Annotated in this window: 60 protein-coding genes, 2 other RNA genes, 2 pseudogenes and 2 other annotated features (2 of these 66 only partly in view); of the genes and pseudogenes, 9 read left to right on the plus strand and 55 right to left on the minus strand. The window is 43.3% G+C overall.

What is annotated here, in order from left to right; translation table 11 throughout:
• The 3 genes in view from AC623_RS13690 to AC623_RS13700 are tightly spaced (at most 15 nt apart) and all read right to left on the minus strand, a layout consistent with a single transcriptional unit that may run on beyond the window.
• Nucleotides 1-836, minus strand: the 5' portion of a protein-coding gene (locus tag AC623_RS13690) for a cysteine desulfurase family protein (protein WP_049663357.1). It extends 310 nt beyond the left edge of the window; only the first 836 of its 1,146 coding nucleotides appear in the window; the start codon lies at nucleotides 834-836; the stop codon falls past the left edge of the window.
• A gap of 15 nt (nucleotides 837-851) precedes the next feature.
• A complete protein-coding gene (gene cymR, locus AC623_RS13695) occupies nucleotides 852-1,274 on the minus strand; it encodes a cysteine metabolism transcriptional regulator CymR (protein ID WP_049663358.1) in 423 nt (140 codons plus the stop codon).
• A complete protein-coding gene (locus tag AC623_RS13700; protein ID WP_049663359.1) occupies nucleotides 1,271-1,948 on the minus strand; it encodes a YczE/YyaS/YitT family protein in 678 nt (225 codons plus the stop codon). Before AC623_RS13700 ends, cymR begins: the two co-directional genes overlap by 4 nt.
• Before the next feature lie 154 nt (nucleotides 1,949-2,102).
• On the opposite strand from AC623_RS13700, the gene AC623_RS13705 reads away from it, so the two are divergent.
• Complete coding sequence (locus AC623_RS13705; protein WP_049663361.1) at nucleotides 2,103-3,368, plus strand: replication-associated recombination protein A; 1,266 nt, start codon at nucleotides 2,103-2,105, stop codon at nucleotides 3,366-3,368.
• A gap of 108 nt (nucleotides 3,369-3,476) precedes the next feature.
• Nucleotides 3,477-4,280, plus strand: coding sequence for a DUF2935 domain-containing protein (locus tag AC623_RS13710; RefSeq protein ID WP_442853538.1), 804 nt, complete (start codon nucleotides 3,477-3,479; stop codon nucleotides 4,278-4,280).
• A 59-nt stretch (nucleotides 4,281-4,339) separates the two neighbouring features.
• On the opposite strand, the gene AC623_RS13715 is transcribed toward AC623_RS13710, so the two are convergent.
• From AC623_RS13715 to hisS, 10 genes are all read right to left on the minus strand, one after another.
• On the minus strand, nucleotides 4,340-5,287 hold the full coding sequence (locus AC623_RS13715) for an ABC transporter permease (protein WP_049663363.1): 948 nt from the start codon (nucleotides 5,285-5,287) through the stop codon (nucleotides 4,340-4,342).
• Nucleotides 5,287-6,207, minus strand: coding sequence for an ABC transporter ATP-binding protein (locus AC623_RS13720; protein ID WP_049663364.1), 921 nt, complete (start codon nucleotides 6,205-6,207; stop codon nucleotides 5,287-5,289). The genes AC623_RS13715 and AC623_RS13720 overlap by 1 nt, the downstream gene beginning before the upstream one ends.
• A 14-nt stretch (nucleotides 6,208-6,221) precedes the next feature.
• Entirely contained in the window at nucleotides 6,222-6,908 is a 687-nt protein-coding gene (locus tag AC623_RS13725; RefSeq protein WP_049663366.1) for an ABC transporter ATP-binding protein, read from the minus strand.
• Nucleotides 6,901-7,284: a GntR family transcriptional regulator gene (locus AC623_RS13730; RefSeq protein WP_049663367.1), complete on the minus strand. Its 384-nt coding sequence runs from the start codon at nucleotides 7,282-7,284 to the stop codon at nucleotides 6,901-6,903. Before AC623_RS13730 ends, AC623_RS13725 begins: the two co-directional genes overlap by 8 nt.
• A gap of 3 nt (nucleotides 7,285-7,287) precedes the next feature.
• Nucleotides 7,288-8,064 carry a hypothetical protein gene (locus AC623_RS13735; protein ID WP_049663369.1) on the minus strand — a complete coding sequence of 259 codons (777 nt, stop codon included), beginning with the start codon at nucleotides 8,062-8,064 and terminating at the stop codon, nucleotides 7,288-7,290.
• 175 nt (nucleotides 8,065-8,239) lie between these two features.
• Nucleotides 8,240-8,374 (minus strand): YpzI family protein, encoded by a 135-nt coding sequence (locus AC623_RS21145; RefSeq protein WP_065408956.1) that lies wholly within the window; start codon nucleotides 8,372-8,374, stop codon nucleotides 8,240-8,242.
• Nucleotides 8,375-8,421: 47 nt separating this feature from the next.
• Complete coding sequence (locus AC623_RS13740; RefSeq protein ID WP_049663371.1) at nucleotides 8,422-9,189, minus strand: tRNA threonylcarbamoyladenosine dehydratase; 768 nt, start codon at nucleotides 9,187-9,189, stop codon at nucleotides 8,422-8,424.
• Nucleotides 9,190-9,348: 159 nt separating this feature from the next.
• Nucleotides 9,349-9,537: non-coding RNA, 6S RNA (gene ssrS / locus AC623_RS21150), on the minus strand.
• Between the two features lie 69 nt (nucleotides 9,538-9,606).
• The gene (gene aspS / locus AC623_RS13745; RefSeq protein WP_049663373.1) at nucleotides 9,607-11,382 is read right to left on the minus strand and encodes an aspartate--tRNA ligase; all 1,776 of its coding nucleotides are present in this window, start codon (nucleotides 11,380-11,382) and stop codon (nucleotides 9,607-9,609) included.
• Nucleotides 11,383-12,660 carry a histidine--tRNA ligase gene (gene hisS / locus AC623_RS13750; RefSeq protein WP_049663375.1) on the minus strand — a complete coding sequence of 426 codons (1,278 nt, stop codon included), beginning with the start codon at nucleotides 12,658-12,660 and terminating at the stop codon, nucleotides 11,383-11,385.
• 68 nt (nucleotides 12,661-12,728) lie between these two features.
• Nucleotides 12,729-12,960, minus strand: a binding site (T-box leader).
• Nucleotides 12,961-13,245: 285 nt separating this feature from the next.
• Between hisS and AC623_RS13755 the strand changes: the two genes are divergently transcribed.
• On the plus strand, nucleotides 13,246-14,586 hold the full coding sequence (locus AC623_RS13755) for an N-acetylmuramoyl-L-alanine amidase (RefSeq protein WP_049663376.1): 1,341 nt from the start codon (nucleotides 13,246-13,248) through the stop codon (nucleotides 14,584-14,586).
• A 62-nt stretch (nucleotides 14,587-14,648) separates the two neighbouring features.
• On the opposite strand, the gene dtd is transcribed toward AC623_RS13755, so the two are convergent.
• The 9 genes from dtd to AC623_RS13800 form a co-directional block, all read right to left on the minus strand.
• On the minus strand, nucleotides 14,649-15,089 hold the full coding sequence (dtd, locus tag AC623_RS13760; protein WP_049663378.1) for a D-aminoacyl-tRNA deacylase: 441 nt from the start codon (nucleotides 15,087-15,089) through the stop codon (nucleotides 14,649-14,651).
• 14 nt (nucleotides 15,090-15,103) lie between these two features.
• Nucleotides 15,104-17,299, minus strand: coding sequence for a RelA/SpoT family protein (locus AC623_RS13765; RefSeq protein ID WP_049663379.1), 2,196 nt, complete (start codon nucleotides 17,297-17,299; stop codon nucleotides 15,104-15,106).
• 235 nt (nucleotides 17,300-17,534) lie between these two features.
• The gene (locus AC623_RS13770) at nucleotides 17,535-18,050 is read right to left on the minus strand and encodes an adenine phosphoribosyltransferase (protein ID WP_049663381.1); all 516 of its coding nucleotides are present in this window, start codon (nucleotides 18,048-18,050) and stop codon (nucleotides 17,535-17,537) included.
• Entirely contained in the window at nucleotides 18,041-20,407 is a 2,367-nt protein-coding gene (gene recJ, locus AC623_RS13775) for a single-stranded-DNA-specific exonuclease RecJ (RefSeq protein ID WP_049663382.1), read from the minus strand. Before recJ ends, AC623_RS13770 begins: the two co-directional genes overlap by 10 nt.
• A 208-nt stretch (nucleotides 20,408-20,615) precedes the next feature.
• A complete protein-coding gene (locus AC623_RS13780; RefSeq protein WP_049663384.1) occupies nucleotides 20,616-20,945 on the minus strand; it encodes a LapA family protein in 330 nt (109 codons plus the stop codon).
• A 19-nt stretch (nucleotides 20,946-20,964) separates the two neighbouring features.
• Nucleotides 20,965-21,873, minus strand: a complete 909-nt coding sequence (locus AC623_RS13785; RefSeq protein WP_049663386.1) for a cation diffusion facilitator family transporter — start codon at nucleotides 21,871-21,873, stop codon at nucleotides 20,965-20,967.
• 236 nt (nucleotides 21,874-22,109) lie between these two features.
• Nucleotides 22,110-22,352: a hypothetical protein gene (locus AC623_RS13790; protein WP_049663388.1), complete on the minus strand. Its 243-nt coding sequence runs from the start codon at nucleotides 22,350-22,352 to the stop codon at nucleotides 22,110-22,112.
• Nucleotides 22,328-24,592: a protein translocase subunit SecDF gene (gene secDF / locus AC623_RS13795; protein WP_049663389.1), complete on the minus strand. Its 2,265-nt coding sequence runs from the start codon at nucleotides 24,590-24,592 to the stop codon at nucleotides 22,328-22,330. Before secDF ends, AC623_RS13790 begins: the two co-directional genes overlap by 25 nt.
• A gap of 141 nt (nucleotides 24,593-24,733) precedes the next feature.
• Complete coding sequence (locus tag AC623_RS13800; protein WP_049663391.1) at nucleotides 24,734-25,045, minus strand: post-transcriptional regulator; 312 nt, start codon at nucleotides 25,043-25,045, stop codon at nucleotides 24,734-24,736.
• A gap of 115 nt (nucleotides 25,046-25,160) precedes the next feature.
• Here AC623_RS13800 and spoVB point away from each other — a divergent pair, with 115 nt between their 5' ends.
• Nucleotides 25,161-26,699 (plus strand): stage V sporulation protein B, encoded by a 1,539-nt coding sequence (gene spoVB / locus AC623_RS13805; protein WP_049663392.1) that lies wholly within the window; start codon nucleotides 25,161-25,163, stop codon nucleotides 26,697-26,699.
• Nucleotides 26,700-26,708: 9 nt separating this feature from the next.
• Here spoVB and AC623_RS13810 read toward each other — a convergent pair whose 3' ends face one another.
• Complete coding sequence (locus tag AC623_RS13810; RefSeq protein WP_049663394.1) at nucleotides 26,709-27,350, minus strand: DUF421 domain-containing protein; 642 nt, start codon at nucleotides 27,348-27,350, stop codon at nucleotides 26,709-26,711.
• Nucleotides 27,351-27,446: 96 nt separating this feature from the next.
• On the opposite strand from AC623_RS13810, the gene AC623_RS13815 reads away from it, so the two are divergent.
• Nucleotides 27,447-27,818, plus strand: coding sequence for a TIGR04086 family membrane protein (locus tag AC623_RS13815; protein ID WP_231603506.1), 372 nt, complete (start codon nucleotides 27,447-27,449; stop codon nucleotides 27,816-27,818).
• Between the two features lie 45 nt (nucleotides 27,819-27,863).
• Here the strand turns inward: AC623_RS13815 and yajC are convergent, their stop codons facing one another.
• From yajC to AC623_RS13855, 8 genes are all read right to left on the minus strand, one after another.
• Entirely contained in the window at nucleotides 27,864-28,130 is a 267-nt protein-coding gene (gene yajC, locus AC623_RS13820; RefSeq protein ID WP_049663396.1) for a preprotein translocase subunit YajC, read from the minus strand.
• 26 nt (nucleotides 28,131-28,156) lie between these two features.
• Nucleotides 28,157-29,296, minus strand: coding sequence for a tRNA guanosine(34) transglycosylase Tgt (gene tgt / locus AC623_RS13825; RefSeq protein ID WP_049663399.1), 1,140 nt, complete (start codon nucleotides 29,294-29,296; stop codon nucleotides 28,157-28,159).
• A gap of 147 nt (nucleotides 29,297-29,443) precedes the next feature.
• A complete protein-coding gene (gene queA, locus AC623_RS13830; protein ID WP_049663400.1) occupies nucleotides 29,444-30,472 on the minus strand; it encodes a tRNA preQ1(34) S-adenosylmethionine ribosyltransferase-isomerase QueA in 1,029 nt (342 codons plus the stop codon).
• Between the two features lie 19 nt (nucleotides 30,473-30,491).
• A complete protein-coding gene (locus tag AC623_RS13835) occupies nucleotides 30,492-30,698 on the minus strand; it encodes a DUF2905 domain-containing protein (protein ID WP_077247163.1) in 207 nt (68 codons plus the stop codon).
• Nucleotides 30,682-31,695, minus strand: coding sequence for a Holliday junction branch migration DNA helicase RuvB (gene ruvB, locus AC623_RS13840; RefSeq protein ID WP_049663403.1), 1,014 nt, complete (start codon nucleotides 31,693-31,695; stop codon nucleotides 30,682-30,684). The genes AC623_RS13835 and ruvB overlap by 17 nt, the downstream gene beginning before the upstream one ends.
• Before the next feature lie 23 nt (nucleotides 31,696-31,718).
• Nucleotides 31,719-32,330 carry a Holliday junction branch migration protein RuvA gene (gene ruvA / locus AC623_RS13845; protein ID WP_049666642.1) on the minus strand — a complete coding sequence of 204 codons (612 nt, stop codon included), beginning with the start codon at nucleotides 32,328-32,330 and terminating at the stop codon, nucleotides 31,719-31,721.
• Nucleotides 32,331-32,444: 114 nt separating this feature from the next.
• On the minus strand, nucleotides 32,445-32,720 hold the full coding sequence (locus AC623_RS13850) for a BofC N-terminal domain-containing protein (protein WP_049663404.1): 276 nt from the start codon (nucleotides 32,718-32,720) through the stop codon (nucleotides 32,445-32,447).
• A gap of 137 nt (nucleotides 32,721-32,857) precedes the next feature.
• Nucleotides 32,858-33,079, minus strand: a complete 222-nt coding sequence (locus tag AC623_RS13855; RefSeq protein ID WP_049663406.1) for a hypothetical protein — start codon at nucleotides 33,077-33,079, stop codon at nucleotides 32,858-32,860.
• Nucleotides 33,080-33,200: 121 nt separating this feature from the next.
• On the opposite strand from AC623_RS13855, the gene ssrS (AC623_RS21155) reads away from it, so the two are divergent.
• A non-coding RNA gene (gene ssrS, locus AC623_RS21155) (6S RNA) lies at nucleotides 33,201-33,386 on the plus strand.
• A gap of 92 nt (nucleotides 33,387-33,478) precedes the next feature.
• Here the strand turns inward: ssrS (AC623_RS21155) and rpmG are convergent.
• From rpmG to AC623_RS13880, 5 genes are all read right to left on the minus strand, one after another.
• Complete coding sequence (rpmG, locus tag AC623_RS13860) at nucleotides 33,479-33,628, minus strand: 50S ribosomal protein L33 (RefSeq protein WP_049663407.1); 150 nt, start codon at nucleotides 33,626-33,628, stop codon at nucleotides 33,479-33,481.
• Nucleotides 33,629-33,649: 21 nt separating this feature from the next.
• Nucleotides 33,650-34,834, minus strand: a complete 1,185-nt coding sequence (locus AC623_RS13865) for a GTP-binding protein (protein ID WP_049663409.1) — start codon at nucleotides 34,832-34,834, stop codon at nucleotides 33,650-33,652.
• A gap of 348 nt (nucleotides 34,835-35,182) precedes the next feature.
• Nucleotides 35,183-36,595, minus strand: a complete 1,413-nt coding sequence (locus AC623_RS13870; protein WP_049663411.1) for a LysM peptidoglycan-binding domain-containing protein — start codon at nucleotides 36,593-36,595, stop codon at nucleotides 35,183-35,185.
• 171 nt (nucleotides 36,596-36,766) lie between these two features.
• Nucleotides 36,767-37,480, minus strand: coding sequence for a YhcN/YlaJ family sporulation lipoprotein (locus AC623_RS13875; protein WP_049663412.1), 714 nt, complete (start codon nucleotides 37,478-37,480; stop codon nucleotides 36,767-36,769).
• A gap of 66 nt (nucleotides 37,481-37,546) precedes the next feature.
• Complete coding sequence (locus tag AC623_RS13880) at nucleotides 37,547-38,518, minus strand: aminoglycoside phosphotransferase family protein (protein ID WP_049663414.1); 972 nt, start codon at nucleotides 38,516-38,518, stop codon at nucleotides 37,547-37,549.
• Nucleotides 38,519-39,438: 920 nt separating this feature from the next.
• Here AC623_RS13880 and AC623_RS22355 point away from each other — a divergent pair.
• Nucleotides 39,439-39,486: pseudogene (locus AC623_RS22355) on the plus strand (hypothetical protein); the annotation flags it as partial.
• Nucleotides 39,487-39,668: 182 nt separating this feature from the next.
• On the opposite strand, the pseudogene safA reads toward AC623_RS22355, so the two are convergent.
• The 4 genes and pseudogenes from safA to nadB all read right to left on the minus strand — a co-directional run.
• Nucleotides 39,669-39,803 (minus strand): annotated as a pseudogene (gene safA / locus AC623_RS22360) (SafA/ExsA family spore coat assembly protein); the annotation flags it as partial.
• A 239-nt stretch (nucleotides 39,804-40,042) separates the two neighbouring features.
• Nucleotides 40,043-41,146: a quinolinate synthase NadA gene (nadA, locus tag AC623_RS13890; protein ID WP_049663418.1), complete on the minus strand. Its 1,104-nt coding sequence runs from the start codon at nucleotides 41,144-41,146 to the stop codon at nucleotides 40,043-40,045.
• A complete protein-coding gene (nadC, locus tag AC623_RS13895) occupies nucleotides 41,124-42,002 on the minus strand; it encodes a carboxylating nicotinate-nucleotide diphosphorylase (RefSeq protein ID WP_049663419.1) in 879 nt (292 codons plus the stop codon). The genes nadA and nadC overlap by 23 nt, the downstream gene beginning before the upstream one ends.
• Nucleotides 41,971-43,566 carry an L-aspartate oxidase gene (gene nadB / locus AC623_RS13900; RefSeq protein ID WP_049663421.1) on the minus strand — a complete coding sequence of 532 codons (1,596 nt, stop codon included), beginning with the start codon at nucleotides 43,564-43,566 and terminating at the stop codon, nucleotides 41,971-41,973. Before nadB ends, nadC begins: the two co-directional genes overlap by 32 nt.
• Before the next feature lie 105 nt (nucleotides 43,567-43,671).
• Here nadB and AC623_RS13905 point away from each other — a divergent pair, with 105 nt between their 5' ends.
• Complete coding sequence (locus tag AC623_RS13905) at nucleotides 43,672-44,796, plus strand: IscS subfamily cysteine desulfurase (protein ID WP_049663422.1); 1,125 nt, start codon at nucleotides 43,672-43,674, stop codon at nucleotides 44,794-44,796.
• A gap of 60 nt (nucleotides 44,797-44,856) precedes the next feature.
• Nucleotides 44,857-45,396, plus strand: coding sequence for a transcription repressor NadR (locus AC623_RS13910; protein ID WP_049663424.1), 540 nt, complete (start codon nucleotides 44,857-44,859; stop codon nucleotides 45,394-45,396).
• Nucleotides 45,397-45,429: 33 nt separating this feature from the next.
• On the opposite strand, the gene pheA is transcribed toward AC623_RS13910, so the two are convergent.
• The 15 genes from pheA to AC623_RS13985 all read right to left on the minus strand — a co-directional run.
• Nucleotides 45,430-46,293 carry a prephenate dehydratase gene (gene pheA / locus AC623_RS13915; protein WP_049663426.1) on the minus strand — a complete coding sequence of 288 codons (864 nt, stop codon included), beginning with the start codon at nucleotides 46,291-46,293 and terminating at the stop codon, nucleotides 45,430-45,432.
• Nucleotides 46,294-46,344: 51 nt separating this feature from the next.
• Nucleotides 46,345-46,800: an ACT domain-containing protein gene (locus AC623_RS13920; RefSeq protein ID WP_049663427.1), complete on the minus strand. Its 456-nt coding sequence runs from the start codon at nucleotides 46,798-46,800 to the stop codon at nucleotides 46,345-46,347.
• 437 nt (nucleotides 46,801-47,237) lie between these two features.
• Nucleotides 47,238-48,527 (minus strand): GTPase ObgE, encoded by a 1,290-nt coding sequence (gene obgE, locus AC623_RS13925; RefSeq protein WP_049663429.1) that lies wholly within the window; start codon nucleotides 48,525-48,527, stop codon nucleotides 47,238-47,240.
• Nucleotides 48,528-48,569: 42 nt separating this feature from the next.
• Nucleotides 48,570-49,115, minus strand: coding sequence for a Spo0B C-terminal domain-containing protein (locus tag AC623_RS13930; protein WP_049663430.1), 546 nt, complete (start codon nucleotides 49,113-49,115; stop codon nucleotides 48,570-48,572).
• Between the two features lie 245 nt (nucleotides 49,116-49,360).
• A complete protein-coding gene (rpmA, locus tag AC623_RS13935; protein WP_049663432.1) occupies nucleotides 49,361-49,645 on the minus strand; it encodes a 50S ribosomal protein L27 in 285 nt (94 codons plus the stop codon).
• 15 nt (nucleotides 49,646-49,660) lie between these two features.
• On the minus strand, nucleotides 49,661-49,993 hold the full coding sequence (locus tag AC623_RS13940; protein ID WP_049663433.1) for a ribosomal-processing cysteine protease Prp: 333 nt from the start codon (nucleotides 49,991-49,993) through the stop codon (nucleotides 49,661-49,663).
• Between the two features lie 12 nt (nucleotides 49,994-50,005).
• Complete coding sequence (rplU, locus tag AC623_RS13945) at nucleotides 50,006-50,314, minus strand: 50S ribosomal protein L21 (RefSeq protein WP_049663435.1); 309 nt, start codon at nucleotides 50,312-50,314, stop codon at nucleotides 50,006-50,008.
• A gap of 13 nt (nucleotides 50,315-50,327) precedes the next feature.
• Nucleotides 50,328-50,409, minus strand: a sequence feature (ribosomal protein L21 leader region).
• A 58-nt stretch (nucleotides 50,410-50,467) separates the two neighbouring features.
• A complete protein-coding gene (locus tag AC623_RS13950; protein ID WP_049663437.1) occupies nucleotides 50,468-51,922 on the minus strand; it encodes an Rne/Rng family ribonuclease in 1,455 nt (484 codons plus the stop codon).
• Nucleotides 51,923-51,975: 53 nt separating this feature from the next.
• Nucleotides 51,976-52,833 (minus strand): M50 family metallopeptidase, encoded by an 858-nt coding sequence (locus AC623_RS13955; RefSeq protein WP_082174428.1) that lies wholly within the window; start codon nucleotides 52,831-52,833, stop codon nucleotides 51,976-51,978.
• A complete protein-coding gene (locus AC623_RS13960) occupies nucleotides 52,826-53,485 on the minus strand; it encodes a M23 family metallopeptidase (protein WP_049663439.1) in 660 nt (219 codons plus the stop codon). Before AC623_RS13960 ends, AC623_RS13955 begins: the two co-directional genes overlap by 8 nt.
• Before the next feature lie 133 nt (nucleotides 53,486-53,618).
• Nucleotides 53,619-54,428: a septum site-determining protein MinD gene (gene minD / locus AC623_RS13965; protein ID WP_049663440.1), complete on the minus strand. Its 810-nt coding sequence runs from the start codon at nucleotides 54,426-54,428 to the stop codon at nucleotides 53,619-53,621.
• Nucleotides 54,421-55,107, minus strand: coding sequence for a septum site-determining protein MinC (gene minC / locus AC623_RS13970; protein ID WP_049663442.1), 687 nt, complete (start codon nucleotides 55,105-55,107; stop codon nucleotides 54,421-54,423). Before minC ends, minD begins: the two co-directional genes overlap by 8 nt.
• A 76-nt stretch (nucleotides 55,108-55,183) precedes the next feature.
• On the minus strand, nucleotides 55,184-55,699 hold the full coding sequence (mreD, locus tag AC623_RS13975; protein ID WP_049663443.1) for a rod shape-determining protein MreD: 516 nt from the start codon (nucleotides 55,697-55,699) through the stop codon (nucleotides 55,184-55,186).
• Entirely contained in the window at nucleotides 55,696-56,589 is an 894-nt protein-coding gene (gene mreC, locus AC623_RS13980; protein WP_049663445.1) for a rod shape-determining protein MreC, read from the minus strand. Before mreC ends, mreD begins: the two co-directional genes overlap by 4 nt.
• 207 nt (nucleotides 56,590-56,796) lie before the next feature.
• Nucleotides 56,797-57,448, minus strand: the 3' portion of a protein-coding gene (locus tag AC623_RS13985; RefSeq protein ID WP_049663447.1) for a rod shape-determining protein. It continues 365 nt past the right edge of the window; only the last 652 of its 1,017 coding nucleotides appear in the window; its start codon lies off the right edge, out of view; its stop codon occupies nucleotides 56,797-56,799.

Consider the following 57,448-nt stretch of genomic DNA (forward strand, 5'->3'; position numbering starts at 1 on the left):
TGTTTTTCCTTTAACAGCCGAGTCAGCTGCTCTTTAAATGCCAAGTAACGCTCTCTTTTTTCTTCCATAGAAACCATCGATAGCTCAATGGCTTTTCCAAAACCAGCGATCGCTGGCACATTTTCGGTTCCAGCTCTTCGTTTTCTCTCTTGCTCACCGCCAAGAAGGGAAGGTGTTAGTGTCAATCCTTCTTTCGCATAGAGAAACCCAATTCCTTTTGGACCGTTAATTTTATGGCTGGATACCGATAACAAATCAATATGTTCGGTTTTTACATCGATGGAAACCATTCCGTACGCTTGTACAGCATCTGTGTGAAAAACCGCCTGATGCTCCTTTAGCAGCTCGCCAATCTTAGCAATTGGCTGAATTGTCCCTATCTCATTATTTCCATACATAATAGACACTAAAATGGTATCTTCCCGCAGAGCGGAAGCTAAATCCGATAGACAGATTCTCCCTTCTTCATCCACCGGCAAATACGTCACATCATACCCTTCTTTTTCAAGATATTCACACGTGTGCAGGACGGCATGATGCTCTACTGCCGAAGTAATAATGTGACGGCCACGATGTTTCATCGCTCGTGCTGTACCAACAATAGCTAAATTATCAGCTTCCGTTCCGCCGCTCGTGAAAATAATTTCATTAAAATCAGCTCCAATGCTTGCCGCCGCGGAGGTCCGCGCTGCATCGACAATTTGGCGTGATGCCCGGCCAAACGAGTGGATGCTTGACGGATTGCCAAATGTATCACTCATTTGTTTCATTACCGTTTCGATCACTTCTGGATGCATGGGAGTTGTTGCCGCATGGTCTAGGTAAATGCGTTCCATTCCGCTGATCTCTCCTTATATATAGAACATGTAAGCGTCGGATTGTCCGTTATCATCCGTATGCTTTGCTAAATCTTCGAGTGTTGTATTTTCAAGCACACCTTTAATCGCATCGCTAATTCTAATCCATAATTCACGTTTCGCCGGCTCTTCATCTTCAATCCCTTCTACGAGACTGATTGGTCCTTCGAGAACGCGAATAACGTCTCCCGCTGTAATGGTCTCCGGCTCTCTTCCAAGTACATATCCGCCATAAGCTCCCCGGATACTGCGAACAAGCCCAGAATTACGAAGCGGTGCAATTAACTGTTCAAGATAATGTTCAGATAAGTTATGGGCACCCGCAATGACTCTTAACGAAGTTGGACCTTCGCCATGTCGTTTTGCCAATTCAATCATAATCGTTAATCCGTATCTTCCTTTAGTTGAAATTCTCATATATTTACCCCCTGGTCATGATCTTTTTTCCATTCATTTACTCTGTTTATTAGTATATCCGAAAAACGCTGGCATTGCGGCAAGGAAACTCCGACAGCCGTTCCCATTAACAAACTAAATAGAAACGTGCCGAAATGAACGGGTCCGCCGATCAGCCAGGCAATGGCCAATACAATAAACTCCATTCCTCTCCGGATGCTGGATACTTTCCAGCCTGTCTTTTTCATTACAGCCAGCATAAAACTGTCCCGCGGTCCGGCGCCAAGCTGGGCGGAAATATAAAAAGACATCCCATAAGCCATCACGAAAATTCCCGCGACAAACATGACGAGCTTCCCAATGAAGCTGTGAGGCGTTGCGATAATAGGCATCCACAAAAAGAAATCAATAAAAACACCGACAAGCACCATATTTAAATAAGCGCCCACTTGCGGCCATTCCCGCAAGTAAAAAGAAGCGGCTCCTAAAATCAAAAAACCGACGAGCACCGACCATGTGCCAACCGTCAGTCCAATTTGTTCATATAACCCTACATGAAGAGCATCCCACGGTGTTGCACCAAGGTTAGCGCGAATTAATAGCACGATTCCGAGAGACATAAATAAAAGGCCAATTGTAAAAATGATTAGCCGGATCACAATATTCCCCTGTTTGCTTATCTTCTCTTTTTTCATCCATTTTTCCCCTTATTGAATGGACTGCTTCATTACCTTTACTATAGTCAGCTTTTGCTATTATATCATAGAATTCAGGTCAAAAAACATGCTCTACTTTCATTTCCTATGATACAGTGAAGAAAAGAATTGAAACAAGAAATGAGGAATAGGCATGAAACCACTAGCTTTTCGGATGCGTCCACGAACAATTGAGGAAGTTGTCGGCCAGCAGCACTTAGTCGGCCGCGGAAAAATTATCGAGCGTATGGTGGCAGCTAAACAACTGTCTTCCATGATTTTATATGGTCCTCCGGGCATTGGCAAAACATCCATTGCCAGTGCAATCGCTGGCAGTACAAAATATGCCTTCCGCACATTGAATGCAGTAACAAGCAATAAGAAAGATATGGAAATTGTCGCGGCGGAAGCCAAAATGTCAGGAAAAGTGATCCTGCTTCTTGATGAAGTTCACCGGCTGGATAAAGGAAAGCAAGATTTTCTGCTTCCCTTTTTAGAAAATGGAGCAATTACGTTAATCGGGGCGACAACGAGCAATCCTTATCACGCTATTAATCCGGCGATCCGCAGCCGCTGTCAAATTTTCGAGCTAAAACCGCTGACACCGGCAGAAATTGAAGAAACTCTGAACCGGGCTCTGCAGGATAAGGAGCGGGGCCTCGGCCATTATCATACAAAAATAGAAGAAAGTGCCCTTCAGCATTTCTCCCTAGCAAGCGGCGGTGATGTGCGCAGCTCGTTAAATGCACTAGAGCTCGCCGTTTTGTCTACACCTCCTAATGAAGAGAACGTAATTGTTATCACTCGTGAAATAGCAGAAGAATGTTTGCAAAAGAAAAGCTTTTCTCACGACAAAGACGGTGATGCCCATTATGATGTTATTAGCGCCTTTCAAAAATCAATTCGCGGCAGTGATGTGAACGCTGCTCTTCATTACCTTGCACGCTTAATCGAAGCCGGTGACTTGCCTAGCATAGCGAGAAGACTGCTTGTTACGGCCTACGAAGACATTGGCCTTGCCAGCCCTCAAGCTGGGCAGCGAACACTAGCTGCTGTGCAAACCGCAGAAAAGATTGGATTTCCGGAAGCCCGTATTCCTCTTGCGGCAGCCGTTATCGAACTTTGCTTGTCGCCCAAGTCCAATACAGCCATTACAGCGATTGATGCAGCCCTCTCTGATATTCGTGCCGGTAAAAGCGGTGACGTGCCCGATCACTTAAAAGACGCCCATTATACAGGCGCTAAAGAACTTGGCCGCGGCCTTGAATATAAGTATCCGCATAACTATGACAGCGGCTGGGTGAAACAACAATACCTTCCAGATAAATTAAAGAATAAACGGTATTATGAACCGAAGCAAACCGGAAAGTTTGAACAAGCTTTATCGGGCATTTATGCAAAGATTGAAAAGGGAAAGTAACTCTCGAAAAAGGAGAAGATGCACAGGTAGCTCTTCTCCTTTTAAACTTGTCATACAACCTTGTGCCTTCCGATAAAATGATAAGAGTATCGGAAAAGGAGAGGTTACATGATGAGAACCTACGAGGAAACAGCCGCGTTTGAACATACATTTTGGCTGCAAGTATTAGGCGACCACGCCCGGTTTATTCATGATTCGCTTGCTCCCCAAGAACAGCGAGACATCGAGCTGGCTCGTTATTTCATCCAAACCTTTGATCAGCTGCTCGAAAGTGTGGCGGTTGATCAAAGTCATTTAGTGGCTCTTAGCAGACTGGCTGATGAAGAAACCCAAAAACTAAGAGCCTTTAAACTCGATCTTATACGCAGACACCTGATCGGAAAGGTGTCTATCCATCTGGGACCAACGTTTATCAATCATATGGTGAATGAACTCGATGAGTATAGGCGGTTATTAAATGACTTGAAAGAAGGAAAGATTCCACCTGTTTATCATGCACTTCACCACCATTTGCTTTGGCTGATGGATGCAGCTGGCCATGCCGGTGCCATATCCGATAATATGGACCAGGTTGAAAAGAAAATAAAACAAAAAAGTAATAGCTTTACAAAAGATTTCGAAGCTTTTTACTTAAAGGCAGTAGAAATGACCGGCTTTTTACGGACGAACCTATCTTCCTTCCCTGCTTTAGCACGATTTAACGAAGATACCTCCCTTGAAATCAAGCTATTTATGAGCTTTCTTCAAGAAATTGAAGAATTAAGATTAAGTAAGGAAGCATTGGGAACATTTGCGCCGCTTATGGCTGATCATATGATGAGAGAAGAATGCTACTATTTAATGAAACTCGCTGAATCAACTGACCTTCAAGCACCGAACTGTAATCCTGCAAAACCACGGCTACAGGATTAATGATAGAAAAGCTGCTGATTTTTCACCTCAGCAGCTTTTTGTTGTTCATATATAATCGGTTAAGCAGTGACATCTCTCTTTGTAAAGGTAACAAAGGCAAGCAGTTGAAAGACAGCATAATAAACCGCAAGCATAGCCAGTGAAAACCCCAGCGTCATACCGTCTACTAGCGTTTGCCCATTTTCATATTGCAGCAAGTTTGTATTCGCAAATAATAAATATTTTGCCCACTCATATTTCATAGCGATGAGCATCGTAACATTTGTACCGATGAATAGTAAAAATAATGAGATACCGATAGCAAGAGAGCTGCTGCGGAAAACGGCTGAAATCATAAAGGCCATCGTCGCGAGCATAAACACATCCACTGACTTCATCAAATAAATTTTAAGCAAATATAAAAACAGATTTTGCTCCATCACTTTCCCACCTTCGTATGCAAAATGCACAGAAGTTTCAGAAGAGCCAAAGAGAACAGCGCCGATTAAAGCAGATACAACGAACAACACTGAAATCATAAACAGTCCGAACAGGACAACGGCTGCATATTTAGAGAAAAGAATTTTCGGACGGCTGATGGGACGGATTAAAAGCATTTTTACTGTTCCCCACGTGTATTCGCCGGCCACGATCCCAGCAGCAATAATAATCATAAACAAACCGGCCAAGCTGAGTAATTGACTATTGTCTTCAATAAAAGACCACGTGGTCTTTTTCGTATCTGCCGGCAGATTATGTTCAAGCCGATACTCATTGATCTTTATTTGTCCTTGTAAATAGTCTTTACGGTCTTTTGACAAGTGAGTGCCTTCTGTCATTTCTTTTTCATAAGCGGCATTCTCTGCTTGCACAACTTGCTGCCAGCTAGCCGGTTCTTTTTGTCTGTTTTCATCGTACTTTGTAAATCCAGCAAACATACAAGCCATCAGGATAAGAAGGCCAATCATGACATACGTGCCCGGCCGCTTGAAAATTTTAATCCATTCATTTTGAATTAAACGGATCATCAGCTCACCGCCCCCTGTTTTTCAGTTATTTCTAAAAACCTTTCTTCTAACGTTTTAGATAACAGTTTGACTTCATAGACTCTTATATTCTTAGAGGCGAGTAAGCGGATTAAGTCAGGAATTTGCTCTTTATCTGCTTCAACAGATAGACTTTTGCCTGCTATTTTAACGCGAATATCCGGGAACAAAGCCGTCGTTAACTTAGCAGCTGTATCTGCATGGTCTACTTCAATCGAGTAAGATTCGCGGCCATCGTTCATCCAATCATGGACTGATTGAACGTGGATGAGCCGGCCTTTTTGAATAATGCCAATCCGGTCACACATCATTTCCATCTCTGATAGCAAGTGGCTTGATACAATAACAGCCATTCCTTCCTTTTCTGCTAAACCACGAATGTATTGGCGTATTTCTTTAATGCCTGCGGGATCGAGTCCATTTGTTGGTTCATCTAGGATTAAAATTTTCGGGCTGTGCAGCAATGATTGAGCGATGCCTAGACGCTGGCGCATACCGAGCGAATAGGTTTTCACTTTATCGTGAATACGGTCACTAAGGCCGACAAGCTGAACGACCTCATTGATTCTCTCTTTCGTGATGCCTTTTTGCATACGCGCATACTGCTGCAAATTTTGATAGCCTGTTAAAAATTTATACATCTCCGGGTTTTCGACAATGGCTCCAATGTGACGAACAGCTTTTTCAAAATCCTTTTGAATACTGTGTCCGCAAATGACAATATCTCCTTCCGTCAGCTTCATCAGTCCAACCATCATCCGGATGGTTGTCGTTTTCCCCGCACCATTTGGACCGAGAAACCCAAAGACCTCACCGGCTCGGATGGTAAAGCTTAGCGAATCGATAATTTTCTTTCCCTTAATCATTTTCGAAACCTCTTTCAATTCTACTAACGCAGTCATAGTCGAGTCCCCTTTTAATAATTACTTTTTAGCCACTGGAGCACCGATAAGCCTTCTTCCTCGCGGAGTGCTTCAACATGGCAGCGAGCATGCACCCTGCCCTCGTCTAAAATAATGGCTTCCTCGAGCACTGGCTCAATCTCCGTAATTTCATGAGTCGTAATGATCACTGTCTGCTTCCCAAAGTCAATAAAAGAAACGAGCCCTTTCACGATTGTGTCTCTTACCATCGGATCCAGCCCAAGAAACGGCTCATCCAGCAGAAGAACAGGCGCTTCACGTGATAAGACAAGCAATAATTTCAAGCGCCCTTGCTGTCCTTTCGATAATTTTGCTGTTTTTTGATGACGTTCAAGGCTCATAAATTCAAGCAGCTCTTCCGCTTTGTTCATAGAAAAGTCTTCATACTGAGAAGCAAAAAATTGAATCATTTGCTCCACAGTTAAGCTGGGATAGAGCATTCCTTCGCTCGATAAATAAGCAACATCCCGGGCAATATGGCGGTCTACTAGCCGGCCGTTAATCATGATTTCACCTTTTGATGGAAACACGAGACCTGCCGCCATTTTCATCATAGTAGATTTCCCACTTCCGTTTGGTCCGAGGATGCCATATATCTTGCCTGTTTCAAAGCGCAAATTAATGTCATGCAATGCTTTTCGCTTTCCATATTCCTTCGTCACATCTCTCAATTCAATCATTTTCAGCCGTCCCCTTCCCCATTAAAGCCTGTTCGACCGCTTCCGTGATCTCTCTGTCCTCCACACCAATACCTCGCATATTTTGTATAAACATCTCAATCATTTCTCGCTGAATTTCTGTTCTTAACTGCCTTTTCATCTCTATTTGTTCCGTCATAAACGTTCCCTGCCCTCTTTTTGTTTCTACTACTCCCATACGCTCTAGCTCCCCATATGTTCGTTGAATAGTATTTGGATTCACCCCGGACTGAATCGCCATTTCTCTCACAGATGGCAGCTTCTCACCCGGGCTGATCTCACCACGGACAAATTGCTGGATAATCCGGTCAGCAATCTGGCGGTAGATCGGTTTGGATGTTTGAAATTCTTCTGTCATGTTTTACACCTCTACTTTTCGATTGAGCAGCCAGGCAGCAGCTAAAAATAACGCAATATGAAAGAGTATGGAAAGAATGATCGGCCATATTTGAATATCACCGTTTTCTATTGAAAAATGCATTCCCCCTATTCCCCACGCCCTCGTTCCGGATTCACTAATATTGATCGTCCAGCTGGCAAACCATTTTTGAATGAATGGAATTTGCAGCAGCTTTGCCGTGATCCATTGAAAGAAGAGATAGACAGCAATCACAAAGGCCCATCTTACTTTTTTTAATAAGGGATACGCATTGAGTGAATGGTAGACCGCCCAAAGAAACAATCCCCAAACGGCAAAATATAAAGCTCCTGCCGTCAGGCCTATATTCAATAAAAATCCTTCTCTATACGGTATTTCGCCTCCAGGAGTATCAATAAAGTCCTGTGGCAAAGCAATGTTTAATGAGATGAGCGCTAGAACATCGGCAAGTATTAAAGAAATAACGAAAAGGAAAAGGGCCACAAGAATTTTTGACAGCAATAACTTCACACCACCCGCTGTACTATGCAGCCAGTACTGCCCTTTTTCCTCCGCTTTAAGCAAAATCATCTCTGTAATTGGCAGAAGGGCTACGTGAAAAAAATAAATAAAAAAGAGAAACGGAAAAACAAGAAAAAACTCTCCGTAATAGGCAGCCACCGCAAGCCCACAGCCATATACCGCCAAAACAAGAATGAGCCACAGCCAAGCATAGTTTTTAATAAGTAAAAAATCTTTCCTTAATAATCCTGGAAACATATAGGATCCCTCCATGTATCAGTGTTCTAGTTAGATAGTACACTAGGACAGATTCTAATGTCAATAACATTTCTTATTTTTTCCAACAAATAAGAAAGCCGCCCATCTCTTCGGGCGGCTGCTCAATTATTAGTAAAAAGCTCTCTCCTGATTAAAGGAGAGAGTTTGCTTGTGATTATTCATTTATGCTTTTGCCAGCTTCTCCGGGCTTTTCATACCGTGTAGCGCCTCCGAAATGCAATGATTGATCACGGTCGGATTCCACTTTCTTCTGGCTTCTAAGCTTTTTTTCTTGCCGGTCTTTTCCCATCTTGATCACCTCTAATTATAACGTTTCCAAGCGGGAAAGGTTTATACTCACTTTTCGTCTTTTACCCGGGTGATTTTAATGTCCTTTAATAATTCTCTCACGACATAGCTCGCCATAATTAATCCGCAAACAGACGGAACAAAAGCATTGGAAGATGGCGGCATTTTCGCTTTACGAATTTCTGCTTGATCGTTGCCAACCACTTTACGTACATCCTCGCGAATAACAATGGGGCTTTCATCGGAAAATACGACTGGGATGCCTTTGCGAATGCCTTCTTTTCGTAAGCGGGTGCGAATCACTTTCGCAATAGGGTCTGTGTGAGTCTTCGAAATATCCGTAATTTGAAAACGGGTTGGGTCCATTTTATTAGCTGCTCCCATGCTGGAAATAATCGGGATATTGCGCTTCAGACACTCTTTCATTAAATGTATTTTATAGGAAATCGTATCAGAGGCATCCACTACAAAATCCAAATCATATTGAAAAAAGTCTTCGTATGTTTCTTCTGTGTAAAACATATTTAGTGTAATCACTTCACACTCCGGGTTAATATCCGCAATGCGCTGCTTCATTACCTCTGCTTTTGGCTGTCCAACGGTTGACAGTAAAGCAGGCAGCTGGCGATTAACATTCGTAATGTCAATCGTATCTTTATCTACAAGCACAAGCCGTCCCACACCTGAACGAGCGAGCGCTTCAACGGAAAATGAGCCAACACCGCCAATACCGAGGATGGCCACTGTACTATTTTTTAAAATATCGAGCCCTTCTTGTCCAAAGGCAAGTTCATTTCTTGAAAATTGATGCAGCATGAATAGGATCACTCCATAACATTAATAATATATTGTTATCTTTTCAGATAGGATTAATCTTACTTGAAAATAATCGTTCATTCAATGTTTTCCCCATTTTCTCCAATAAAAAAACAGTCTCTTGTGACAAGAGACTGTAAATGATATTAGATATAGAGGGGAAATCCCGATCGTGCCGTCCTATGAATCTATATGTTTTGAACCCGCTCTAGGCAGGTGGGTGCTCTGCAGTAAACTTTGTAAGTCCTCGCAAGGGAGGCGTGTACGCCATTTACAAACCCGAGCTCCCGTAACATACATTGTTCGGTCAAAACAGATAGTGAAAATAAACGGACACATCAGGACTTCCCTTCGTTGAAACTATCATAACATACGCAAATATCGTTTTCAACTTTCAATTGTCTAAATATTTAAAATTCACTTTTTCGCTGTTTGACGAATAGCTAAATGCAATTCCTCCAGCTGACCGGAGCTTACTTCACTTGGAGCATCCATTAGTAGATCGCTTGCACTTGCTGTTTTCGGGAAGGCAATCGTATCGCGCAGGTTTGTACGGCCTGACAGCAGCATAACCATCCGGTCGAGTCCGAGCGCAATCCCGCCATGTGGAGGTGTTCCATATTCAAACGCATCAAGCAAGAAGCCAAATTGTTCTTTTGCTTCTTCTGGTGTAAAGCCTAGCACTTCAAACATTTTTTCTTGAATATCACGCTCGAAAATCCGAATAGAACCGCCACCGAGTTCATATCCATTTAACACGATATCATAAGCTTGCGCCCGTACTTTTTCTGGCTCATCATTTAGAAGCGGCAGGTCGTCACGAACTGGCATTGTAAATGGATGGTGAGCAGCAAAATAGCGTTTTGCATCTTCATCATATTCAAGAAGCGGCCAATCTGTTACCCAAAGGAAGTTGAATTTATTTTCATCGATTAACCCAAGATCTTTTCCAAGCTTCAGACGAAGTGCTCCAAGCGCATCCGCCACGACTGATTTTTTATCTGCTACGAATAACAGTAAGTCTCCTGCTTCTGCTTCAGCAGAAGCAATCAGGCCGTTTTGCTCTTCTTCAGAGAAGAATTTAGCGATTGGGCCTTTCAAGCCGTCTGCTTCTACTTTCATCCAAGCAAGCCCTTTTGCTCCATAGATAGCAGCAAATTCGGTCAAGGCATCGATATCTTTACGGGAGTAGGTCGTGCCGCCATTCTCTACATTGATCAGCTTCACTTGTCCGCCGCTCTCAACAGCACCAGCGAATACTTTAAAGCCTGAACCCTTTACTTGCTCTGATACATCCACTAATTCCATACCAAAGCGAGTATCTGGTTTGTCAGAACCGAAACGGCTCATCGCTTCATCATACGTTATGCGTGGGAATGCATCAGTTATTTCAACGCCCTTTACGCGTTTCATAACACGCTTCAGCATTTCCTCTGCCATAGCCATAATATCTTCCTGGCTCATAAAGCTTGCTTCAATATCGATTTGTGTAAATTCCGGCTGACGGTCTGCACGTAAATCTTCATCACGGAAACAGCGGGCAATTTGATAATAACGATCAAAGCCAGATACCATTAACAACTGTTTAAAAATTTGCGGCGATTGCGGCAGTGCATAGAATTCTCCGCCATGCACACGGCTCGGCACTAAATAATCGCGCGCTCCCTCTGGTGTACTCTTCGTTAAAATCGGTGTTTCAACATCAAGGAATCCTTCTTCATCGAGGTAGTCACGAACGGTTTTAGTAATATCACTGCGCATTTTAAATGTTTCATACATAACTGGACGGCGTAAATCCATGTAGCGATATTTTAAGCGAATATCCTCTGATACTTCTGCTGTATCTTCAATCGGAAACGGAGGCGTCTTTGCCTCGCTTAAAATCGTCACTTCGTTTACTTGAATTTCAATTTTTCCAGTCTCAATGTTTTCATTCACTGTGCTCTCATCACGAGCAATAACTGTTCCTTGAATATCTAATACATATTCATTCCGGATTTTTTCCGCTATTGCCAGTGCTTCCGCAGACGTTTCAGAATCAAATACAATTTGTACAATGCCTGTACGGTCGCGAAGATCGATAAAGATCACTCCACCTAAATCTCTACGACGCTGCACCCAGCCTTTTAATGTTACTTGTTCTCCAATTTGCTGCTCTGAAATCTTTCCGCATTCATACGATCTGCCAAACATTTATTTTTCCTCCATCTTCTTCTGTAATGTATCAACGAAGTGTTCAAGCATAACTTCTTGCTGCTCACCTGTTTCCATATCTTTTAACGTAATTTTATTTTCTTTTAGCTCATCCTCACCAAGGATAGCCACAAATTTTGCTTGCAGGCGGTCTGCTGCTTTAAATTGTGCTTTCATTTTCCGGTTCTGGTAATCACGCTCAGCTTTCATTCCCGCTTTTCGCAGATCATGAACGAGTTTTACTGTGCAATCTCTTGCTTCATCACCAAGAGAGGCAATGTAACAATCAAGACGATTCGTTTCTTCCCATTCAATGCCTTCCGCTTCCATCGCGGCAAGAAACCTTTCCATACTAAAAGCAAAGCCGATGCCCGGTACATCCGGACCGCCCATTTGGCTAACGAGTCCGTTATAGCGACCACCGCCGCACAACGTCGTAATCGCCCCAAATCCCTCTGCCCGGCTCATAATTTCAAAGGCAGTGTGATTATAGTAATCAAGTCCGCGAACGAGCGTTGGATCCACTACAAACTCAATGTCAAGTGCTGATAAATACTGCTGCACTTTTTCAAAATATGTACGGGAATACTCGTTTAAGTAATCGAGAATAGACGGAGCCGATTTCATTAATTCGTGATCACGGTCTTTCTTACAATCCAAAATACGCATTGGATTTTTCTCCAAGCGGCTTTGGCAGTCTTCACAAAACTCGCCAATCCGTGGCTGAAAATGCTGGATAAGTGCTTCTCTATGAGCGACACGGCTTTCTGTGTCACCTAGTGAATTCACAACAAGCTGAATTTCCCGCAAACCTGCCGTGCGATAAATGTCCATGACAAGCGCTATGACTTCCGCATCAATTGCCGGATCTTCACTGCCGATCGCTTCGACGCCAAATTGCACGAACTGGCGGTAACGTCCTGATTGCGGGCGTTCATAACGGAACATCGGTCCCTTGTAGTACAGCTTCACTGGCTGATTAGGATCACCGAACATTTTATTTTCTACAAATGAACGGACGACTGCCGCTGTTCCTTCCGGGCGAAGAGTTAAACTACGGCCGCCGCGATCCGTAAATGTGTACATTTCCTTTTGAACAATATCCGTCGTATCCCCTACACCACGTTGAAACAATTCAGTATGCTCAAAAATAGGCGTCCGTATTTCTTTGTACTGATAATTTCGGCAAATGTCAGTAGCAATTTTCTCAAGGTGCTGCCACTTCTCTACTGTTCCAGGTAAAATATCCTGCGTACCGCGTGGAATGTTGACACTCATGATTATTCCTCCTTCAATTCTAATTTCAGGTGTTTTTTTCCAAATAAAAAAAACTCTTCATCCCTGAAATAAGGGACGAGAGTTTTTTCCCGTGGTACCACCCTAGTTAAAACGGATTTTCCGTTTTCACTTTTCAGCTAACGCCTGCTCGCGTTTCCTCCTACTAAAAGCATCGCTTCTTTCAAAGGAAAACCTCCGGAGTGTTCATTCATTATGGTGCTGACGGGAACGGCTCTCAGCCAAGGCCTTTCCTCTCTGAACGTGCGATCCTTAATTACTTTTCTCCATCATAGGTCTTGTCATTTAATTGTTAACAAAGGGAAAGCGGAGTTTCAATTCGCTATCGCGCTGAACAAGCCGCTTCCGCTTTTCGGTATACTATCAATGTTCCTATTATAAAAAACTTTACCAGCGCATTCAAGTTTCTTTTTCACAACTTTCCGCATATATTCGGCTTTTTGTCTGCCCTTTCCTAAAAAGGCGGACCTTTTTCTCAATTTCAGAAAAATGAGGGAAAGAAACACCAATTCGTGAAAGAGATGCTAAAATAGGACGTGAATTTATTTATTTTGAAGGCGGTGGATTATGGAAAGAAAGATACTTAGTTTAATAGTGGCTTTTGCTTTGCTGTTGAGCCTTTTACCAACTGTTATGGTTTCTGCGGAAGGAACTCATCACACGATAGAAATTGCCGTAAACAAAGCAAATGTCCGCAGCGAACCGAGCATGTCTGCGAGCTTAGTTGGACAAGCTGAGCGAGGCAAGCAGTATACAGTATTAAAGGAAAAATACGACTGGTACCAAATTCAGCTTGCAAACGGAACTAAAGGATGGGTGGCTGGTTATATTGTCAAAAAAGCCAGGGCTTCCTTCCAAAGGGATGAGCAAGGACAAGTGAAAAGCATCTCAACAAACAGATCCGCAACGGTCTTGGCTGATGACTTAAACGTTCGCAATGAACCTTCTCTGTCGGCCGATGTGATTGGCAAATTGCATATTGGCGATCAGGTACCTGTTGAGAAAGTGCAAAATGACTGGGTACATATTCGGTACAAAGGACAAGCTGCTTGGGTCAGCCGGCAATTTGTCCGAGTAGCATCAAACGATCAAGAGCAAGCAGCTAGCAAAAATGAAGCGGCTGCGGATGGCTTTGCCGTTATTTTATATGATGGGACAAACCTTCGTTCTGATGCCAGTACATCCTCTTCTATTGTAGCACGGGGGTCACAAGGAGAGCGTTATCCTATTCATGCCCGAGTCGGTGATTGGTATAAAATCAGTCTTTCAAGCGGCCAACAGGCTTTTGTAGCCAGCTGGGTCGTGTCCGTCAACGGAGAAGCTGGGTCTGAAAGCTCTTCATCGGAGCCGACTGCTAATCATACTCCAGGGCTGCGAGGAAAAACAATTATTTTAGATCCAGGACATGGCGGCGTTGATGCTGGTACGACTGGTATGCAAGGAACGTTTGAGAAGTTTATCACATTAAAAACGGCTGATCGCCTATACAATAAACTGCGTCAAGCTGGGGCAAACGTCATCTTGACTCGTTCCGACGATCAATACGTCTCGCTTCCTTCACGGGTTGCTATAGCCAGATATCACCATGCAGACGCATTCATTAGTCTTCACTACGATAGCACTCATCAAGTTGGCGCAAACGGGTTTACTACGTATTATTACCATAATAATCATAAACAACTCGCTAAAAATGTAAATGATAAGCTTGAACAGTCGCTGCCTATGAAAAATCGTGGTGTCCGCCGCGGTGATTATTATGTTCTTCGTGAGAATAGCCAGCCCGCTATCCTGCTGGAGCTAGGCTACTTAAGCAATCCACAGGAAGCAACAGCCGTTGTGACGAATCCTTATCAGGAATTGATTACGAACGGAGTCTATAACGGATTAAGTTCTTATTTTAACGATTAAACAAAACAAGCAGCCTAATGATTATTAGGCTGCTTGTTTTGTGTGGCTGAATTAATCGCCATTTAGTTACTTTCTAATATAAAAGTGACGGGTCCGTCATTGATTAGAGCGACATCCATCATCGCACCAAATTCGCCGGTTTCCACATGGATGCCTTTTTCTCTCAGCAATTCATTAAACCGGTCGTATACTTTCTCGGCCTGTTCTCCTTTAGCTGCACCCATAAAGTTAGGGCGGCGTCCTTTGCGGCAATCACCATATAAGGTAAATTGGGAAACAGATAAAATAGAACCTCCAACGTCAAGCAGTGAGTGGTTCATCTTTCCCTCTTCATCTTCAAAGATTCGCAAATGGACAATTTTCTCGGCTAAATAAGCGGCTTCTGCTTCCCCGTCCTCGTGAGTAACACCGACGAGAAGAACAAGGCCGCTGTCAATTTGGCCTACTATTCTTCCTTCTACAGTGACAGAAGCCTCTTTGCTTCTTTGTAAAACAACTCTCATTCTCTAAAACACCCTTAATTTAAAATTCTGTGCACGGAGTAAATGTCAGGAATTTGCTTAATACGTTCCACTACTTTGTGCAAATGACTTATATTGTGAATATAGATGGCCATGTCAATTTTTGCTACTTTATTGCGATCCGATCTTCCGGAAACGGTAGATATATTTGTTTTCGTTTCACTGACAGCCTGCAAGACTTCATTCAACAGGCCTTGACGATCATAACCAGAAATTTCAATTTCCACTGTGTATTCTTTTTGATCAGCTGCACCGCTCTCCCACTCTACCTCGATCAGACGGTCTGTTGATTCTTCATCATTTACATTCGGACAATCGGCACGGTGGACAGATACTCCGCGTCCTTTCGTAATGTAGCCGACGATTTCGTCTCCAGGCACGGGATTACAGCAGCGAGATAGACGAATAAGCAAGTTATCAATGCCTTTTACAGTCACACCCGAATTTTTCTTGGAGTGCGATGGCGAAGAAGCCGGTTTTAAATCTTTTAAAGATTCTTCTATAATGGCTTCTTGATCTCTCATTTTCCGCAGCTTTTCAGTTAGACGATTGACGACCTGCAAAGCTGTGATGCCATTGTATCCAACAGCTGCATACATATCCTCTTCATTAGCAAAATTAAACTTCTCAGCGACACGCTTCACGTTTTCAGGCGTGATGACTTCCTTTACATCAAAGTCCATATTTTTAATTTCTCTTTCGACTTGTTCGCGGCCTTTAATCACATTTTCTTCACGATTTTGCTTCTTGAAAAATTGTTTGATTTTATTTTTAGCCTGAGAGGTCTGGGCCATTTTCAACCAGTCTTTGCTTGGACCATATGAATGCTTGGACGTTAAGATTTCAACGATGTCCCCTGTTTGAAGCTTATAATCAAGTGTAACCATTTTTCCATTTACTTTGGCACCAATTGTTTTATTGCCGATTTCTGAATGAATTCGGTAGGCAAAATCAAGAGGCACTGATCCTTTTGGAAGTTCAAGTACATCTCCTTTTGGAGTGAAAATAAAGACCATGTCAGAGAAGAAATCAATCTTCAATGATTCCATAAACTCTTCTGCGTCCGCAGAATCGTTTTGATACTCCATAATCTCGCGGAACCAGGACAATTTCTTATCAAAAGAACCTTTGTCATCAACTGTTTTTCCTTCTTTGTATGCCCAATGAGCTGCTACCCCGTATTCAGCGATGTTGTGCATGTCCTTCGTACGAATTTGCACTTCGAGCGGGTCCCCTTTTGGACCGATTACTGTCGTATGGAGCGATTGATACATATTCGTTTTCGGCATAGCGATATAATCCTTAAATCGACCCGGCATTGGCTTCCAGCATGTATGGATAATGCCGAGTACCGCATAACAATCCTTAATGCTGTCCACAATTACCCGAACAGCCAGCAAATCATAAATTTCGTTGAATTGTTTGTGCTGAAGAGCCATTTTACGATAGATGCTGTAAATATGCTTTGGCCTTCCAGACAGGTCCGCTTTAATGGAAATTTCATCAAGGCGTGTTTTTACATCATGGATGACTTCATCCAGGTATTGCTCACGCTCTGCACGCTTGCGCTTCATTAAATTGACAATTCGATAATATTGCTGTGGATTTAAATAACGAAGAGCAATATCTTCTAATTCCCATTTAATCTTTGAAATACCTAAACGGTGAGCAAGCGGCGCGAAAATTTCCAGTGTTTCGTTTGCGATGCGCCGCTGTTTTTCATGAGGCAAATGCTTTAATGTCCGCATATTGTGTAAACGGTCTGCCAATTTAATTAAAATAACACGGATATCCTGTGCCATCGCTACGAACATTTTTCGATGATTTTCTGCCTGCTGTTCCTCTTTGGATTTATATTTAATTTTTCCAAGCTTCGTCACACCATCTACGAGCATGGCGACTTCTTTTCCAAAGGCTTCTTCCATATCTGCTAGTGTGATATCCGTATCTTCCACGACATCATGTAAAAAACCGGCTGCTACAGTGGCCGGATCCATTTTTAAATCAGCCAGTATCCCTGCAACTTGAATTGGGTGAATAATGTAAGGCTCCCCTGATTTGCGATACTGGTCTTTATGCGCTTCCTTAGCATATTGATAGGCTTTTTCTACGAGCTTGACGTGCTCTTCGTTTAAATAGCCTCTCACCTTCTCAATCACTTCGTCGGCAGTCAACACTCGATCTTTTGCCATATATTTACTCACCTTTGCCATCTATTAAATATTTTTGTTCCTTCTAAAAGATTCTAATAGTTCTTATTATCGAAAAAAAGTGAGCAGATGTAAAGATATCTTGCTCATTTTCTAAAGAAAATGAAGAAGAATGTCGAAAATATTCAATTTATTTTCAGAATTTTGTTAAATGAATCCTCTTTTAACAAAGCAAGTATAAAAAAACAGGCACTGTCAACAGTGCCTATTTTTTATTTTATTCGTAAGGAATTAGTGTTAACACGTCATAGCCATCTAATTTGCTGCGGCCATCTAGGTAAGAAAGCTCCACTAAGAACGCAATACCGGCTACAACCCCGCCCAGTTGTTCTACGAGCTTGATGGTCGCTTCGATCGTACCGCCTGTAGCAAGCAGATCATCTGTAATTAATACACGCTGTCCTGGCTTCACCGCATCTTTATGAATTGTCAAGACGTCGTCTCCGTACTCTTTTCCATAGGTTACTTTCACTGTTTCGCGTGGAAGCTTTCCTTCTTTACGTACAGGAGCAAAGCCAACGCCAAGCGCATAAGCGACCGGACAGCCGACAATAAAGCCACGGGCTTCAGGACCGACGATTAAATCAATTTTTCTTTCTTTAGCATATTCGACAATTTGATCTGTCGCATAGCGGAAAGCTTCGCCATTGTCCATTAGCGGCGTAATATCTTTAAATTTAATGCCCGGCTTTGGCCAATCCGGTACAATTTTAATATACGGTTTTAAATCCATGATTCAACTTCCTCCTCATTATTAACAGGGGCATTCACATGCTTATCCAGCCAAGACTTTAATTGTTGGCATGAAGAATAGAGCAGCTGATTCTCCAGTTCAAGTTGCATTTTCTTATTTTGATAAGATGGGGATTCATTCAAATCCCGCTTAGGAGCTTGACCATTCAAATAAATGACTCCTTCATTTATTGTAACAAAGTCAAGTTCAAAAAACACTTGTGACATAAAATCAATCGTTTCCCGCGACCAGCCGCGATGGTGAGCAAGTTGATCACCGTGCTTTTTTAAGTCGAAGCTTTTTCTTTTTAACAAGAAAGCATAAAACCATTTAAAGTGTTCTCTCGTCGGCATCGTGCTGAAAAAATGACTGTCCTTTTGATAAAAATGAGCATAAATACGTTCTGGACAGCCTGTTTGCAGCAACGCTTTCACTGTTTCTTCCTCCAATGGGAAATCGACTAACACAATATTTTTCCCATTGATCGACATGTGTGCTGCTTCTTCTTTTCCGCTGATATATACCGTTTCCGCATCAAATTTTCCCAAATTTAATTCAGCTGCTGTCTCTTCTTTAAAAGTAATGAACAAGCGCTCTTTTGGCACTTCACTGATCCAGCGTTCAAACTGCCGATGTCCCCTCACGTCAAATAACTGCCAATGATCGACCCGAAGATCCTTCAAAAACAATTGAGGCTTCCGAATATTGTTCCATTCATTAACAGACAGCTCGCCAATAGCTGATACTTTTGACAATGGCGCAATATGATCGGCATAGTGTCCAAGACCAAAGCCAATGCTGTCAAGTGATCCTCCAGTGCTTTCCAATTGAAGCTTTAAATGCGTTTTATCAGAACCAATCTTACGAATCGTGGAAAAATCCGCTTTCTCAATCAGTACTTGTGGTTTCGGATTTCTCATTCCGTAAGGTGCCAGCATATTTAACTCTTCAATCACAGACAGGCTCACTTGATCTAACGGTACTACCGCATCAAGTTCGGTAACAGGGATAAAATCTTCAGCAGATAGCTGTTCTTTCGCTAATGAACAAAGCCGCTCTCTCAATTCATCGACATCGGACAACTCTAATGTCATCCCGGCTGCCATCGGATGGCCTCCGAAGTGAGGGAGCAATTCTCGGCATTTTGATAAATTCTTAAATAAATCAAAGCCTGCAATACTTCTCGCTGATCCCTTTGCCTTATTTGTTTCCGGATCAAAGCTAAGCACGATAGCCGGACGGTAAAACGTCTCTACTAACTTAGAAGCCACAATGCCAATCACACCCGCATTCCAATTTTCTTTGCCGACAACGATAACAGGATATGCTTCAGGTGGATAATGTGTTTCTACCATCTCAATTGCTTCCTTAGCAATCTCTGAAACAATCATTTGACGCTCTTTGTTCATCGCATCAATTTCTTGAGCTAGTTCATTGGCCTCCGCACGATCTTTTGTCAGCATTAAATCAACTGCCGGAGCTGCATCAGCGAGACGGCCTGCCGCATTAATACGGGGAGCAATCATAAAGCCTACAGTTTCTTCATCTACTGCGGCTGGCTTTGTAGAAGTTAACTGTAAAAGTGCCTCAATGCCTGGACGCAAGGTTTGCCGCAGCTTTTTAATGCCCGCTTTAGCGATCGTTCGGTTTTCCCCTGTTAAAGGAACAAGATCGGCAATTGTTCCAATCGCCGCTAAATCAAGCAAATGCTCTGGCAAATATCCGTATAGCGCATGAGCCACCTTAAAGGCCACCCCAACACCCGCTAAATAAGGAAATGGATAGTTCCCTCCCGGAAGCTTTGGATGAATAATCGCTAATGCCTGCGGAAGCTCCGGACCCGGCTCATGATGGTCCGTAATAATTAAATCCATGCCAAGCTCAGCGGCCACAGCCGCTTCCTTCACTGCCGCAATTCCTGTATCCACAGTGATGATGAGCTGATACCCCTGTTCCTTCGCCAAACGAAAAGCTGGCTCATTTGGTCCGTATCCTTCCGTAAAGCGATTAGGAATATAAAAGTCTACCTTCGCTCCTAAATCTGTTAACACCGTCATCATGACAGACGTGCTGCTGACGCCATCTGCATCGTAATCTCCAAAAATTAAAATAGGCTCTTCCTGTTCAATTGCCTGATGAATTCGATCGCTCGCTTCTTTCATTCCGTTGAACAAAAACGGATCGTGAAATTCATTTCCTTTATCATATAAAAAATTCCGCGCTGCATCCGTCTCCGTTATTCCTCTATTGATCAACAAAGAGGCCAACAGCGGGCTGATATCCAATTGTTCTGCCAATTGATCCCGCACTCTCTCGTCTGTATTTCGGACGATCCAGCGGGTTTTTGATTTTAACATACTGTCACCCCTCAGCCTTACTATTATACAGGAGTAAAAATTGGGATTCAATGTAGGCGTTTATTTTCGTTTAAAAAGAAGAAACTCCTTCACTCTATTCATGAAGACGTTTACCGGTATGATGGCAGAAAAAAACGGCCTGAAATCTTCATTTCAGGCCGTTTGAAAGGTTGAATACCATTGCCGCTTTTAGCACTATTGATGCCGCTTACTTTCCGTCAGGAGCCATCCGTTTCACTTGGTCTACGCTATGATTTTCCCGTCTCTCTAGTTTCAAAGCGTGCAATTCTTCTTTTAATTTTTCAATTTGATGAATAAGCACGTTATTTTGCCGTTTCAAGCCGATTGTACGAAACAGGCTGACGAGCCAAGTAATAACGCCTCCCATTAGGACTGAAACAATAATGACGAGAACGAGCGGCCACTCCGCTTGCCCAAATATATAGTTTACCCTTACAGGACTAACGTTAACAATGGCAAACACGGCCACGATCAGAGCGAATAAAATAACGAGCAGCAAGGTCGATTGTGTTTTCATGCAGGCCCCTCCTTTTCAGCTATTTCTTTTCTTCTGTATCCGGTTGGTCTGGGTTAATGTGAATGAAGGCATCTTGAACATCAGGAAGGGCAAGCAGCTTCTTCTTCACTTGCTTTCCGACTCGATGTCCTTCTTCCACCGTCATGAAAGGATCTACTGCTATCTTTAAATCTACAATCACATAGTGTCCTTGATCACGGGCATACAAGGAATTAATCTTTCTTACAGCAGGAACAGATAAAATAGCTTCTTTAAAGATTCCTGTGTCTTCTTCATGCAGAACGTGATCTAACGTATTGTGAATCGATTCTTTGCCAACTGTCCAGGCGATCTTTAACACGAGCAGCGAAACGAGAAGACCGGCGACCGGATCGGCGTATATAAGCCAATCTATTCCCAGTTTTCCACCCAACATGGCTGCCCAAATCCCAATGAGTGCAGCGATAGACGAATACACATCCGAGCGATGCTCATAAGCGTTGGCAATTAAAGCATTACTCTTTATCCTTTTTCCCAAACGGTACTTATATTGAAACATCGCTTCTTTGACAATAATAGAAAAAAGAACAGCGTAAACGGCAATCGCTTTTGGAGGTTCGATTGCCTGAAAAAAAGCTCTTACCGACGAAATGCCAATTTCAAAACCAACAAGAACGAGCAAAACGGCTACGATAATCGCCGAAATAGATTCCGCCTTGCCGTGTCCATACGGGTGGTCTTCATCTGGAGGGCGCTTGGCAGCCCGGAGTCCAATCCACACAGCTAGTGAACCAGCTACATCAGAAGCTGAATGGGCAGCATCTGCAAGGAGCGCCCGGCTGTTCCCAATCATTCCGCCTATTCCTTTCAGAATCGCTAAAAAAATGTTCCCCACAATCCCAACCATGGCTGCAAACTCTGCTTTCTTAAATCTTTCTTCTTTCTCCATCTGACGGCCTCCTCCATTTTCTCTACCGTTATTATGAACAATCCGTTGAAGATTCATGAAAAAGTACCGATATCGTTCATTGAAATCAAAAAAAAGCCTTTTGGCGTTTACGTTGTAGTAAACGCCAAAAGGCTTTTAACTTGAAATCAAATGGAACGTGCGGCCGTTTCCGCTTTTCTTTGTCCAGCTGCGGGTGCTTAGCGGCTAGTGGACTTCCTGCTCCTTCTTGCGATAAGTCAACATCGAATCGCTTCCGCTCTTCGTGTTTCCTTTATCTCATGCGGAGCCGTCCAGTCCATACACCGCTGAACAAGCACCCTCCGCTTTTCTTCCTGTCCAGCTGCGCCTCCTTGCTCCTCGAGGTTATAAGCCGCTCTGGCTGTGTGGCTGAAGAACGCCACTTCGCCATTTCGTCTTATGCTTGTCGGGGCAGAACAGTCGGCTCCGCTTTTCTTTATACTTGTGGTTCGTCGCTCCATTGTTTTTTCTCTTTGTAGGTGATGATGGATCCTTTTTTCTTCAACTCTTTTTTCTTCCAGATCAACCATAGCTGGGCGGCAATAAAGAGGGAAGAATACACGCCTGAAAGCAAACCGATGAGAAGGGCAATCGAGAAGTTACGGATTGATTCACTTCCGAATACAAGCAAGGCAACAACAGCGATGACAACCGTCAATACAGTATTGACAGAGCGCGTAAACGTTTGGCGCAAGCTGACATTGACAATGTCTTCAAGTTCCTTCTCTGTTTTAATTTTGCGTCTCTTCGCCATGTTTTCACGCATCCGGTCAAAGGTAACAATCGTGTCGTTAATGGAATAACCGATGATCGTTAGAACAGCAGCGATAAAGGTAATGTCTACTTCAAGACGTGTCAGACTGAATACAGCTACGATGAAAAAGGCATCGTATATCAAGGAAATAATTGCTCCGAGTGCCATGTAAATTTCAAAACGAATCGTCACGTACAAAATGATCCCAACGGAAGCAATAACAAGAGCGATAATCGCGTTTTTCGCGAGCTCTTTTCCAATAACCGGTGAAACTGTACTGATATTCGGCTCACTGCCATACTTTTTAGAGAAGTGTGCTTTTACCTCTGCTACTTTATCTTGAGAGAAGGACTCTTTAAAACGGGCAACCCCTATGTTTTTCTTTTCTCCCGAAAGAACGATATCGTCAGTAGACAGACCAACTTCTTTTAATTCATCCTTCACAACTTCCGCAGTCAACGGCTTGTTAGACATAATCTCCATGCGTGTTCCGCTTGAAAAGTCAATTCCGAGGTTTAAACGGAATAGCGCCAGGACAATCATACCTGCAATAATGGTAATGGCTGAAAAAGCGAAAAATTTATTATGATGCTTAACAAAGTCAAGCTTGTCAAAGCGGGTCGGTAAATCGATCGTGTCATAGTTCTCATTAATGTTTTTAATATCTTTTTTGTGAACACCAAACCAGCCTGGCTTGTCCTTTAACCAGTTGCTTTGGACAAACAAACTGAGCATCAGGCGGGAACCCCATATAGCCGTAATGAAGCTCACAAGGATGCTGACAATGAGTGTTGTCGCAAATCCTTTAACAGAGCTTGTTCCGAAGTAAAATAGAACGGCCCCTGCTAAAATAGTCGTTAAGTTGGCATCAAGAATGGTTAGGAAGGAGCTTTTATTTCCTTCTTTAAAAGCGGCCCTGATCGAGCGGCCTACTTTGATTTCTTCCCTAATCCGTTCATACGTAATGATATTGGCATCAACTGCCATCCCAACCCCAAGAATTAAAGCAGCAATGCCTGGCAACGTTAGGACAACATTCATCCAGTCAAAAACTAATAAGATTAGATAAACGTAGACTGAAAGAGTAATGACGGCAACGAATCCCGGCAGACGGTAATAAACAATCATGAACAAGAAGATAAGGGCGATCCCAATAATTCCAGCGAGGATCATGTCATTCAATGCTTTTTCCCCAAATTGAGCTCCGACAGAAGTCGAATATACTTCATTTAATTTCACCGGCAATGCCCCTGCATTTAATAAAGACGCAAGGTTCTGGGCTTCCTCAACTGTAAAATTCCCTTCGATTGTCACTTCATCCGTATTAAATACTTGACTAACATTTGGAGCGGATAAGAACTTAGGAGTTTTCTGTTGAATTTCTTTTTGGAAGGAATCTTTTCCTTCTTCAAAATCGAGCCAAATGACGAGCTGGTTGTTCGGCGCCATATTCAGAACATGCTCTGTCACGTCTTTGAATTTCTTGCTGCTTTTCAGCTTTAGTGCAACGTTAGGCGCTCCCTGCTGCGTGAATGACTGCTTCGCTCCGCCTTCTGCAAGGTCACTTCCGTCCATCATGAGTTTATCGTTCGCATCACGGAAGGATAAATTTGCTTGCGTGGAAAGCATTTTTCGTGCTTCAGTTTGATCTTCTACACCAGCAAGCTGAACACGAATACGGTTGCCTTCTTCAATTTGAATACTCGGTTCACTTACACCGAGAGCATTCACCCGTTTATCAAGTGCATCTGCTGTGTTTTTCACGACTTCTTGTGTAATCTTTTGGCCTGGTTTCGCCGGCTTTACTTCATAGAGCACTTCAAATCCGCCTTGAAGGTCAAGACCGAGTTTTATATTGTTGACAATATCCTTCGTCGTAAGCCCGATTGCACTTGCAAGCAACAGTACAATAAGAAAAAAGGCTACGATCCGGCTGCGTTTTACCATTGCACAACTTCCTCCTTAATTCAATTCATCTCTAAAAACAAAAAAATGATGGCTGATTGATTAAAAAAATTCTGGTAGAAGGATACCAGAATTCCTTAACAAAACTATTATGAAGCAGAATATAACGACTGTCAATTTTGCTCAATTTTTTTTCGTTCCGAGCAATTCCCGCAGCTCTTCTTCGTTCACTTCTTCGAACCAGTTCGGCGAACGATATGCTTCGATCGTTGCATAATTCATATAGTCTCCCGGCATGATGGATAGAATATCAGCAACTAGTTCGTATACGTGCACGTCTTCTGCCGGCTTCCGCCACTTTTTCACTGTTAAGTACTTCCATAAAGAAGGAATATCAATGGTCCCGTAATTTAACAGCCGAAACTCTTCCACCTTGCTCTTTAGTGCCGGCAGCAGGTATTGAAAATACTTGTCATATGGGTGTATTTCCGCCATTCTTTCCATCCCCTTTTTATTTAGAAGAATCAATGAACTTGTCATGCTTGCCCGACTAGATGGCATATATATCATTGTAAAGCAATTCATCTATTTTGAGAAGGCAGGGAGACAGATGTCAAAGTTTTTAAAAGGGACACTCGTTTTAATGGCCGCTATGTTCATTACAAAGATACTCGGCTTCGTTAACCGTATTGTAATTGCCCGTCTGATTGGCGAAGAAGGTGTCGGCTTGTATATGATGGTCTTTCCGTCATTTATTCTTGTTGTGACACTTACACAGATGGGGCTCCCTGTAGCTATCTCTAGAAGCATCGCCGCGGCTGAAGCAAGAGGCGATGTAGCAAAAATGAAACGGATTTTGGCTGTCTCTTTATCCATTACTCTATCATTGTCATTACTGTTTACGCCGGCACTTTTGCTGCTCGCTCCTTATCTATCAAACGTGTTGTTCACTGACCCGCGCACCTATTACCCTTTGATTGCCGTTACACCAGCTATTCCGATTATCGCCGTTTCCTCTGTACTGCGCGGTTACTTCCAGGGAAGGCAAAATATGAAACCAGCTGCTTATTCCCAAGTAATCGAGCAGATTGTCAGAATTGGCCTGATTGCCTTATTTACAAAAAAGATGCTGCCATACGGAATTGAATTTGCTGCTGCCGGAGCAATGGCCGCCGCCGCTTGCGGAGAGTTGATTTCCTTGCTGTATTTGTTATTAATGTTTCGGTTTAATAAAACTTTCCTGCTGCGCCGGCGCTTTTTCAGAGCTGTCCGTACCGGAAAGGAAACAGCAAAAGAATTGTTTGAAGTCGCCATTCCTACAACAGGCAGCCGAATGATCGGCTCGCTTTCCTGGTTTTTTGAACCGATCGTTGTCACTCACAGTCTCGCCATTGCTGGTGTAACAGCCATTGCCGCCACAAAGCAATACGGCGTACTGACCGGCTACGCACTTCCTGTTATGTTTTTACCTTCATTCGTTACATTGGCGTTATCCACTTCTCTCGTCCCGGCTGTCAGTGAGGCTTACGCTAAAAAACAGCATCAGCTGCTTGAGCATCGGGTACAGGAGGCCTTGCGCTTTTGTCTTGTAACAGGCGGCATTTCGGTTCTACTTTTGTTTTTATACGCAGAACCACTTATGCAATTTATGTACCATTCAACAAATGGTGCTCGTTTTATCGAGTTAATGGCTCCCTTTTTCTTATTTTATTATTATCAGGGCCCCCTTCAGGCTGTTTTACAAGCTTTAAATTTAGCGAATGCTGCTATGATTAACAGCCTGATCGGTGCCTTTGTCAAGTTAGCAGTTATTTTCATTTTTGCTTCGCAGCCACAGTTTGGGATTTACGGAGCCGCACTTGGTATGGCCGCAAGCATCCTGCTCGTTACCCTGCTTCATTTAGCAACTGTTTTTAAGAAAATTTCTATTTCGGTAAACGCTCATCAATATATTAAGTTTTCTCTCGTCCTTGCCGCTTCTTTTATTATTGCCCGCTCTGTCAATAGCCTGTGGTTGGATGAGCTTAGCTCTTTTACTTATCTAACCGTTGGGGCAGCCGTAACGACCTTTTGCTATTTTATTCTGTCTGTCCTATTTGGCCTCGTGACTAAGCAGGATATATCCCGGCTGCCTTTTATAAAAAAATAAACCGGTCCCTTAGTCTTTTTTATCAATAAAAAACTGGCCGTCATGAAAGGAACAAAAAGAAATATCTTTCGTGTCTTTGTATCCTCTTTTGCGCAGCTCTTTCATTAGCCATTGCTCTGTTTTATTCAGCATTTGTAAATGTTCATCATGAATTTCGCCGTCAAGTATAAGCGGCAGCGTGAATGTGCCTTCTTTCCCTTTGTTCTGTTTCTTAAGGATCGATAGCGTTCCAGACGTTTCCAATATGGCATATTCTATGTCATCAATATGGCGAATATCTTTATCACGCAGTTGAAGAAGCAAATCATGATAATTGTAGCGGTGCCTTTTCATCGCCTTTTCATCAATTTTCCCATGCTTAATCACAATTTCCGGTTTACCATCTATAAACTCTCTGAACTTGACACTTTTTAAAGAGACATAAGCAAGGCTGACTTGAATCACAGCAAGAAGAGAAATAGGTACAAGTGTATGCATTAATGGGTCCTTCGGCTGTTCTATCGCAATTACCGCCATTTCACCGATCATAATGAACACCACGAGATCGAGAATACTCAATTCACCAATTTCTCTTCGGCCCATTAGCCGGAATACAAATAAAATAACGATATAAAGAAATACCACCCGAAAGATAATTGTCCAATAAACCATGGAATTCTCCTTTTGTTATTCATATTTATATTTATTGTGAGCTTAAATGAAAAAAATCATGAAATACAAACAATGGAAAGTAAGGAGGACTTTAATGTGAAGCCTTTCAGTTATGGTATTCTGTATGGTACGATCGTAATTTTCGTATTTGCCTCATTGTGCAGCTTGGTGTTTTCTCTAGTTTTGCGATTTAGTTCACTAACTGAAGCAACTTTGCAGCTCTCCATTACCATCGCTTCATTTCTTGTTCTATTTATAGGAGGATTTATCTCAGGAAAGCTATCGGGCAATAGAGGCTGGCTTTCAGGAGGCGCTACCGGTCTTTTATATAGTCTCGTTATGCTTCTTTACCAGTACTTAGGCCATGATTCCGTCTTTCATTTTGAACAGTTTGTCTACCATCTTTGCTTTATTATAACGGCGACGATGGGGGGTGTACTCGGCGTTAATATGTCTTCGGAAAAATAAAAAAGCAAATTCTCCTATTGAGGAGAATTTGCTTTTTTTACTTTTTTATTGAGGTACGGCTGCTTTTTCAGACACTTCCCGAATAGCAGAACGGTCATATGTAAGACGGCTGCCATCTCCGCATTTAATCACAACTGTGCTTTCTTCAATTGCATCGACAAACCCATGTAAACCACCGATTGTCACGACTCTATCGCCTTTTTGCAAACTGCTTTGCATTTGCGCTACTGATTTTTGCCGCTTTTGCTGCGGACGGATAAGCAAGAAATAAAACACAACAAACATCAACACAAGCATAATAATAGACTGCATAATTTCACCCCTTTCTGAGAACGATATTAGAAGTTTTTCGCATCCGGACGGTTAAAGCCATAGGCTTCGAAGAACTCGTCCCTAAAGTCTCCCAAACGGTCTTCTTTAATCGCCTCTCTTACTTGTTCCATTAATTTTATCAGAAAATATAAGTTATGGTAAGTCGTAAGCCTGATTCCAAATGTTTCATTGCATCGAATTAGGTGACGAATGTACGCACGGGAATAATTTCGGCATGTATAACAATCACAATTCGGATCGAGCGGGCCAAAGTCACGTGCATATTTAGCATTTTTCACAACAAGTCTTCCTTCGCTTGTCATGAGCGTACCATTTCTAGCGATTCGCGTTGGCAACACACAGTCGAACATGTCCACTCCACGGATCGCACCGTCAATTAGGGAGTCTGGAGACCCAACACCCATTAAATAACGTGGTTTTTGTGCTGGCAGAAGCGGCGTCGTAAATTCTAATACGCGGTTCATGACATCCTTCGGCTCTCCAACAGATAAACCACCGATCGCATATCCAGGAAAATCAAGTGAAACAAGGTCGTTGGCACTTTGACGGCGTAACTCTTCATACTCCCCACCTTGCACGATGCCGAATAGCCCCTGATCCTGAGGACGCGCATGAGCCTGGAGGCATCTCTCTGCCCAACGTGATGTCCGCTCAACCGAACGCTTCATATAGTCATATTCTGCAGGATATGGCGGGCACTCATCAAAAGCCATCATAATATCAGACCCAAGTGCATTCTGAATTTCCATCGCCTTTTCTGGTGACAAGAATAGCTTGTCCCCATTTAAGTGGTTACGGAAATGAACGCCTTCTTCTTCAATTTTACGAAAGTCGCTTAAAGAAAATACCTGAAAACCGCCGGAATCCGTTAAAATTGATCGATCCCAATTCATAAATTTATGAAGCCCGCCTGCCTCCTTGACGATGTCATGCCCCGGGCGAAGCCAAAGATGGTACGTATTGCTTAAAATGATGTTAGCTCCCATTTCCTTTAACTCTTCAGGGGACATCGTCTTAACAGTCGCTAACGTTCCTACTGGCATAAAGATCGGTGTCTCAAAGCTTCCGTGCGGTGTATGAACACGTCCAAGGCGTGCTCCAGTTTGCTTACACGTTTTGATTAATTCATATTTAATTGCTGGCAAACCAATGCCACTCCCTTCTCAATAAAAGCGGAAGGTGCTTGTCCAGCTCGATAGGCGGTTGGAGAAAGGACTCTAGGAGTCGCTCTTTGACTCCCTAAGGCCTTTCGAAACCACCGTACGAGCTAGCACCTGCAGCTAAACAAGTTCTTATTTAATCAGCATCGCATCTCCAAAGCTAAAGAAACGGTATTTCTCTGCTACTGCTTCTTTATAGGCATTCAATACGTGCTCTTTTCCGGCAAGCGCGCTAATAAGCATAATTAATGTAGACTTTGGTAAATGGAAGTTCGTAATCATGCCGTCAATCGCCTTGAACTCGAAGCCTGGATAAATGAAAATATCCGTCCAGCCACTCGCCGCTTGAATGTGCCCATCGTGATTATGGGCAACTGTTTCTAACGTACGCGTTGAAGTTGTTCCCACACTGATAATACGGCCGCCTTCTGCTTTCACTTGCTCAATAAGGCGAGCTGTTCCTTCTGATATATGATAAAACTCAGCGTGCATTTCATGTTCTTCAATCTTATCAACCGATACCGGCCGAAAAGTGCCGAGGCCTACGTGCAATGTCAAAAAAGCTGTATGTACGCCCATTGCGCGGATTTCTTCCAACAACTCTTCGGTGAAATGAAGTCCTGCTGTTGGCGCAGCCGCTGAGCCTCGTTCCTTGGCAAAAACCGTTTGATAACGGTCGCGTTCTTCCAACTGCTCTTTAATATAAGGCGGCAGCGGCATTTCTCCAAGTTCGTCGAGCACTTCATAGAAAATTCCTTCATATGAAAACTCTAAAATTCGACCGCCATGCTCTTTTTCGCCTACACAGATAGCCGTAAGCTGACCATCTCCAAATAGAATCTGACTGCCTTCTTTAATGCGTTTTGCTGGTTTTACAAGCGTCTCCCACCGGTCGCCATCCTCTTGCTTTAATAATAAAACTTCAATCTTTGCTCCTGTATCTGGTTTTACGCCGTACAGGCGCGCAGGCATTACTTTCGTATCGTTCAATACAAGGCAATCTCCCGGTTTCAAAAACGAAGTAATATTTTTAAATACCTCGTGCTGGATAGCTCCAGTTTCTTTATCGAGTACCATTAGCCGGCTCTCTGCCCGCTCAGCAAGCGGTGTTTGGGCAATTAATTCTTCTGGTAGATTAAAGTCAAATTCCTCTACTTTCACTTTCTTCATCCCTATCTTTTTATTTCCATTTTCCAATCACATAAAAAATGAGCGACAGCACAACACTGACAATAATAGATGTCATGATCGGAAAATAAACTGTTGTATTTCCTTTTTTAAATAACAAGTCGCCAGGCAGACGGCCAATTTTAACAAACTGCATTACAAGCCCTAAGACGAAAATAATCACGCCAAGGAGCATCAATGTCTTACCGATTCCGCTCATCCGCCGGAACCTCCATGTGAAAATGATGATAAACCGACTCGCTGACGATCCGTCCTCTCGGTGTTCGTTGCAAAAAGCCGATTTGCAGCAAGTACGGCTCATAGACATCTTCGATCGTGCCCGCTTCTTCGCCGATGCTGGCGGCAATCGTTTCTACACCGACCGGACCGCCACGGAACCGTTCAATAATGGCTTTTAGTAACTTATGATCAATGTGGTCAAGTCCCATTCGATCAACTTGAAGCAGTTCCAGTGCTTCTTCTGCCAGCTCAAACGTAACCACACCATTGCCACGTACTTGGGCATAGTCACGTACCCGTTTTAACAGCCGATTGGCAATTCGCGGCGTTCCACGTGAACGGCGGGCAATTTCAGCAGCACCAGCAGGATCAATGCCGGTATGAAAAATTTCAGCTGTCCGCAGCACGACTTCGCGAAGCTGCTCTTCACTATAATACTCCAGCCGGCTTAAAACTCCGAAACGATCACGAAGCGGCGCAGAAAGAGAACCTGCTCTCGTCGTTGCACCAATTAAGGTAAACGGGGGCAGATCCAAACGGACAGAACGAGCACTCGGTCCTTTACCAATAACAATATCGAGACAAAAATCCTCCATCGCCGGATACAACACCTCTTCAATGGAACGTGGCAGACGATGAATTTCATCAATAAATAGAACGTCGCCTGGTTCGAGTGCGGTCAGAACCGCTGCCAGATCACCTGGTCGTTCGATCGCTGGTCCAGCAGTCGTCCGCAGCTGTACGCCCATTTCATTAGCAATGACTGCAGCGAGTGTCGTTTTACCAAGCCCTGGAGGTCCATACAATAGCACGTGATCAAGAGTTTCTTGACGCTGGCGGGCAGCTTCAATAAAAATAGCCAGATTGCTTTTCACTTGTTCCTGGCCAATATATTGCTTTAACGTCTGAGGACGCAGTGATTGTTCCTCGTACAACTCGTCCGATTCAGCCGTTCCAGAAACGATGCGTTCTTCCATCGCATGATCACTCCCTCATTCATTTATCCGTTCAGCAGCAGCTGTAAGCCTTTACGAATATATTGATCTGTCGTTAATTGTTCTGTTTTCAGCTTCGTGCTGACCCGCTTAATTTCCCGAGCAGAATAGCCAAGCGCTTCTAATGCAAGCAGAGCTTCTTCTAGATCAGTAGAAGCCGCTCTCGTTGGCTCTAGGCCGTCCGGTTGAAATAAATTAGGGAAAAATTCTGGTACAACATCTGCTAACTTCCCTTTTAAATCGAGAATCATTTGTCGGGCTGTTTTCTTGCCGACACCCGGGAATTTGGTTAAAAACTTCTCATCTTCCTCTTCAATCGCTGATATGACCTGGTGAGGCTCTCCGCTTGCCAACACAGCAAGCGCCCCTTTCGGACCAATACCAGAAACAGAAATCAGCTTTTCAAATAGGCGTTTCTCTTCTATAGACATAAATCCATATAGCGCCAACACATCTTCGCGCACGTGTTGGTGCACATACACAGTAACAGTTTGCTGTTCGTATTTTGAGAAAGCAAATGGATTGGGAGTCAATATTTGAAAGCCAATGCCGCCATTTTCAATCACAATGTACTCCGGTCCCACGAACGCTACGCTGCCCTTAATATATTCATACAAATTCATTCTCTCCCCTACACTACACATTACTCCTCATTGTATCATACCATGATTTATTTGCGAAAAAAATCAAAGAAACATTTGTTCTGATAAAAAATCTTTTATGCCTTCACTTCATTTTCTTTTTTCGAAAATTACCTCCTCCTTACTCATATCAACAAGCTGGTAGTTTTTGTACTTCGCCCAAAAGTCTTCCATGGCCCAAATCACTTCATCGTAGACCGTTTTCCTTAACTGGCCATTTCCGTCTGTTTCCAGAAGTGTTACCCGAACCTGATGAGGACCATTCTGAACAGTCATTGCCAGCTTCTGCCCTTCTGTCTCCTTCAACATGTATGCACTGCTTGTCATGAAGCAGATCATAAAAACGACAGCTATCGTCCAATTCAATTCGCTCTCTCCTTTTTACTCTCATCTTCGCCAAAAAGAAAAGAGGGCAAACAAAAAAGACCGTCCAAATAGACGGTCACAGGCTGTTCAAACGATCGCTTTTAATCAGCAAACAAATTAAAATAGGCTTCTACAAATTAATTAGGTGACACCATTCCGCCTGCACCGGCAGAACTGACGTCGGACGCTACTTCCTTATTTTTGACTCTTTGATAAGGGCTTTCCGGTTCGGTATTTTTATTTCGATCAACAGAGATCACTTCTATACCTTCTTTGTCTAATAAGCCTTTTAACGTTTCAGTAATATCGCCTTTCATCTTGTCTTCTTCATACTGAAGCTCAACATTGACTACTCTCATTGTCTTCTCCTCGCTTTCCTCAGTATATGTTTGTTATTTTCCCGACTATTTTTAATTTAAACGTGTGCAAAATGGATAAAAATGGTGTTGCATTTTTGATTTACCTCGTGTATATTATAAATATCAGCTGCGTTGTGCGTAACCTTAATAAAGTTTTAACCTTTAAGCTGAAATAGGGAGTTTTAAATTGAAGCTGGAATGTCATGCCTTATTGCGATAAGGACGATAGGAAAGTTTCTGCAAACACCCACTTTATGGAGTGGTGGTTTTAAAACTTCATTAAACGTACGGCAACTGCGGCCTTTCCATTACATAACCAAAGCCGATTTCCAAAAGGAAATCGGCTTTTTTGCGTCCAGCGTCTCATTTATACAGCTTCTATAAAGTTTTTCTCGCTGCTTACTTTGTTTCTCGATGTAATGTATGCTTTTTTAACCGAGGACAATACTTCTTTAACTCTAATCTCTCCGGGTTCGTCCGTTTGTTTTTGGTTGTAATGTAGTTTCTATCTCCTGTTTCTGTACAAGCTAGCGTAATGGCTACTCTCATTTTTTCTCCTCCTTCTTTTAATTAAGCCGTAACAAACGGTGGCAGCGGATCCTTTAAAGCAGACCATTCTTCTTGCTGTTCTGTGTCTGTTAATAGGCAGTTATCCAGCGATTGTTCAATAGCTTCTTTATCCATGCTGATCCCGATTAACACAAGCTCTGTCATCCGGTCTCCATATTCCTCATGCCATCTTTCCAATAACTCAGGCTCTTCTTGTAATACCTGCTCCCTCTCTGCTTCCGGATAAGCAGCAAGCCATTCTCCTGCACCTTGAAACACAATGGACGGTCCAGCTTGTGACACAATACAGACCGTATCATTCCGAGAAGCAAGCCAAATAAAACCTTTTGCTCTTATAACTTCTATCGGCCAATTTTCCAGCCAGCTCGTAAAGCGCTCTGGATGGAACGGGAGCTGTCTTCGGTAAACAAAGGAAGAAATACCGTACTCTTCTGTTTCTGGGATATGTTCATTGTTTAACTCTTTTAGCCATCCGGCGCTTTGACTCGCTTTCTCAAAATCAAATAAATTTGTATGAAGCACTTCATCTAAAGCAAGCCGACTATGGTCTGTTAAGATTATACGGGCTTCTGGATTTAACTTTTGCAAAGCCGCTTTTAATTCCTGAATCTCCTTTTTCTCTACGAGGTCAATTTTATTTAGCACAATGACATTGGCAAACTCAATTTGATCAATCAATAAATCGACCACTTCTCTCGTATCCGTTTCATCTGCTGCTTCCTTACGGTCAAGCAGACTCTCGCCGGAAGCAAAATCGTACCAAAAACGATTAGCATCTACAACGGTTACCATCGTATCAAGCCGGCAAAAAGCAGATAAATCAATCCCTAAAGCCTCATCCACATATGTAAATGTCTGAGCAACGGGCACTGGTTCGCTAATGCCTGTTGACTCAATCACGATATAATCGATATCACCGGCTGCCGCAAGCTTTTCTACTTCCTTTATTAAATCTTCACGAAGGGTACAACAAATACAGCCATTTTGCATTTCCACCAGCTTTTCCTCTGTCCGTGAAAATCCCCCTTGCTTAATGAGCGAAGCATCGACATTAATCTCGCTCATGTCATTCACGATAACAGCTACTTTTTTCTCTTCCCGGTTTTTTAAAATATGATTTAATAATGTCGTTTTCCCTGAGCCTAAATATCCGCTTAATACTGTTACAGGAATTCTTTTTTTCACCTTGTTTTCTCCTTCCCTTCTATACAAATTGTTATTTTTACGATTTAAATAATATTCTTTTTTCTGTTATCTATGTTTCTTTTTCCTCCCGCTTACATTCAACCCCCTTCACTTGCGTAAATATTAATCCATTTTTAAATCAAAATCATTACGATTTATAATATATAATAAATCGTAATGATTACTATTTTCAAGTTATTTTTACAACAAAAAGAAAAAATAGGCTAAATAGATGATCCTTTATCAACGATCTGCCTGCATTAAATTTATTTAGAAAATAACAAAAAGCCAGTAATTCATACTTCTTTGACAAGTATGAATTACTGGCTTTCTGCTCTTCCTATCCCCTTACCCTATTTTCCGAATTCTAAAGTTGCTTTGCAAAAGCAGCCAGTTTTGTGGAAATGGATAACCGAGTACCCAATAACTAATTCCACGGAGGTTATACTCTTTTACAAGATCAAATTTTGCTTGAGCACTGCGAGCATCCTCGAACCATACTTCATGCGTACGTCCTTGTTCATCTGTATATCGGTAAAATGGCGATTGGGACGCAGTGTCATATTGGATAGACGCCCCATGTTGTACCGCCCGGCGTACAGCTTCTTGCATATCAAATGTTTCGGCTTCCTGTCCTTGTTGATGTGGAAGGAGCCAATCTCTAGCATATAATTGAAAGCCAAAAAATATTTTATTCCGTGGAATGACAGTCACAGCATAGTCCAAAACCCGTCTAATTTGGTTGAGTGGTGAAATGGCTTGCGGCGGGCCAAATCGGTATCCCCATTCATACGTCATTAAAATAACAAAGTCCACAATTCGGCCATGAGCCGCATAGTCATGTGCTTCATACAATAATCCTTGTTGTTCACCACTTATTTTAGGAGCTAACGCGGTGGAAACAAAGAAGCCCTCTGGATGGAGCCTGTTTACTGCCCGTTGTAAAAATTGATTATAGCGTTCACGATCGGCTGGAAAGACATTTTCAAAATCAATGTTAATTCCCTGATAGCCTTTTCTGCGCATGATTTGAATTGCATTTGTCAGCAATGTTTCTTGCAGCTCCACACTTCTCAAAATGGTACTTGCTAATCGAGACCCTGGATTCGTTGCAGTAAAGTTCGTAATAGCCATCATGGGAACAACTTGCTCCGCCCTGGCCGCTTGAATCGTTGCCTCGTCGTTAATGGATTCTAGTCCACCGTCTGCCCTCATAGTATAGGCAAAGGGAGAGGCATATGTTAAGTACCTGCCTACTCCACGAACTTGCCTGGCTCCTTCTTCTCCCATTTCGATTGTATACGCGTTCACGTCAATAACCGGTCTTTCAAATGGAATGTATAAAACCTGCCCTGGATAAATGGCCTCCGGACGTCGGATATTATTCATTCTTATCAATTCTTGTATGTCTATTCCATATCGCTCCGCAATTTGCCGCAGTGTCTCTCCAACCTCTACTATATGCCTTCTCGCTGGAATATATATCACAGTGCCAGGGTTAATCCTTTCCGGATCTCTAATTCGATTAACCCGAACAATCTCTCTTACTGTCACTCCATATCGTTGACCGATTTGTCGAAGCGTCTCTCCTGATCGCACGATATGCCGCTGAGCCAAAATGGGAATAATTAAAGCCTGGCCAACGACGAGACGATCACGGTTAGGCAACTCGTTGGCCGCTGCAATTTGAGCTGTGTCCACTCCATACCTGCGCGCCAGTTGATCTAAGGTCTCTCCCTTTTGAACTACATGAATAATCATAGGTGTCTCCTCCAAATGATAGTCATATCATTATACATATGCGGACAGGAGCTTTAAGAAGACCTTCTATTCCCAAAATATTTATTCAAAACTTCTTCTTAGGCGGCAAAATGAAAGAAACTCCTAACCGTAAAATGGTTAGGAGCTCATCGGGAGTCTAGAGACTCCCGTTTATCTATATCTCTCTTTCGTAAATCGGGTGTTGTGTAAGTCAATTGGTCCGCCATCACGCAAATCATTGTCTAGAACACGAATATAGTTAAAGGTACCGATATCGTCCGCTACTCTGACCTCAGCACCGTCTGCATAGCGTTCTATCGTTCGCTTGACTTTACTTTTTACTGCTTTCTCATCGCTCTCTTTGGAAATCTGTACAGCAACAAGTATTTCCTTATCGCCAATATATGCCTGTGCGTCCAGTACACCTTCTACCTGTTCCGCCTTTCTAACGACTTTTTCAGCCAGCTTCCCATTGTAGTTTGTGTAATAAGAATTTTTTGCTTGGACGTTTTGAACACTTAGATGACCGTGGTAGTTTGCATCGCTGTTATAAGGCTGCTCGTTATCCCGTTCATAGAAGCTGCGGTCCTCTTTAGCAAGCGGTTTAGATGGATTTTGTGGATGGCCATTGTCATCGTCATTTTGCAAGTACCGATTTTTCTCTCTTCGTATCACCTTTTGTTCTTCCCCAACAGAATGATCGTACCATTCTGTCAGCGGGCCGTCATGACGATCATTCGTATCACCGTGTCCAGCGTTTGAAAAGTATCCTTGTGGCTCGTATTGGTTATTATCCCCGCCATAGCCACTTTCCTTTTCAATCCCACACGCCGCCAGGCTAGCCGATAAAGATAATACAGCAAAAGCTTTCAGCGTTTTCTGCATGACTCCACCCCTGAGCTCTTATTCGGGCAGATGATGCCCTTCTTAGTTTGCAGAAGTGGAGAAATCTTATCCCTGCTGTTTTTCCCATTCTCTTTTCCATTTTTTAAAAAACTCTTTTCGCTTTGTAAATGACTTGACCGTAAGCTCGTAAGCATGTTGATAAGCAATCCTTTTTTCTTTAGAGGAGGTAGACATGACTCGACGGCATTCGCGAAAAACATCGGCAGGAAACATTGTATAGATGAGCCAATTCTTTTTACGTGCATATAGAGACAGAACACGGTGTTCCATTATTTTCTCCACGTCCCATCCAACAATTGGCAGGACACGATTAACCCACTGCACGTAATCAAATAGAGCAGGCGCCCGCGCAGCTAAATCAAAATCAATTAAATATAAAGAGCCCGCGGCGGACCTAAAAAAATTATGAGCTGCCACATCCCCATGAATCACCGCCATCCTTCCTTCGTCTCCCGGCTGCTCAACAACATGCTCAAGACACCATTTTCCCATGTCTGTGTAGTGCTCTAATATGGGAGGCGGAAAATACCGGACCAATTCGGGAAGCAAGCTTTGAAACGCAGTCAGCCTTTTGCGCCACACACTTATTTGATCAAACATATGAAATCCTGAAGCCATTTCCTCAGAGACATTTTCAGTCTTCTGGTGAAACAAAGCAAGCAATTGGAGAGCTTCCTCCCTTTCTGCTTTAGTTTGAAAGCGAAATGGTTTTTTTGAAGGTTCAATAAAGGGCATGACAGCAAAAACCTGCTTTTCAAATTTAATCGGTGATATAGGATGAAAAGGGATCACTTTCTTAAAACCATTATTAGACAAAAAGCGATGTAGTTGAATTTGCTTTTCTAGTTGTGAAAGTGACGAATACCTTTTAAGAAACCACTTATGTTTTTTAGTGATGACGAGCCACTTTCCTTTTTTTAATGGAAAAACAGTCTGGATCGTTTCTTCTAAACGGGCAGATAACAGGAAAAGGAGACGAGGTGTTAAGTCGTCTCCCTGATAAAACTTATTCTTCATCCTCTTCATCCGAACGATGACAGCCGCAACCCGATTGTCCCGCTAATATTGGCGGAGGAGGGTAAGGCATGCCCATTCCCCCAGCCGGGTACGCCATTGGCTGCTGGTAATAGCTAGGCATATAAGGCTGTGTCATCATCGGCTGTGGATAATAGGCGGACGGTTGATAGGCTCCCATTACTTGCGGCTGCATCCCATATTCCGGTGACTCTACCCCATATCCCATCATTGGCTGATAGGGCATTTCGTATGGCATATAATAGCCTGTTCCTGGCATAACCGGTGTAATTGGAACGCAACAAGACGACGGGTATGGCTGCATAGAATATGGAGCTGTTACGGGATACATCTGTGGAGCATACGACATGGGAGCCACCGGCATATTCGGCATATTCTCTTGTATCCCCTGCACGTTATCCGGTGAAGGATAGTGCATCATTGGATAATTAGGTGACACTTCTTCTGGAGATGACTCCATCATTTCACCAGCTACCTGATAGGAAGGCTGCATCATAGGTACTGGCATGCTCCATTGGGGAGAAAATGATGGCTGCATCCCATAGTTTGGAACTTGCGGTGCCATTTGATATTGATTCACATATGCATTCATCGGGTAGTTAGAGCCTCCTTGTGATGGTGATGCCATCTCTATTTCCGGCATAGGCGGCGGTGCGACTGGCATGCTCGGACTTTCCATTACCTCTTCCTTTTTACCAAGCCCCGGAAAAATATTATCGGGCTTAACAGGTGGGGCCGGAGGAGGCGGTGGCGGTTGAACGGTCTGCTGCATTTGCTCCATGTTCATTTGAAACACTTGATTAATCTCTACTTCCGGTACAATTGGCGGCAGCGGCGGCATAACTGGCTTCTCCTTCACTGGGGAAACCGGCTTCGGCTGCTCTTTCATTGGAGCCACTACGTTGGGCTGCTCTTTCATCGGAGCCACTATGTTGGGTTGCTCTTTCATTGGAGCCACTATGTTGGGCTGCTCTTTCACCGGAGCCACTACATTAGGCTGCTGTTTCATTGGAGCCACTACATTAGGCTGCTCCTTAATTGGCATGTTTGAAGGAGAAATCGGTGCTTCTTTTGGCTTTTTTGACGGCATAGGCATTTCTTTTTTAGATGGCCCTGCCGGTGTTGGCACTTTAATTTTCATTCCAGGCATAATTAAATCCGGATTAGACAGCTGCGCATTTAATTTTTTTAATTCATCAAAGTTCACTCCGTATTTTTTGGCGATCGTCCAGAGTGTATCCCCTTTCTGAACAATATGGATTCTCATTTTCTCCCTCCTCAGGCATTCGTCGTAGTATATGTGGGCGATACGAATTTGTGAACGAACCTACACCAAATTGTATGCTCATGACAAAGAAGTTATGAGAAAAGAATGTTGCTTATTGCTTACGGCTATGGCTCTTTATTCATTGTTCAGATGGTTTCCTTCACGGATACCACTCTTTATTCCTGGCATTTCTCTTAAAAGCTTCGCAAAAAAACACCTGCTGAAGAGCAGGTGTAAGACTATCTATTTAACATGCGTTCTAATGCTAAGACTGCTTCGTGAGCAGTTTGATCATCCACTTTAATCACATTGCCTTCTTTTCCTTCAACAATGCTCTCAAGTGACCATAACAGATGGGGCAAGTCAATTCGATTCATCGTTAGGCACGGACACATATTCGGGTTTAATGAAATAATGTGCTTATCAGGATGCTGTTGAATCAGTCGATTGACAAGATTCATTTCTGTACCGATCGCCCAAGCGCTCCCAGGTTCGGCCGCTTCAATTTTTTCAATAATATATTTGGTTGAACCATTGTCATCCGCTAACCCTACGACTTCACGCGTGCATTCCGGGTGAACAATTATGTTCATTTCCGGATGAGTGCTTCGGATGTGTTCGATATTCTGAACGGTAAAATTTTCATGAACAGAGCAATGCCCTTTCCATAAAATGATCTTTGCTCTGCTTACGTCGCCTTCATACTCAAGTTCATTGCTAATCGGGTTCCATACCGCCATCTCATCAAGCCCAATGCCTAAATCGAAAGCAGTATTACGTCCTAAATGCTGGTCTGGTAAAAATAAAATTCTTTTTTTTTGCTCAAAGGCCCATTTGACCATTGAGTGAGCATTGGATGAAGTGACGGTTGCTCCGCCATTACGGCCGACAAAAGCCTTAATAGCTGCTGTTGAGTTGACATACGTAAGCGGCAGCATCGTATCACCAAATAGTCCTTGCAGTTCCTTCCAGGCTGTCTCTGTTTGGTAGATATCCGCCATGTCTGCCATGGAACAGCCTGCACGCATATCCGGTAAAATGACCGTTTGTTCTGATGTTGTCAAAATATCGGCTGTTTCAGCCATAAAATGAACGCCACAAAATACGATATGCTTGGCTTCTTTATTTTTTGCAGAAATTTGGGCAAGCTGTAAGGAGTCACCTACCGCATCAGCAAATTGTATAACTTCATCACGCTGATAATGATGTCCCGGAATAAACAATGAATGACCAAGCTGCTGTTTGATTTCTCTAACCCGTTCTTCCATTTCCTCTTTCTTTAACTGCCGGTATTTCTCCGGTAAAGCAAAAGATGGCTGTTTAAGCATTTCCATGATAGACATGATCAGCTTCCTCCTTAACAGATTTTGTTATCACTTTTGCACTAACATCTAAAGCACGGATTGAGTGAGTCAAAGCACCAAGTGAAATCCATTCAATGCCGCTTTCCGCAAATGGCCGAATGTTGTCAAGCGAAATGCCCCCTGAAGCTTCGGTCGCAATGCTGTCAGGTACGAGCGGCAGCCATTCCTGGATTTCTTCAGGAGTCCGATTGTCAAACATAATAATATCGGCACCAGCTTCAATCGCTTCTATCAGCTGTTGCTTCGTCTCAATCTCAACTTCAATTTTCACCGTATGACCGACCACCGCTCTTGCTTTCTCCACTGCCTGCTTAATTCCTCCAGCGAAGGCAATATGGTTATCTTTCAGCATGACGGCATCATAAAGACCGCGACGATGATTATAACCGCCGCCTGTTTTTACCGCGTATTTCTCCAGCATACGCAACCCTGGTGTTGTTTTACGAGTATCGCAAATTTTCGCATGCGTGCCGGCAGTTTGCTTTACAGCTTTTGCTGTTGCCGTGGCGATACCGGACATCCGCTGAATTAAATTCAGAATGACACGCTCGCCTTTTAAGAGCCCTTGCATCGTTCCTTCCACTTCTGCAATGATCGTACCAGGAGAAACAGCTTCCCCGTCCCTTACCTTTATATGGACAACAGCGGACGGATCAATAAGAGCAAAGCCGCGCTGTAAAATCTGCTTCCCGCAAAAGATCCCGTTTTCCTTCGCTAATAAAGTAAACGAGCCTCTTTCTTCTTGTGAAAAGAGTGCTTCCCCACTTATATCTCCATCACCAATATCCTCAATAAAAAACTGCTTAAGCATGGATTCTAATTGGATTTCGTTCATGTTGCCCACCTCTTATGTTTATTTGGTCCTTTGTCTGGACAATTCGTTTTCCGCGCCACTCTGCTTCTTCGGCAGGGAAATCAGTACGGATATGCGCACCGCGGCTTTCTTGTCGAAGCAAGGCAGCGCGGCTAATTAAATAGCTATTGATATGCATATCTATTTTTTCAATTGCGTCTCTATCCAGCTCGTCTAGTCCTCTTTCGATCCACTTTTGAATTCCTAGTTTCTCTAAATAACTTATATGACTCTGCAAGCTTTCCGGTGTCCGAATAATACCAGCTGCTTTCATTGTACGGGCTCGCAGCTCTTCCTTTGAAAGCGTAATGACCGATTCGCTCTTTAACTGTTTTTCGTAATAAAACATATCAGTCGGCCTTGGCTTTGCTGGTATATGACGATTAAGAAAAGCAGCCAATCTGCGGCCATATACAATTCCCTCTAGCAAAGAGTTGCTTGCCAAACGGTTAGCCCCGTGAACACCGCTGTGGACTGCTTCTCCGACTGCATACAATCCCGGCACTGTTGTGCAGCCATTAGAATCAACAGAAATGCCACCCATTAAAAAATGGCTTCCTGGAGCTATCGGAAGGAACCCTTTGCTGATCGGCACTCCGTTTCTTTCACACAATGCTGTAATCGTCGGAAATTGCTTTTCGAACTGTTGAACATGCCGGATATCTAAGAAAACAGCTTTTCCCCTTACTAGTGCCTTGTAAATTTCATAGGCTGTAACGTGACGCGGGGCTAAATCTCTTAGTGGATGGACGCCCTCCATTAGAGGAACACCATTCTCATCCACAATTATGCCGCCTGCTCCTCTGACTGCTTCTGAAATAAGTCCCCTTGCAGCTCCGTCCTTAAAAAGTAACGTAGGATGAAATTGGACAAATTCCATATCTGTCACTTCTGCTCCAGCACGAAAGGCCATGGCAATCCCGTCCCCGGTCATGGTCGGCTGATTAGATGTAGCCGGATAAATAGCACCAATGCCCCCTGTAGCTAAGACGATATGCGGGGACCAGTAATGATGGGTTTGTCCTTCTTTATTTTTTGTTTTTACACCAATACAGACAGAGCGGTCTTCTGATAATAGGCACTCATAAGCCATTTCTCCTTCAATCACTTCCACGTTTGCCGGCAAGGTCGCCAATAAGTGCTCTACCGTGTGACGGCCGGTCGCATCTCCCCCTGAATGAACAATTCTTTTTGCGCTATGCGCTCCTTCCAGGCCAAGCGAAGGCTGTCCATCCGCCTCTCTATCAATGCTAAGACCACCGGCAATCAACTCTTTCACCGCTATCGATCCCTCACCGGCTAACCGCTCTACCTCATCTGTAAAATGATGATACCGTCCTGCTTTTAATGTATCTTCCACATGCGAATGAACACTATCATCTTTATCTATTACTGCTGCAATACCCCCTTGGGCAATATAGGAATTGCTTTGTCTAATCTTTGTTTTTGTGAGAATAATCACATGACTAGTTGAATGTAAATGATGAGCTAACTGCAAAGCTGCTAGTCCACTGCCAACGATGATTACATCCGCTTGTTTATTCATTATTTTCCCCTCTTGTTTTAACAGGTGTCTTGACACATATGTTTACACAAATTTAAACTAATGACAAGGCTTTTTTTAAATCCTTTTATAAAGGAGGACATTTCATTGATCTATTTCGATTATGCGGCTACTTCCCCTATGAGTAAGGAAGCGCTAAACGTTTATATAAAAGCGAGTCAAGATTTTTTTGGCAACAGTTCAAGTCTTCACGATGAAGGCAGCCAGGCTAGTTTTTTACTCAAACGATGCCGAGAAACGTTAGCTGATTTAATCGGTGGCAAACAGGAAGGCATTTACTTTACTTCGGGCGGAACGGAGAGTAACTTATTATCCATTATTTCGCTGGCACAAGCAGCAAGAAAAAAAGGCACACACGTGATTACCTCAATGGCGGAACATTCGTCTGTTCATTCAGCGATGGCCTATTTAGAAAAAGAAGGTTTCCATATTACAAAGCTGCCGCTTAGTTCACGAGGAATGGTAGAGCCGGAAAGAGTAGCAGCAGCTATTCGTCCCGATACCGTTCTTGTCTCTTTGCAATATGTGAATCAAGAAATCGGAGCGATCAATCCGATGGAGAAAATTGGCAGGTTATTAAAAGAAAAAGATATTTTATTTCACTCGGACTGCGTTCAGGCATTCAGCAAATTAGATCTTCGGCCGCTGCTTCAGTGGGCACATAGCATTTCGCTTTCTTCTCATAAAGTATCTGGTCCAAAAGGAGTTGGAGCCGTTTATATCGATCCTGCCGTCCGATGGACTCCCCTTTTCCCTGGTCTTACTCATGAAAGCGGCTTTCGCGGAGGAACAGTGGATGTCCCAGCCATTGCAGCTTTTATCGCAGCTGCTGAAAAAGCTTGTCAGACTTTTAATCTGCAAAAAGAATGGCGGCTCCGCTATTTGCTTAAAGAAAGGCTTGCCCATTCTGCTTTTCATTGGATTGAAACGGAGGAGGCTCATCAGCTTCCATCTGTTATCGGAATGACGCTGCCCGGCACAGAAGGACAGCTGATTTTACTAAAATTAAATGAACAAGGCTGTGCCATCTCGACAGGAAGCGCATGTGATTCAAGGACGGAAAATGGCACAAAGGCGATTCTGGCGATGGGGTATTCGATGGAGAAAGCCCGCCAGTTTTTCCGTATTTCACTTAGCAGCCGCACGACAACAGAAGAAATAGAGAAACTCGGAGACCTCCTGATAGGCATAACGTCAGCTTCTCTCCGTTAGAACTAGCTCCTGCCTTATGATAGAATGAAAAAAGTGTAGATTGTATAGGGAGGGATCAATATGACTTCCGGGAAAAAGATTTTAGGGGAAGAAAGGCGCAAGCTTATTTTAGAATGGTTACAAACGAGTAAAGAACCGTTAACAGGCAGTGAATTGGCAAACCGTTCGAATGTGAGCCGCCAAGTCATCGTCAATGATATTACGTTATTAAAAGCACGCAATGAACCCATTATTGCTACAAGCCAAGGCTATTGTTATTTTGCCCCGGCCGTTCCGGAGCAATGGTTCGAACGTTCCATTGCCTGTAACCATGAACCGAAAGATGCAAAAGCAGAACTAAATTTGCTTGTCGATCTTGGAGTGCTCGTAAAAGACGTAAAGATTGAACACCCCGTCTACGGCGATTTAACAGCTTCCATTATGGTGGCTAACCGGAAAGAAGTAGCGCAATTCATTCAGCGGGTGAACGAAACAAACGCAGCCTATCTGTCACAGTTAACGGAGGGCGTTCATCTGCACACCATTGCAGCGAGAGAAGAACGGACACTCGATGAAGCAGAGGCCGCCTTAAGACAGGCAGGTTTTTTACTCGTGGAATAGAAAAAGCTGTCTCATGGGACAGCTTTTTTTAATTTATTCATATTGAATAGCATAGGCCTGGTAGCTTCCAAGAATATGTACTTTGCAGCCGAGCGCCTCCATCTCAGCAAAGGCTCCTGGCATGAGAACTTGATCCATCCGCTGCTCAATGTCAATAATGAAAAAATAATTGCCAAGACCGGTCTTTAATGGACGGGACTCAATTTTACTTAAGTTAATATTACGCCAAGAGAAAGCAGCCAAGACTTGATGAAGTGCCCCCGGTCTATCAGATGGCAGTGTAATAACAACGGTTGTTTTATCACGAGGCCTAGCCAACGGCAGCGATAGGTCTGTTTCTTGTTTGGCTAGAGCAATAAAACGGGTCTGATTAAATTCATAATCATGAATATTAGGTCTGGCAACTGCTAAATCATATTCTTGTGCGGATAATTCATTCGCAATGGCTGCCAAGCGCTGTTCCGGGTGTTCTTTCACATATTTTGCTGCAGCAGCTGTCGATGTCATTTGCTCGTGTGGAATATCCGGGAAATAACTATGTAAAAATTTATGGCATTGGGCGATGGCATGAGGATGCGAGAGAACTTTCTCTGTCTTCTGCCATTCATAGGCGTATTCTTTATGAACGAGCAAATGCTGCTGAATAGGCTCTGTCAACTCAGCTACAATTTTCAAATCAGCTTCATGGAATAAATAATCAATCGTTAAATTAACGGTTCCTTCAAGTGTATTTTCAATAGGCACAACAGCAAAATCCATATCTCCATTAATAACCGCATCCATACAAGCTGGAATGGTCGGATAAGGAACATGCTCTTCTCCCGGAAACGCATGACGCACCGCTAAGTTAGTAAAAGTAGCGGCAGGCCCTAAAAAAGCGATTTTTTGCAATGAAATCTTCTCCTTACTTGAAAATTGGCAATCTTTTGAATGGGTGAAAGCCGGCTCTTAGCCACCCGAGCCCAGTACTTCCACTGTATCAATAAACTCCAGTTTTTCCAGCTCCGCCAGCATATCATCCAAATCAATCGTCATATTGCTTACATTCAATGATAAAGTGACATTCGCTCTTCCTTGAATAGGAATCGTTTGGTGAATAGTTAAAATATTTCCTTCATATTTGGCGACAAGCCTAAGTAATTCAGACAGTGTGCCTGCCCGGTCTTCTAAATGAAAGAATAAAGTGATAATCCGTTCAGTGACGACTTTATGAAAAGGAAAGACGGTATCACGGTATTTATAGAAAGCACTGCGGCTCAAGTCCACCTTCTTTACCGCTTCCCATACAGAGTCTACCCGATGCCGATCGATCAGCTCTTTTGCTTCCAGCGTCTTTTTCATCGCTTCCGGCAAAACATCCTCGCGTACAAGATAAAATTTACGTTCAAAATCCTTCTTAGCCACGTCTCTCCCTCACTTAAAAGCGGAAGCGCCTGGTCAGCTGCGACAAGCATAAAGCGAATGGACGAAATGGCGCTTTTCTGCCATGCAGTCCATTTGATTTATGACCTCGAGCAGCTAGGCGCTGCAGCTGGATAACTTAAAAGCGGAAGGCGCTCGGTCAGCGCGATAGGGGGTTGGAGGAAAGGCCTAGGAAGTCGCTCTTTGACTCCCTGAGACTTTTCGAAACCACCGTACGCGCTAGCGCCTGCAGCTGGATAAACTTAAAAGCGGAAGCGGCTGTTTAGACTCGGCAGACATTAGCCGGACCACCAAAATGGAAATTTCCGCCACACAGGTGTGACGTCTTATGTCCGAGAGTCTAGCCGCTGCAGCTGGATAAACTTAAAACCTCATTAGCTACAGTAAGCATACACCGGAACTAATGAGTTATTTCATCTCTACTCAACAAACTCAAATTCATAGTCAAGCAAGCGAACGATGTCCCCATCTTCGGCTCCTCGTTCGCGCAATGCATCGTCGACTCCCATGGAACGAAGCTGACGGGCAAAGCGGCGAACCGAGTCTTCGCGTGAGAAATCCGTCATCTTGAACAGCTTCTCTACTTTTGCCCCGCTGACAACGAAGGCTCCGGCAGAATCTCTTGTAATCATAAATTCTGCCGGCTGATCTTCGTGCTTGTACATAACACGGTGGATGCCCTTCTCTTCTTCTAGGTCAGCAAGCGGGAATTCCGGAGTTTCGTCTACTTTATCTGCTATTGCGAACAGCAACTCTTTCAACCCTTCACGCGTAACAGCGGAAATTGGGAAGATTGGTGTATCTCCATCGATCTTTTCTTTAAATGTTGCTAGATTTTCCTCCGCATCAGGCATGTCCATTTTGTTCGCTACAATAATCTGCGGGCGTTCAGTGAGCCTTAAATTATATTCCTTCAACTCTTTGTTAATGGTCACATAGTCCTCATACGGATCGCGGCCTTCGATGCCTGACATGTCAATAATGTGCACGATGACGCGCGTTCGTTCAATATGGCGTAAAAACTGATGACCAAGGCCTACTCCTTCGTGTGCCCCTTCAATTAATCCCGGAAGGTCTGCCATAACAAAGCTGCGGCCGTCGTCCGTTTCGACAACACCAAGATTAGGCACGATGGTTGTAAAGTGATAAGCCGCGATTTTCGGACGAGCAGCTGACACAACAGAAAGAAGTGTCGATTTACCGACGCTCGGAAAACCAACAAGACCTGCATCCGCTAACAGTTTTAATTCCATTACGATGTAGCGCTCTTGTCCCGGCTCTCCGTTTTCCGACAATTCCGGAGCTGGATTGGCTGGTGTGGCAAAACGACTATTTCCGCGTCCTCCACGTCCCCCTCTTGCAATCACCGCTCGCTGGCCATGCTCCGTTAAATCAGCGATGACTTCCTTCGTATCATCATCCATGACGACTGTGCCTGGAGGGACTTTTACCACCATATCGGCCGCATTTTTACCATGTTGGCCTTTGCTCATCCCATGCTCGCCGCGTGAAGCTTTAAAATGACGCTGATAGCGAAAGTCCATGAGCGTTCTTAACCCTTCATCGACTTCAAAAACAACGTCAGCTCCATCGCCGCCATCGCCGCCAGCCGGTCCGCCTTTTGGTACGTACTTTTCACGCCGGAAGGCCACCATGCCGTTTCCGCCGTCGCCGCCTTTTACATATACTTTTACCTGATCTACAAACATAAAATCCTCCTATTGATGAAGCTGTGCGTGTTATAGAGCTCTTTAGATGACCGCTTCGAAGAGCATTTCCTCCGATGAGTGCAAATGAATTTTATATCGTTTTACACCAGAAGCGCTCAGTATCTCCACTAACCCCTTGCTTAGCGCTTCTGTATTCGTTATTATTCCACTGAACTCAAAAAAGAAACGAATTCCTTCTTCTGCTTCTTCCATTGAAAGATATAAGTGATTAGCTGCATACGTCTCGACATTCCTTTCAATGAGACAGAAAAGTGAGGACATCCAGCTTACGAGACAGCCGTCTGCTGCCCCTGTCTTGATACTCATATCCATTACTTCATATTCGAGCTGAAAGGCATGCGCCTCCCAATTAAATGTAATCAACAGCTTTGCAAGTTCTGGCAAAGCTAAATTGCATAAATGAGCTTCCTGCTTCGCTTGCATAACCGTCTGTTCAATAACCCGCTCTGCTTCTTCTGTTTTTCCAAGCGCAATATACCCCTTAATCAGCTGGATATGATTCATCCAGTCATGGCGGGCATGCTGAAGCGCTCGAATAATCGTCCAATTGTTACTTTTTTCATCCACTGCACAGGTCACCCCCTAGTGCCAAACATATATGGAAGAAAGAGAAGTTGGCTGCTGCCTTCTCATCACTCGTTTTATTGCTAATTATATGCCCATAATCTTCCTGCCTGTTGTGGCTTTCCAATTAGTATAACAGAAATTGAATGAATAGAGATAGCAAACCATGAAAAGCAGCTTCAAAATAACCACAAAGAAAGCTCTAACCGGTTGGTTAGAGCTTTCCACTTCCATTTATCGAGCTTTTATTATTGAGCTGCAGGGTATACGCTCACTTTTTTCTTGTCGCGGCCGTAACGTTCGAAACGAACAACGCCGTCAACTTTTGCGAATAGAGTGTCGTCTCCACCACGGCCAACGTTTTCACCAGGGTAGATTTTTGTTCCACGTTGACGGTAAAGAATTGAACCGCCAGTTACGAATTGACCGTCTGCACGCTTTGCACCAAGGCGCTTAGCTTCAGAGTCACGTCCGTTCTTTGTAGAACCAACCCCTTTTTTCGATGCGAAAAATTGAAGGTCTAATCTTAACATGAGTCTCACCTCCTGTTAGTGAAAAGTAATGTTTATATATTTGCTATACTCACGTTCAATCGTTTGCAGAGAAACAACCATTCCTTCAAGCAGCAGCTGGACTTTTTCGTCTATATCGACCGGAAGATCTTCCGGAACCAAACAGCGCAGCAGTCCGCCTTCTTCTCCCTGCTCAATGCCGAGCTTGGCATCAGTTAAGGAAATAATAGCATTTAGTGCTCCGAATGAAACAGCTGTTGCTCCTGCACAAACGAGATCTTTTCCATGTTCAGCAAATTCTGCATGGCCTTCCATAGTAAAAGAAGAAATTCTTCCAGAAGGCTGCCTTGCTATGTCTACCTGAATCATTTGATCATCGCCTTACGCGTTGATTTTTTCAATCACGACTTTTGTATATGGCTGACGATGGCCTTGTTTTCTACGGTAGTTTTTCTTAGCTTTGAATTTGAAAACAGTAATTTTCTTTTGACGGCCTTGTTTTTCAACTTTAGCTGTAACAGTAGCACCTTCAACAGTTGGGCTTCCTACTTTTACATTCTCGCCGCCGACGAATAATACTTGATCAAATGTTACAGAATCACCTTCTGCCACATCTAATTTTTCAATGTAGATAGCTTGACCCTCTTCTACTTTTACTTGCTTACCGCCAGTTTCGATAATTGCGTACATTCTCTGCACCTCCTTAATTACTCAGACTCGCCATTCGCAGGTGGTCTGCTAAAAACAAACTCTTCGGAACCTGGTATGAGCGGTTGTAGCACGGGTGCTACAAACAATAACATTAGAATCTTATCATTTTCATGCTCTTATGTCAACTTCTTTTCAGGAACTTCCTTTTAGTGACAACTCTCTAAAATCGCCTGTTCGAATGACGTTTCCTACAGGTGTCTCTGAATGAACCACGCTGTAAATAATCTTTTTATGAAGCAGTTTCTCTAGCTTTTCATGATACTCATGTTTTTCACCAGCAAAAGCCGTCATAACGTCCGGTGTCACTTCTACAAGTACCGCTTCTTCTTCATCTCGCATTAGTTCAAATAGCTTTCTTTCAAGCTGAAAAGCAGCTGTTTCTGGACTGATCATCCGTCCAGTTCCTCGGCATACTCGGCAAGGGACAGTCAGCGTTTCTACGAGAGAAGGCTTCGTTTTTTTTCGAGTAATTTGCATGAGTCCAAGAGAGGTGAACCCGCGGATAGAGATTTGCTTCGGGTCTTTCTTTGCTTCTTCGACGAGTATATGTTCAATCTCACGGCGGTCTTCTTCTTTTATCATATCAATAAAATCAATGAGAATAATACCGCTAATATCACGCAGTCGCAGCTGACGAGCACTTTCTATCGCCGCCTCTTTATTCGTTAAAAGCACCGTTTGCTGCTGGCTGCTTTTGCCGGTAAATTTCCCTGTATTCACATCAATGACGGTCATCGCCTCTGTTCGGTCAATAACGATAAACCCGCCGCTCGGCATCCAAGTAATCCGTTTTAAAGAAAGCTCCGCTGCATTCGGTAAGTGAAAGGCAGAAAATACCTCCTCCTCAGATGAATGAAAAAGAGTGGTCCACTTATTTTCCTCAAAACGCGGGTCTTCTTTCACGCTCGATAGAAAATCCAGCTCGTCACAAATGAACTCTCCCTGCTCTAGCTCATTCATCCGAGCAAACAATTCTTCTTTTAGCTGCTGCCTTTCCATTAATAAAGCAGGAGCTTTTGTTTTTTCCGCTTCTTTTTCTAGCTTTTCATGCTGAAGACGGAGCCGGTTCCATTCTGTAAGCAGTACCTCTTTTGAGGAATGAAATGCAGCGGTGCGAAGAATCAATCCTTCTTCTTCTCGTTTCTGCTGTTCTATCCATTTTGTCCATTCACTGCGCTTCTTTTCATTTGCTACCTTTTTTGACAAGGCAATGTAACGGCCTGCAGGCAAATAAACAAGCAGCTCACTCGACCATTCAATAATGGCTGTTAGCCGTGGTGCTTTCGTTTCTGTCCCATCTTTTATCACTTGGACAATGATCTTCTGGCCCTGGTGAATCAGTTCACTAATCGGTTTATTTTGATGATTGGGCAGATCATTTCTGTGTAAATAAGCATTTTGTTCCAATCCAATATTTACAAAGCAAGCGTTCATCCCTTTTTCTACCTTAGAAACAATTCCATAATAAATAAAGCCGACACGGGAGAGGTGTGACGGCTGAAAGATATGAATTTGATCGGCCTGTCCGTTTTTCATGACGGCTAATCTTTTTTCCCTGCCTTTTAGGCTGACAATTAACGTATTCATATAAAACCCGCTTTCCTCTTTTGGTTTCACTTTACTGCTGTGAGACGCTCCCGTCAATCGATAGGCAGCAGATCTTTTAGGAGGGAATCTGTTCTTTTTTCTGAAAAATAAGCATACAACAGTTCATTTTCATCAAGCCTGCCTTGTTTTTCTCCCCCTTCTGTCACATAAATAATGTGCTTGGCATTACGCTGAAATCGTTCCAATACATTCATGACCGGTTCGCCTGCCGGTGCCGTTAAAGGTTTTAAAAAGCCAGCTGACCCTTTATTGCCGTAATGGCGTTCTAGTAGAAAACGTATAAAAGCATATCGTTTTTCTTTCCAGGACTGCCACAGTGTCCAGGCTAAATAAAAGAACAATGCCCATACTTGCAAGTGAAAAGGAAAGAAGAGAAAAGCAAGCAGTTGCAGACAGAATAACAGGCATGCCGAGCAGATAATGACGAGGCGAAAAGCAGATAAAAATGGGCGGACTGTAGAAAAAAGGAGCATGAGCAGCTTGCCGCCATCAAGCGGATAAACAGGAAGCAAATTGAACAGCAATATGGCTGCGTTTATTTGCCAGAATACTTCATATATGTTGTCAGGCAATATTCCTCCTTGATGCACCAGCCATGCCGCCGCAAACAGCCACAAATGCTGCAGCGGCCCAGCGAGCACGACAATTAGTTCCTCGCGCAAAGGCCGGTTTCCATACTCGTCCACTTCTGCCACTCCTCCAAAAGGAAGAAGCATTACCTTTTTAATGCGCCAGCCAAGTGCGTGAGCAGCAGCCACATGTCCTAATTCATGAATCACAATCACACTAAAAGCAAGCAAAAGATGCAAAAAAGTTCCCGTCAATATACAAACACCCGCCACTCCCCACAAGAGAGGATGAACATGTATATTTTTTGCCCATTTACTCAAACGGAACCACCTCGTTTGGGTCAATAAACACGTTATCCCGTTTGATGGCCAAATAAAACTGCCCGCCTGCTGCATCCTCTCCCGCTTCTGCCTTTGCGAGCGTACTACCCGCTTTTACTCGTTGATACTGTTGTACTGAGGAATCAGACAAATGGCCATACCACGACTCACTATTATCGGAGTGTTGCAAAATAACCGTTTTCCCTAGTCCCTCCTTTTCCCCCACGAAGATCACGGTCCCTCCTTTGATCGCCTTTACTTCTTCTGCCGGTCCAGTCTCCACGAGGATTCCTTGTCCATTCGTTTGAAAGTCCTCTACAATACGCCCGGCTGCTGGCAGGGCAATCTCAGCTGGTTGACTTGGACTGTCTTCTTTCTCCTTCCAGCCATCTATTGTGAAAGGCAGCGGCTCTCCAAGTGCGTTCTCATACCACTCAGCTGCTTTTGAAAAAGGAAATTCCTTTTCCATTGTCTTCTCCATCCACTCTCGCCCATCATCCAAAATCGGCGAGGGATGCTGAAACAAGATGGCTGTCGATAATACTAACGCTGCACCAGCCAGCCACTTAAATAAAAAGCGTTCCCAGCTGAACAAGGGATGCAGTTCTTCTTTTTCTTCTACCAGCGGAAACAGTTCTTTCTCTTCTTTCACGTGTCTTTCCTCCTTTTCTACACAGGTTTGTACACTATATGAGTGACAAGCCTGATTAAGAAGAAAGAATTCAGACAACAAAAAAAGCTGCCCTAGCTTATTCACTTTTAGGCAGCTTGCTTGAACTCTATTCTTATTTTGAACGGACACCGAAAAATTTCTTAATCCGAGTGAAAAACCCTTCCTTGATATCATCTAACTGTTGAAGGGGAACAGACTCTCCCAGGATTCTTCTAGCAATATTACGATAAGCAATTGAAGCCCGATTGTTTGGATTATGGGCAACGGGCTCACCGTTATGAGAAGATTTAATAACTTCATCATCATCAATCACAATGCCGAGTAATTCAATCGATAAGTGTGCCGCTACTTCATCTACGTCTAACATATCGCCTTGCTGCATCATATGACTGCGTATGCGGTTAATGATTAACTTTGGCGGTTCCATGCCTTCTTCTTTTTCCAGCAGCCCGATCACTCTATCAGCATCACGGACGGCTGACTTTTCAGGAGTGGTTACGACAATCGCCTTATTCGCTCCAGCCACGGCATTTTTGTATCCTTGCTCAATTCCAGCCGGGCAATCTATTAAAATGTAATCAAATTCTTGTTTTAATTCTTCCATTAATTTTTTGAGCTGCTCAGGACGGACGGCTGATTTATCTGTTGTCTGAGCCGCCGGCAGCAAGTATAGTAAGTCGTTAAAACGCTTGTCTTTCACGAGCGCCTGATGGATTTTACAGCGTCCTTCTACGACATCTACCAAATCATAAATAATTCGGTTTTCTAGTCCCATTACCACATCTAAGTTTCTTAGCCCAATATCTGTATCAACTAAACAAACTTTTTTCTCTTGCAACGCAAGTGCGGTACCTAAATTGGCTGTAGTGGTGGTTTTGCCGACCCCGCCTTTTCCAGATGTAATAACTATAGCCTCACCCACTGTGCTTTCCCCCTTTAAACGTAGAAATCCCCGGTCTCAGATGCTTAAGCACCTGCAAGCGGTCAACCACAATCTGGTTAGAATCATCTATGTAAGCACACTCTGTCTCATAATAATCTTCTTCCTCATAACGATCAGGTGCGCGGTTAAAATAATGACTGATTCTAAGTTGGGACGGCATCATCCGGCCAGCAGCAATCACAGCTGTTTCGTCTCCGTAACAGCCGGCATGCGCCATCCCTTTCAAAGCCCCTAGAATAAAAATATTTCTTCCGGCTTTTACTGTTCCTCCAGGATTGACGTCACCGATCAGCAGCAAATCGCCGGGGACTTCAAGAACCTGTCCAGAGCGGATTCTTCCTGTATATGAAACAATCTCGCTTTCCTCTTTCCAGCGGATCGCTTCTTCCATCGTCATAACATTGGACTTGATGGCCTCTACAGCAAGATGCTCGCGCTGATTAATTATTTTTTTTATCTCTTCTATATCTTCATCCAGCAAATAACGATTTCCCGCCTGAACAGTAACTGTGAGGATCGAACCGTGCTCTTGGCCGTTAACAGCATCCATTTTCTCTTTCAGTTCCTGCAGCAGCTCGTCGTATGCGCACTTATCATTCAAATGCAATGTAAGTCCGTCTTTTGTCCCTTTAATGACAACGTTCTGTTTTGTCTTCATAGCACGAAATTCACCTCTGTCGTCCAATTAATTCGACAAACCCTCTTCCGATTCCTCTTTTTCTATCATTATGAACCTAGTCATTATAAATGCGCTGAAGCTTCTCAAAAGCACTTTTTAACGGGAGCGCTAGAAGAAGATAGAAGATCAGATTTAAAAGCAATGTCGGCCCTAAGCGAAGCGACATAAACTGTGTTAAATCCATTTCTGTCCTCTTAATAATTACGTTTAACTGGAACAAAATTAACTCCAGCAAAAAGATCCCAAATAAGACAATAAAGGTCAAAATGAATAAATTATTTTGTAAGACTTTCACAAGCTTTGATACGATATATACAGTTAATGGCAAGAAGAACATGTAAGCCCCAAGCACTCCGGTATAAAAGATATCAAAAAGAAAGCCAAATAGAAAGCCATATTTAATCGCTGTATTGCGATCAAAAAAAATGGCCATAAGTAATAAACCAACGGTAAAAAAGCGTGGAATGATGAAGTATTTTCCGTCAAAAGCCATTTCTGGAAATACCGTTGTAAAGACACTGTCGCTAAAAAAGAGAACGGTCATAAGGAGAGGAAGATAAAGCCGCTTCACAAGTTCCCCTCCTCGACAAGAACCTGTTTACGCTCTGCTTTTTCTGGAAAAACAGTCGTCATGCTGCGTTTTGTAACCATTACATGCTCAAGGTCATTAAAGGATGCTGCCGGTGTAATAAGGGCCGTTTGTGTTAAACCAAATTCATCCGGAACCATCTTCTTAATCTTACCAATAATTAAGCCTTCCGGGAAAACTCCGCCTTTACCGGACGTGGCAACTAACATGCCCTTCTTTACTTTAGAATCGTAAGGAACTTTCGTCATGAGCAAGGCTTTCTCCTCTTGATTATAGCCTTCAATGACGCCATAGACGTTACTTTTTCCTTGAATGACCGCGGATACACGGTTTCTCGAATCGTATGCACTCAGCAATTGAACAGTAGACGTAAATTTTGATGTATTTTTCACTTTTCCGATCAACCCTTCAGCGGTAATAACGGCCATATCAGGCTGAATGCCGCTTGCTTCTCCTTGATCAATCGTAAGAACATCATACCAACGGTCTGGATTGCGAGCGATCACGGTGGCCTGTACCGGCTCGTAATCTGCTAAACTCTTCTTTTTATCAATTACTTTTCGAAGTTCCTCATTGTCTTTCTTAAGACGGGCCACATCACTTTCCAGCTGGGCGGTCTTTTCAATTCTTGCTTTGAGCTCTTTATTCTCCTCATATGTATTCCGCAAGTCTTTCACTTCATCAAAAAAACCTGCAAAGCCGTTAGCAGGTTTAGACACCGCTGCTTGCCCTAAACCGACAATGTCTTTGACGAATTGCTCCGGCCAGGATAAATTCTCTCGATCACGAAGAGAAAAACCAATCAAAGCGACAAGAACAATAATGCTTCCAAGTAAAATAATCAGACGCTTATTTGTAAAAAATTGTGGCATATACTCCACCTCTGTTTTTTTGCATTAAGTTAGAATCCGGCAGCTGTCCGCTGCTGCCGGATAGATTCAAAGCGAAAGCGCTTGTTTCAGGGCGGCTCTCTTTTCTTAAGCCGCTATACTGTCGGAGAAAGCCGAGCCGTCAGGCCATAAGAAATATTCACTTTCCTTATTACCTGACGCGCTCATGACCCATAGGGTCCACTTTGCTTATTTATTTTTGTTTTTGAATAGGTCGATATGATCGAGGGCCATTCCTGTCCCGATGGCTACACAATCAAGCGGATTTTCCGCGATAATCACAGGCATATTTGTTTCTTTGCTGATCACTTTATCGAGATTGCGAAGAAGCGCGCCGCCGCCTGTCAAAACAATTCCGCGATCCATAATATCTGCTGCTAATTCTGGCGGAGTTTGTTCTAATGTACTTTTGACCGTATCCACGATCGCCGTTACCGTATCTTTTAAAGCGTCAGCGATTTCTTCCCCAGTGATTTCGATTGTTTTTGGCAATCCTGTTAATAGGTCGCGGCCACGAATTTCCATGCTTGGCAGCTGCTCAAAATCACCAGCTGAGCCAATTTCCATTTTAATTGTTTCAGACGTTCTGTCACCAATTAATAAATTATACTGTTTACGGATGTAAGCGACAATCGCATCATCCATTTCATCCCCTGCTGTGCGAAGCGACTGACTTGTTACAATACCGCCAAGTGAAATAATCGCTACTTCTGTCGTACCGCCGCCAATATCAACGACCATGCTTCCTGTCGGTTCCCAAACAGGAAGGTTAGCGCCAATAGCAGCTGCAAACGGCTCTTCAATCGTATAAGCATCACGAGCGCCCGCTTGACGAGTCGCA

The organism is Bacillus sp. FJAT-27231 (assembly GCF_001183975.1).
GTDB lineage: Bacteria > Bacillota > Bacilli > Bacillales > Domibacillaceae > Pseudobacillus > Pseudobacillus wudalianchiensis.

Excerpts from the sequence above, each read along its gene's own strand:
- nadB (WP_049663421.1), bottom strand. The coding sequence starts at position 43,566 with ATGAATAAACAAGCGGATGTAATCATCGTTGGCAGTGGACTAGCAGCT.
- obgE (WP_049663429.1), bottom strand. The coding sequence starts at position 48,527 with ATGTTTGTAGATCAGGTAAAAGTATATGTAAAAGGCGGCGACGGCGGA.
- AC623_RS13725 (WP_049663366.1), bottom strand. The coding sequence starts at position 6,908 with ATGATTGAATTGAGAGATGTGACGAAGGAATATGGAAAGCGAAAAGCA.
- AC623_RS13790 (WP_049663388.1), bottom strand. The coding sequence starts at position 22,352 with ATGGAGCGACGAACCACAAGTATAAAGAAAAGCGGAGCCGACTGTTCT.
- AC623_RS13710 (WP_442853538.1), top strand. The coding sequence starts at position 3,477 with ATGATGAGAACCTACGAGGAAACAGCCGCGTTTGAACATACATTTTGG.
- AC623_RS13835 (WP_077247163.1), bottom strand. The coding sequence starts at position 30,698 with ATGAGCGGAATCGGTAAGACATTGATGCTCCTTGGCGTGATTATTTTC.
- AC623_RS21145 (WP_065408956.1), bottom strand. The coding sequence starts at position 8,374 with ATGGGAAAAGACCGGCAAGAAAAAAAGCTTAGAAGCCAGAAGAAAGTG.
- aspS (WP_049663373.1), bottom strand. The coding sequence starts at position 11,382 with ATGTTTGGCAGATCGTATGAATGCGGAAAGATTTCAGAGCAGCAAATT.
- yajC (WP_049663396.1), bottom strand. The coding sequence starts at position 28,130 with ATGCAGTCTATTATTATGCTTGTGTTGATGTTTGTTGTGTTTTATTTC.
- secDF (WP_049663389.1), bottom strand. The coding sequence starts at position 24,592 with ATGGTAAAACGCAGCCGGATCGTAGCCTTTTTTCTTATTGTACTGTTG.
- cymR (WP_049663358.1), bottom strand. The coding sequence starts at position 1,274 with ATGAGAATTTCAACTAAAGGAAGATACGGATTAACGATTATGATTGAA.
- AC623_RS13875 (WP_049663412.1), bottom strand. The coding sequence starts at position 37,480 with ATGCAGAAAACGCTGAAAGCTTTTGCTGTATTATCTTTATCGGCTAGC.
- AC623_RS13810 (WP_049663394.1), bottom strand. The coding sequence starts at position 27,350 with ATGGTTTATTGGACAATTATCTTTCGGGTGGTATTTCTTTATATCGTT.
- AC623_RS13870 (WP_049663411.1), bottom strand. The coding sequence starts at position 36,595 with ATGATTATTCATGTAGTTCAAAAGGGAGAGACCTTAGATCAACTGGCG.
- mreC (WP_049663445.1), bottom strand. The coding sequence starts at position 56,589 with ATGCCACAATTTTTTACAAATAAGCGTCTGATTATTTTACTTGGAAGC.
- AC623_RS13770 (WP_049663381.1), bottom strand. The coding sequence starts at position 18,050 with ATGGATTTAAAACCGTATATTAAAATTGTACCGGATTGGCCAAAGCCG.
- AC623_RS13950 (WP_049663437.1), bottom strand. The coding sequence starts at position 51,922 with ATGAATACGTTAATTGTCAGCCTAAAAGGCAGGGAAAAAAGATTAGCC.
- AC623_RS13715 (WP_049663363.1), bottom strand. The coding sequence starts at position 5,287 with ATGATCCGTTTAATTCAAAATGAATGGATTAAAATTTTCAAGCGGCCG.
- AC623_RS13910 (WP_049663424.1), top strand. The coding sequence starts at position 44,857 with ATGACTTCCGGGAAAAAGATTTTAGGGGAAGAAAGGCGCAAGCTTATT.
- AC623_RS13880 (WP_049663414.1), bottom strand. The coding sequence starts at position 38,518 with ATGAAGAATAAGTTTTATCAGGGAGACGACTTAACACCTCGTCTCCTT.
- dtd (WP_049663378.1), bottom strand. The coding sequence starts at position 15,089 with ATGAGAGTTGTTTTACAAAGAAGCAAAGAGGCTTCTGTCACTGTAGAA.
- AC623_RS13730 (WP_049663367.1), bottom strand. The coding sequence starts at position 7,284 with ATGACAGAAGAATTTCAAACATCCAAACCGATCTACCGCCAGATTGCT.
- AC623_RS13700 (WP_049663359.1), bottom strand. The coding sequence starts at position 1,948 with ATGAAAAAAGAGAAGATAAGCAAACAGGGGAATATTGTGATCCGGCTA.
- AC623_RS13800 (WP_049663391.1), bottom strand. The coding sequence starts at position 25,045 with ATGGCGGAAATACACCCATATGACAAGTATTTTCAATACCTGCTGCCG.
- AC623_RS13735 (WP_049663369.1), bottom strand. The coding sequence starts at position 8,064 with ATGTTTCCAGGATTATTAAGGAAAGATTTTTTACTTATTAAAAACTAT.
- AC623_RS13705 (WP_049663361.1), top strand. The coding sequence starts at position 2,103 with ATGAAACCACTAGCTTTTCGGATGCGTCCACGAACAATTGAGGAAGTT.
- AC623_RS13720 (WP_049663364.1), bottom strand. The coding sequence starts at position 6,207 with ATGACTGCGTTAGTAGAATTGAAAGAGGTTTCGAAAATGATTAAGGGA.
- recJ (WP_049663382.1), bottom strand. The coding sequence starts at position 20,407 with ATGTTAAAATCAAAAACCCGCTGGATCGTCCGAAATACAGACGAGAGA.
- rplU (WP_049663435.1), bottom strand. The coding sequence starts at position 50,314 with ATGTACGCAATTATCGAAACTGGCGGTAAGCAAGTAAAAGTAGAAGAG.
- AC623_RS13765 (WP_049663379.1), bottom strand. The coding sequence starts at position 17,299 with ATGGCAAAAGATCGAGTGTTGACTGCCGACGAAGTGATTGAGAAGGTG.
- nadA (WP_049663418.1), bottom strand. The coding sequence starts at position 41,146 with ATGTCTATCATGGAAATGCTTAAACAGCCATCTTTTGCTTTACCGGAG.
- AC623_RS13740 (WP_049663371.1), bottom strand. The coding sequence starts at position 9,189 with ATGCTGCATCAATTTTCAAGAAATGAACTTGCCTTTGGACAAGAAGGG.
- rpmA (WP_049663432.1), bottom strand. The coding sequence starts at position 49,645 with ATGTTAAGATTAGACCTTCAATTTTTCGCATCGAAAAAAGGGGTTGGT.
- AC623_RS13855 (WP_049663406.1), bottom strand. The coding sequence starts at position 33,079 with ATGAGAGTAGTCAATGTTGAGCTTCAGTATGAAGAAGACAAGATGAAA.
- hisS (WP_049663375.1), bottom strand. The coding sequence starts at position 12,660 with ATGAGTGTCAACATTCCACGCGGTACGCAGGATATTTTACCTGGAACA.
- ruvB (WP_049663403.1), bottom strand. The coding sequence starts at position 31,695 with ATGGAAGAACGCATCGTTTCTGGAACGGCTGAATCGGACGAGTTGTAC.
- AC623_RS13755 (WP_049663376.1), top strand. The coding sequence starts at position 13,246 with ATGGAAAGAAAGATACTTAGTTTAATAGTGGCTTTTGCTTTGCTGTTG.
- AC623_RS13940 (WP_049663433.1), bottom strand. The coding sequence starts at position 49,993 with ATGATTCAGGTAGACATAGCAAGGCAGCCTTCTGGAAGAATTTCTTCT.
- minC (WP_049663442.1), bottom strand. The coding sequence starts at position 55,107 with ATGAAGACAAAACAGAACGTTGTCATTAAAGGGACAAAAGACGGACTT.
- AC623_RS13785 (WP_049663386.1), bottom strand. The coding sequence starts at position 21,873 with ATGGAGAAAGAAGAAAGATTTAAGAAAGCAGAGTTTGCAGCCATGGTT.
- spoVB (WP_049663392.1), top strand. The coding sequence starts at position 25,161 with ATGTCAAAGTTTTTAAAAGGGACACTCGTTTTAATGGCCGCTATGTTC.
- nadC (WP_049663419.1), bottom strand. The coding sequence starts at position 42,002 with ATGAACGAAATCCAATTAGAATCCATGCTTAAGCAGTTTTTTATTGAG.
- rpmG (WP_049663407.1), bottom strand. The coding sequence starts at position 33,628 with ATGAGAGTAGCCATTACGCTAGCTTGTACAGAAACAGGAGATAGAAAC.
- AC623_RS13780 (WP_049663384.1), bottom strand. The coding sequence starts at position 20,945 with ATGAAAACACAATCGACCTTGCTGCTCGTTATTTTATTCGCTCTGATC.